The 55,737-nt window shown below is 63.0% G+C and carries 53 protein-coding genes (1 of these 53 only partly in view); 45 read left to right on the top strand and 8 right to left on the bottom strand.

Features of this window, described 5'->3' with window-relative positions; all coding sequences use genetic code 11:
• From urtD to ACTHJ1_RS03700, 7 genes are all read left to right on the top strand, one after another.
• A protein-coding gene (gene urtD, locus ACTHJ1_RS03670) for an urea ABC transporter ATP-binding protein UrtD (protein WP_440187831.1) crosses the window boundary here: on the top strand, positions 1-381 show its 3' portion. Its footprint begins 369 nt before the window's first position; 381 of the gene's 750 nt are visible here — the last part of the coding sequence; the start codon falls outside the window, past its left edge; it ends in the stop codon at positions 379-381.
• Positions 382-404: 23 nt separating this feature from the next.
• Positions 405-1,094, top strand: coding sequence for an urea ABC transporter ATP-binding subunit UrtE (urtE, locus tag ACTHJ1_RS03675; RefSeq protein ID WP_440187983.1), 690 nt, complete (start codon positions 405-407; stop codon positions 1,092-1,094).
• A 51-nt stretch (positions 1,095-1,145) separates the two neighbouring features.
• Complete coding sequence (gene fmdA / locus ACTHJ1_RS03680; RefSeq protein WP_440187986.1) at positions 1,146-2,372, top strand: formamidase; 1,227 nt, start codon at positions 1,146-1,148, stop codon at positions 2,370-2,372.
• Positions 2,373-2,433: 61 nt separating this feature from the next.
• The gene (locus ACTHJ1_RS03685) at positions 2,434-2,772 is read left to right on the top strand and encodes an FmdB family zinc ribbon protein (protein ID WP_440187834.1); all 339 of its coding nucleotides are present in this window, start codon (positions 2,434-2,436) and stop codon (positions 2,770-2,772) included.
• A 29-nt stretch (positions 2,773-2,801) separates the two neighbouring features.
• The gene (locus tag ACTHJ1_RS03690) at positions 2,802-3,842 is read left to right on the top strand and encodes an aliphatic amidase (protein ID WP_440187837.1); all 1,041 of its coding nucleotides are present in this window, start codon (positions 2,802-2,804) and stop codon (positions 3,840-3,842) included.
• 182 nt (positions 3,843-4,024) lie between these two features.
• Positions 4,025-7,447 (top strand): hybrid sensor histidine kinase/response regulator, encoded by a 3,423-nt coding sequence (locus ACTHJ1_RS03695; protein ID WP_440187840.1) that lies wholly within the window; start codon positions 4,025-4,027, stop codon positions 7,445-7,447.
• The gene (locus ACTHJ1_RS03700) at positions 7,440-8,357 is read left to right on the top strand and encodes a response regulator (RefSeq protein WP_440187843.1); all 918 of its coding nucleotides are present in this window, start codon (positions 7,440-7,442) and stop codon (positions 8,355-8,357) included. The genes ACTHJ1_RS03695 and ACTHJ1_RS03700 overlap by 8 nt, the downstream gene beginning before the upstream one ends.
• Before the next feature lie 27 nt (positions 8,358-8,384).
• Here ACTHJ1_RS03700 and ACTHJ1_RS03705 read toward each other — a convergent pair whose 3' ends face one another.
• The 3 genes from ACTHJ1_RS03705 to ACTHJ1_RS03715 all read right to left on the bottom strand — a co-directional run bounded on the left by ACTHJ1_RS03705 (position 8,385) and on the right by ACTHJ1_RS03715 (position 10,537).
• Positions 8,385-9,023, bottom strand: a complete 639-nt coding sequence (locus ACTHJ1_RS03705; RefSeq protein ID WP_440187846.1) for a 3-oxoacid CoA-transferase subunit B — start codon at positions 9,021-9,023, stop codon at positions 8,385-8,387.
• The gene (locus tag ACTHJ1_RS03710; RefSeq protein ID WP_440187849.1) at positions 9,020-9,712 is read right to left on the bottom strand and encodes a 3-oxoacid CoA-transferase subunit A; all 693 of its coding nucleotides are present in this window, start codon (positions 9,710-9,712) and stop codon (positions 9,020-9,022) included. Before ACTHJ1_RS03710 ends, ACTHJ1_RS03705 begins: the two co-directional genes overlap by 4 nt.
• Positions 9,713-9,811: 99 nt before the next feature.
• Positions 9,812-10,537: an SDR family oxidoreductase gene (locus ACTHJ1_RS03715; RefSeq protein ID WP_440187852.1), complete on the bottom strand. Its 726-nt coding sequence runs from the start codon at positions 10,535-10,537 to the stop codon at positions 9,812-9,814.
• A gap of 132 nt (positions 10,538-10,669) precedes the next feature.
• Between ACTHJ1_RS03715 and ACTHJ1_RS03720 the strand changes: the two genes are divergently transcribed.
• Together ACTHJ1_RS03720 and ACTHJ1_RS03725 are read left to right on the top strand one after the other, a co-directional pair.
• A complete protein-coding gene (locus tag ACTHJ1_RS03720; RefSeq protein ID WP_440187855.1) occupies positions 10,670-11,761 on the top strand; it encodes a maleylacetate reductase in 1,092 nt (363 codons plus the stop codon).
• A 23-nt stretch (positions 11,762-11,784) separates the two neighbouring features.
• The gene (locus tag ACTHJ1_RS03725; protein ID WP_440187858.1) at positions 11,785-12,672 is read left to right on the top strand and encodes an intradiol ring-cleavage dioxygenase; all 888 of its coding nucleotides are present in this window, start codon (positions 11,785-11,787) and stop codon (positions 12,670-12,672) included.
• 223 nt (positions 12,673-12,895) lie between these two features.
• Here ACTHJ1_RS03725 and ACTHJ1_RS03730 read toward each other — a convergent pair whose 3' ends face one another.
• Positions 12,896-13,921: an AraC family transcriptional regulator gene (locus ACTHJ1_RS03730; RefSeq protein WP_440187861.1), complete on the bottom strand. Its 1,026-nt coding sequence runs from the start codon at positions 13,919-13,921 to the stop codon at positions 12,896-12,898.
• A gap of 141 nt (positions 13,922-14,062) precedes the next feature.
• On the opposite strand from ACTHJ1_RS03730, the gene ACTHJ1_RS03735 reads away from it, so the two are divergent.
• From ACTHJ1_RS03735 to ACTHJ1_RS03770, 8 genes are all read left to right on the top strand, one after another.
• The gene (locus ACTHJ1_RS03735) at positions 14,063-15,001 is read left to right on the top strand and encodes a 3-keto-5-aminohexanoate cleavage protein (protein ID WP_440187864.1); all 939 of its coding nucleotides are present in this window, start codon (positions 14,063-14,065) and stop codon (positions 14,999-15,001) included.
• A gap of 104 nt (positions 15,002-15,105) precedes the next feature.
• Positions 15,106-15,846: a 3-oxoacyl-ACP reductase FabG gene (gene fabG / locus ACTHJ1_RS03740; protein WP_440187867.1), complete on the top strand. Its 741-nt coding sequence runs from the start codon at positions 15,106-15,108 to the stop codon at positions 15,844-15,846.
• Positions 15,847-16,045: 199 nt separating this feature from the next.
• Positions 16,046-17,296: a branched-chain amino acid ABC transporter substrate-binding protein gene (locus tag ACTHJ1_RS03745; RefSeq protein WP_440187870.1), complete on the top strand. Its 1,251-nt coding sequence runs from the start codon at positions 16,046-16,048 to the stop codon at positions 17,294-17,296.
• Between the two features lie 67 nt (positions 17,297-17,363).
• Positions 17,364-18,311 (top strand): branched-chain amino acid ABC transporter permease, encoded by a 948-nt coding sequence (locus ACTHJ1_RS03750; protein ID WP_440187873.1) that lies wholly within the window; start codon positions 17,364-17,366, stop codon positions 18,309-18,311.
• Positions 18,312-18,335: 24 nt separating this feature from the next.
• Complete coding sequence (locus tag ACTHJ1_RS03755) at positions 18,336-19,637, top strand: branched-chain amino acid ABC transporter permease (protein ID WP_440187876.1); 1,302 nt, start codon at positions 18,336-18,338, stop codon at positions 19,635-19,637.
• Positions 19,634-20,407, top strand: coding sequence for an ABC transporter ATP-binding protein (locus tag ACTHJ1_RS03760; RefSeq protein WP_440187879.1), 774 nt, complete (start codon positions 19,634-19,636; stop codon positions 20,405-20,407). Before ACTHJ1_RS03755 ends, ACTHJ1_RS03760 begins: the two co-directional genes overlap by 4 nt.
• Entirely contained in the window at positions 20,407-21,120 is a 714-nt protein-coding gene (locus tag ACTHJ1_RS03765; protein WP_440187882.1) for an ABC transporter ATP-binding protein, read from the top strand. Before ACTHJ1_RS03760 ends, ACTHJ1_RS03765 begins: the two co-directional genes overlap by 1 nt.
• A 74-nt stretch (positions 21,121-21,194) precedes the next feature.
• Positions 21,195-22,253, top strand: coding sequence for a ketopantoate reductase family protein (locus ACTHJ1_RS03770; protein WP_440187885.1), 1,059 nt, complete (start codon positions 21,195-21,197; stop codon positions 22,251-22,253).
• Positions 22,254-22,301: 48 nt separating this feature from the next.
• On the opposite strand, the gene ACTHJ1_RS03775 is transcribed toward ACTHJ1_RS03770, so the two are convergent.
• Together ACTHJ1_RS03775 and ACTHJ1_RS03780 are read right to left on the bottom strand one after the other, a co-directional pair.
• Positions 22,302-22,655 (bottom strand): hypothetical protein, encoded by a 354-nt coding sequence (locus ACTHJ1_RS03775; protein ID WP_440187989.1) that lies wholly within the window; start codon positions 22,653-22,655, stop codon positions 22,302-22,304.
• 120 nt (positions 22,656-22,775) lie between these two features.
• Positions 22,776-23,720, bottom strand: coding sequence for a GlxA family transcriptional regulator (locus tag ACTHJ1_RS03780; protein WP_440187888.1), 945 nt, complete (start codon positions 23,718-23,720; stop codon positions 22,776-22,778).
• Positions 23,721-23,839: 119 nt separating this feature from the next.
• On the opposite strand from ACTHJ1_RS03780, the gene ACTHJ1_RS03785 reads away from it, so the two are divergent.
• The 15 genes from ACTHJ1_RS03785 (at position 23,840) to ACTHJ1_RS03855 (ending at position 39,126) form a co-directional block, all read left to right on the top strand.
• Complete coding sequence (locus ACTHJ1_RS03785) at positions 23,840-24,643, top strand: SDR family NAD(P)-dependent oxidoreductase (protein WP_440187891.1); 804 nt, start codon at positions 23,840-23,842, stop codon at positions 24,641-24,643.
• A 14-nt stretch (positions 24,644-24,657) separates the two neighbouring features.
• Positions 24,658-25,068, top strand: coding sequence for a PaaI family thioesterase (locus tag ACTHJ1_RS03790; RefSeq protein WP_440187894.1), 411 nt, complete (start codon positions 24,658-24,660; stop codon positions 25,066-25,068).
• A 151-nt stretch (positions 25,069-25,219) separates the two neighbouring features.
• Positions 25,220-26,056 carry a universal stress protein gene (locus ACTHJ1_RS03795; protein ID WP_440187897.1) on the top strand — a complete coding sequence of 279 codons (837 nt, stop codon included), beginning with the start codon at positions 25,220-25,222 and terminating at the stop codon, positions 26,054-26,056.
• A gap of 102 nt (positions 26,057-26,158) precedes the next feature.
• A complete protein-coding gene (locus tag ACTHJ1_RS03800) occupies positions 26,159-26,665 on the top strand; it encodes a hypothetical protein (RefSeq protein ID WP_440187900.1) in 507 nt (168 codons plus the stop codon).
• Positions 26,666-26,869: 204 nt separating this feature from the next.
• Positions 26,870-27,883, top strand: a complete 1,014-nt coding sequence (locus tag ACTHJ1_RS03805) for a TQO small subunit DoxD (RefSeq protein WP_440187903.1) — start codon at positions 26,870-26,872, stop codon at positions 27,881-27,883.
• 269 nt (positions 27,884-28,152) lie between these two features.
• Entirely contained in the window at positions 28,153-28,908 is a 756-nt protein-coding gene (locus ACTHJ1_RS03810; RefSeq protein WP_440187906.1) for a helix-turn-helix domain-containing protein, read from the top strand.
• A 214-nt stretch (positions 28,909-29,122) separates the two neighbouring features.
• The gene (locus ACTHJ1_RS03815; protein ID WP_440187909.1) at positions 29,123-30,592 is read left to right on the top strand and encodes an aldehyde dehydrogenase family protein; all 1,470 of its coding nucleotides are present in this window, start codon (positions 29,123-29,125) and stop codon (positions 30,590-30,592) included.
• Positions 30,593-30,637: 45 nt separating this feature from the next.
• The gene (locus ACTHJ1_RS03820; protein ID WP_440187912.1) at positions 30,638-31,309 is read left to right on the top strand and encodes a haloacid dehalogenase type II; all 672 of its coding nucleotides are present in this window, start codon (positions 30,638-30,640) and stop codon (positions 31,307-31,309) included.
• Between the two features lie 85 nt (positions 31,310-31,394).
• Positions 31,395-32,960 (top strand): ABC transporter substrate-binding protein, encoded by a 1,566-nt coding sequence (locus ACTHJ1_RS03825; protein ID WP_440187915.1) that lies wholly within the window; start codon positions 31,395-31,397, stop codon positions 32,958-32,960.
• 14 nt (positions 32,961-32,974) lie between these two features.
• On the top strand, positions 32,975-33,931 hold the full coding sequence (locus ACTHJ1_RS03830; protein ID WP_440187918.1) for an ABC transporter permease: 957 nt from the start codon (positions 32,975-32,977) through the stop codon (positions 33,929-33,931).
• Entirely contained in the window at positions 33,931-34,791 is an 861-nt protein-coding gene (locus ACTHJ1_RS03835; RefSeq protein WP_440187991.1) for an ABC transporter permease, read from the top strand. Before ACTHJ1_RS03830 ends, ACTHJ1_RS03835 begins: the two co-directional genes overlap by 1 nt.
• Positions 34,788-36,440: an ABC transporter ATP-binding protein gene (locus ACTHJ1_RS03840; RefSeq protein WP_440187921.1), complete on the top strand. Its 1,653-nt coding sequence runs from the start codon at positions 34,788-34,790 to the stop codon at positions 36,438-36,440. Before ACTHJ1_RS03835 ends, ACTHJ1_RS03840 begins: the two co-directional genes overlap by 4 nt.
• 11 nt (positions 36,441-36,451) lie before the next feature.
• Positions 36,452-37,330: a GNAT family N-acetyltransferase gene (locus tag ACTHJ1_RS03845; protein ID WP_440187924.1), complete on the top strand. Its 879-nt coding sequence runs from the start codon at positions 36,452-36,454 to the stop codon at positions 37,328-37,330.
• Positions 37,331-37,383: 53 nt separating this feature from the next.
• Positions 37,384-38,712 carry an NAD(P)/FAD-dependent oxidoreductase gene (locus tag ACTHJ1_RS03850; protein WP_440187927.1) on the top strand — a complete coding sequence of 443 codons (1,329 nt, stop codon included), beginning with the start codon at positions 37,384-37,386 and terminating at the stop codon, positions 38,710-38,712.
• Positions 38,713-38,775: 63 nt separating this feature from the next.
• Positions 38,776-39,126 (top strand): cupin domain-containing protein, encoded by a 351-nt coding sequence (locus ACTHJ1_RS03855; protein WP_440187930.1) that lies wholly within the window; start codon positions 38,776-38,778, stop codon positions 39,124-39,126.
• A gap of 30 nt (positions 39,127-39,156) precedes the next feature.
• On the opposite strand, the gene ACTHJ1_RS03860 is transcribed toward ACTHJ1_RS03855, so the two are convergent.
• Positions 39,157-39,654 carry an Lrp/AsnC family transcriptional regulator gene (locus ACTHJ1_RS03860; RefSeq protein ID WP_440187933.1) on the bottom strand — a complete coding sequence of 166 codons (498 nt, stop codon included), beginning with the start codon at positions 39,652-39,654 and terminating at the stop codon, positions 39,157-39,159.
• Between the two features lie 227 nt (positions 39,655-39,881).
• Here ACTHJ1_RS03860 and ACTHJ1_RS03865 point away from each other — a divergent pair, with 227 nt between their 5' ends.
• From ACTHJ1_RS03865 to ACTHJ1_RS03920, 12 genes are all read left to right on the top strand, one after another.
• On the top strand, positions 39,882-41,174 hold the full coding sequence (locus ACTHJ1_RS03865) for an NAD(P)/FAD-dependent oxidoreductase (RefSeq protein ID WP_440187936.1): 1,293 nt from the start codon (positions 39,882-39,884) through the stop codon (positions 41,172-41,174).
• Positions 41,175-41,248: 74 nt separating this feature from the next.
• On the top strand, positions 41,249-42,730 hold the full coding sequence (locus tag ACTHJ1_RS03870) for an NAD-dependent succinate-semialdehyde dehydrogenase (RefSeq protein WP_440187939.1): 1,482 nt from the start codon (positions 41,249-41,251) through the stop codon (positions 42,728-42,730).
• Between the two features lie 7 nt (positions 42,731-42,737).
• On the top strand, positions 42,738-42,983 hold the full coding sequence (locus ACTHJ1_RS03875; protein WP_440187942.1) for an FAD-binding protein: 246 nt from the start codon (positions 42,738-42,740) through the stop codon (positions 42,981-42,983).
• Entirely contained in the window at positions 42,980-43,975 is a 996-nt protein-coding gene (locus ACTHJ1_RS03880; RefSeq protein WP_440187945.1) for an ornithine cyclodeaminase family protein, read from the top strand. Before ACTHJ1_RS03875 ends, ACTHJ1_RS03880 begins: the two co-directional genes overlap by 4 nt.
• Positions 43,972-44,940 (top strand): threonine/serine dehydratase, encoded by a 969-nt coding sequence (locus tag ACTHJ1_RS03885; RefSeq protein WP_440187948.1) that lies wholly within the window; start codon positions 43,972-43,974, stop codon positions 44,938-44,940. Before ACTHJ1_RS03880 ends, ACTHJ1_RS03885 begins: the two co-directional genes overlap by 4 nt.
• 309 nt (positions 44,941-45,249) lie before the next feature.
• A complete protein-coding gene (locus tag ACTHJ1_RS03890; RefSeq protein ID WP_440187951.1) occupies positions 45,250-45,987 on the top strand; it encodes a cupin domain-containing protein in 738 nt (245 codons plus the stop codon).
• Positions 45,988-45,989: 2 nt separating this feature from the next.
• Entirely contained in the window at positions 45,990-47,315 is a 1,326-nt protein-coding gene (locus ACTHJ1_RS03895) for an NAD(P)/FAD-dependent oxidoreductase (RefSeq protein WP_440187954.1), read from the top strand.
• Between the two features lie 294 nt (positions 47,316-47,609).
• Positions 47,610-47,975: an FAD-dependent oxidoreductase gene (locus ACTHJ1_RS03900; protein ID WP_440187957.1), complete on the top strand. Its 366-nt coding sequence runs from the start codon at positions 47,610-47,612 to the stop codon at positions 47,973-47,975.
• A gap of 7 nt (positions 47,976-47,982) precedes the next feature.
• Positions 47,983-50,973 carry an FAD-binding and (Fe-S)-binding domain-containing protein gene (locus ACTHJ1_RS03905; protein WP_440187994.1) on the top strand — a complete coding sequence of 997 codons (2,991 nt, stop codon included), beginning with the start codon at positions 47,983-47,985 and terminating at the stop codon, positions 50,971-50,973.
• Positions 50,970-52,259, top strand: a complete 1,290-nt coding sequence (locus ACTHJ1_RS03910; protein ID WP_440187960.1) for an aspartate aminotransferase family protein — start codon at positions 50,970-50,972, stop codon at positions 52,257-52,259. The genes ACTHJ1_RS03905 and ACTHJ1_RS03910 overlap by 4 nt, the downstream gene beginning before the upstream one ends.
• A 207-nt stretch (positions 52,260-52,466) precedes the next feature.
• Complete coding sequence (phbB, locus tag ACTHJ1_RS03915) at positions 52,467-53,192, top strand: acetoacetyl-CoA reductase (protein ID WP_440187963.1); 726 nt, start codon at positions 52,467-52,469, stop codon at positions 53,190-53,192.
• Positions 53,193-53,277: 85 nt separating this feature from the next.
• Positions 53,278-54,114 (top strand): universal stress protein, encoded by an 837-nt coding sequence (locus ACTHJ1_RS03920; RefSeq protein ID WP_440187965.1) that lies wholly within the window; start codon positions 53,278-53,280, stop codon positions 54,112-54,114.
• A 58-nt stretch (positions 54,115-54,172) separates the two neighbouring features.
• Here ACTHJ1_RS03920 and ACTHJ1_RS03925 read toward each other — a convergent pair whose 3' ends face one another.
• Entirely contained in the window at positions 54,173-54,865 is a 693-nt protein-coding gene (locus tag ACTHJ1_RS03925) for a GntR family transcriptional regulator (RefSeq protein WP_440187968.1), read from the bottom strand.
• 152 nt (positions 54,866-55,017) lie between these two features.
• On the opposite strand from ACTHJ1_RS03925, the gene ACTHJ1_RS03930 reads away from it, so the two are divergent.
• A partial coding sequence (locus ACTHJ1_RS03930; RefSeq protein WP_440187971.1) for an HpcH/HpaI aldolase family protein occupies positions 55,018-55,737 on the top strand: 720 nt, incomplete at its 3' end.

Genomic DNA, 55,737 nt, shown 5'->3' on the forward strand with positions numbered 1-55,737 from the left:
ACCGCAGACGTCGTCGATCGCATCCATGAAGTGCTGGACACCATCTTCCTGTCAGACCATCTGCATACGCAGGCGGGGCTGCTCAGCCATGGGCAGAAGCAGTGGCTGGAGATCGGGATGCTGATGATCCAGGATCCGGAACTGCTGATGCTCGACGAGCCCGTGGCAGGCATGAGCGTATCCGAGCGCGAGAAGACCGCCGACCTGCTCAAGCGCATATCGAAGGGGCGTTCGGTGATCGTGATCGAGCACGACATGGAGTTCGTCAAGCGCATAGCGCACAAGGTCACGGTACTGCACCAGGGAAAGATGCTGGCCGAAGGAGATATGGACTCCGTGCAGAGCAACCCGAAAGTGATCGAAGTCTACCTGGGCCATTGAGGGAGCCGGTGATGTCAGCAGCCATGTTCAGCGTCAAGGGTCTCTCGTCCGGCTACGGACAAAGCAAGGTCATACACGACCTGAGCTTCGACATCGACGAGCAGGAGATCGTCGCCATCATGGGGCGCAACGGCATGGGAAAGTCCACGCTGTTTCGCACCTTGATGGGCATCCTGCCCGCTTTCGGGGGCGAGGTCTCGGTGGATGGGTCCGCGCTCGGCCGAATGGAACCCTATCAGCGCGTCGCGCAGGGCATCGCCTACGTACCTCAGGGGCGCATGATCTTTTCGCACATGACGGTGCTGGAGAACATTCAGACCGGTCTCGCGCCCAGCGCCAGGGGCGTGGTGCCCGATGAACTCTATGCCCTGTTTCCGGTGCTATTCGATATGCGCGGGCGCAAGGGCGGAAATCTGTCGGGCGGGCAGCAGCAGCAGTTGGCCATCGCCCGTGCGCTGGCGACGAATCCCAAGGTGCTTCTGCTTGACGAGCCAACCGAAGGAATTCAGCCGTCCATCATCAAGGACATCGCCAAAAGCCTGAGAGAGATCCGCGATATGCGCAAGCTCACCATCGTGGTCTCGGAACAGGTGCTCAGTTTCACGCTCGACATTGCCGACCGCTTCTTCGTGATCGACAAAGGCCGCTTCGCCTATGAGGACATACGGGCCAACGTGGACGAAGCGACCATCAGCCGATATCTGTCGATTTAACTGCGCCGCCTGCGGACGACGCGCTTCCAACGATTCAACAAGGAGTTCATGATGACCGATACCCTCATCAAAGTCGATCTGGCCCAATCGCCCTATGAGAATGAACTGGTCCACAACCGCTGGCATCCGGACATTCCCATGGCCACTTGGGTCAAGCCTGGAGACGACTTCATCCTGGAGACCTACGATTGGACCGGCGGCTACATCAAGAACGACGACAGCGCCGACGACGTGCGCGACATCGATCTGAGCACGGTGCATTTTCTGTCGGGGCCTGTCGGCGTGGAAGGCGCGCAGCCCGGCGATCTGCTGGTGGTGGATCTGCTCGACATCGGCGCCAAGCCCGACAGCCTGTGGGGTTTCAACGGCTTTTTCAGCAAGAAGAACGGCGGCGGCTTTCTCACCGATCACTTTCCCAAGGCGCAGAAATCCATCTGGGACTTTCACGGCATGTTCACCAGTTCCCGCCATGTGCCGGGCGTCAACTTCGCCGGTCTGATTCACCCAGGTCTGATCGGTTGCCTGCCGGACCAGGCCATGCTGGATACGTGGAACAAGCGCGAGGTGGACTTCATTGCCACGCAACCCGAGCGGGTGCCGCCCCTGGCCAATCCTCCGTTTGCCAGGACGGCGCACATGGGCAAGCTCACGGGCGAGGCGCGTGACAGGGCCGCAGCCGAAGGCGCGCGCACCGTGCCGCCGCGCGAGCACGGCGGCAACTGCGACATCAAGGACCTGTCGCGCGGCTCGAAAGTCTTCTTTCCGGTCTATGTGGACGGCGCCGGGCTGTCGGTGGGCGACCTGCACTTCAGCCAAGGTGACGGCGAGATCACTTTCTGCGGTGCCATCGAAATGGCGGGCTGGGTGCACATGCGCGTCAGCCTCATCAAGGGAGGCATGGCCAAGTACGGCATCAAGAACCCGATCTTCAAGCCCAGCCCCATTATCCCGAACTACAAGGATTTCCTGATTTTCGAAGGCATCTCGGTGGACGAGCAAGGGCAGCAGCACTATCTGGACGTGCACGTGGCCTATCGCCAGGCCTGTCTGAACGCCATCGAATATCTCAAGACATTCGGCTATTCCGGCGCCCAGGCCTATTCCATTCTCGGCACCGCGCCGGTGCAGGGGCACATCAGCGGCGTGGTGGACATTCCGAACGCGTGCGCCACGCTGTGGCTGCCCACCGAGATTTTCGAGTTCGACATCAATCCGACCGCGGCCGGACCCGTCAAGCGCGTCGCCGGCGGAATTGATCTGCCGCTGTCCGAAGACTGAAACGCCATGACGCGCGGGCCTTGCTCGGCATGGCACGCGCCCATCCCCACCGGAGACCGTCATGCCAACCTATGAATACCTGTGCGACACCTGCGGCATTTTCGACGTGCAGCGCCCGTCGGGTCAGCGCGATGCGGGCTGCAGCTGTCCGATGTGCAGTCGGCAGGCGCGCCGCGTCATTGCGTCGGCGCCGGCGCTGGCCACGATGTCCGGCAATTCGCGCACGGCGCATGCGACCAACGAGCGCGCGGCGCACTCGCCGATGAGCAGCGGCGAGTACCGGGCCTACAGGCATCCGCCCGGTTGCGGATGTTGCGGCAGCGGCAGCAAAGCCACGGTGCGCGCCGCTGACGGCTCCAAGGGTTTTCCCACCAAACGGCCTTGGATGATCAGCCATTGAGCGGCGCCATGCCATAACGAGGACACATCATGCTTCACGGAGATATCTCGAGCAGCAAGGACACGGTCGGCGTGGCCGTGGTGAATTACAAAATGCCGCGTCTGCACACCCGGGCCGAGGTGCTGGAGAACGCGCGCAAGATCGCCTCGATGGTCGAAGGCATGAAAATCGGCCTGCCGGGAATGGATCTGGTGATCTTTCCCGAGTACAGCACTCACGGCATCATGTACGACGCGCAGGAAATGTACGACACGGCATCCACCGTTCCCGGCGCGGAAACGGAAATCTTCGCCCAGGCCTGCCGCAAGGCCAAAGTCTGGGGTGTTTTCTCGCTTACCGGCGAGCAGCATGAGGAGCATCCGCACAAGGCGCCCTACAACACGCTGATCCTGATGAACGACCAGGGCGAGATCGTACAGAAGTACCGCAAGATCATGCCTTGGGTGCCTATCGAAGGCTGGTATCCGGGCAACTGCACATACGTTTCCGAAGGCCCCAAGGGCCTGAAGATCAGCCTGATCATCTGCGACGACGGCAACTACCCTGAGATCTGGCGCGATTGCGCCATGAAGGGCGCGGAACTCATCGTGCGCTGCCAGGGTTATATGTATCCGGCCAAGGATCAGCAGGTGCTCATGGCCAAGGCGATGGCATGGGCCAACAATGTGTACGTTGCGGTGGCGAATGCCGCCGGCTTCGATGGGGTGTATTCCTACTTCGGGCATTCGGCCATCGTCGGGTTCGACGGGCGTACGCTGGGCGAGTGCGGCGAAGAAGAATACGGCATCCAGTATGCGGCGCTAAGCACCAGCCTGATCCGCGATGCCCGCAAGAACGGTCAGTCCGAGAACCATCTGTTCAAGCTGCTGCATCGCGGCTACACGGGCAAGATCAATTCCCAGGAGGGCGACAAGGGCGTGGCCGCCTGCCCGTACGACTTCTACGCCAAATGGGTCAATGACCCCGACGGCACGCAGAAGATGGTGGAGCAGTTGACGCGCCCGATGGTCGGCACCGAGGAGTGCCCGGTTCCGGGCATTCCCAATCCGGAATCGGTCGGGCACCGATGATCGGCGCCGTGCGCATTGACCGACAGGCCTTGGCGTTGGCGGACGGCATGATGCTCTCGGGCGGCCATTTCGGAATTTGAAGGCCTCGGTGCTCCGATACGCACGAGTCAAACTGGGGACGAATACGTCAAATGACGGGGGCTGGGATAGCCGTGATGCAATATCATCGGTAACACTGAGTAATGGGCTATATCGGCCCCGGACGGAACCCTGTGGCTGCTGCAACCCAGAAAATATTTCGCATCCGGCGCAGCTACAACGCCTGGGTGGCCGATGAAACTATGGAGGATTATGCGCTGCGCTACACGCCAGGCAAGTTCCGGAAATGGTCGGAACTGCGTGTGGCCAACACGGCGTTCGGCGCGGTCTCCTTCCTGGCCATGGAGGCCATCGGCGGCACCATTGCGCTGAATTACGGATTCACCAATGCAGTGGTGGCCATTCTGGTGGTCGGACTGGTCACGTTCCTGACCGGCCTGCCCATCGGCTATTACGCCGCGCGGTATGGCGTGGATATGGATCTGCTGACCCGGGGGGCGGGCTTCGGCTATCTGGGGTCCACCATTACCTCCCTGATCTATGCCAGCTTCACCTTCATCTTCTTTGCGCTCGAGGCGGCCATCATGGCGCTGGCCCTGCAGATCTCGCTGGGCATTGATCTGATCTGGTGCTATTTGCTGAGCGCGCTGGTCATCATTCCCTTGGCTGTGCGCGGCATTACGCTGATCTCCCGGCTGCAGGCCTGGACGCAGCCATTCTGGCTGCTTCTTCTGTTGGTTCCCTACGCGGTCATTGCCTGGGTGCATCCGCAAGCGTTCTCCGAGTTCGCGCATTTCGCAGGACGCATTTCGGGAGGCAGCGGCTTCGATCTATCTATGTTCGGGGCCTCGGTGGCCGTGGCTTTCTCGTTGATCGTCCAGATCGGCGAACAAGTGGATTTCCTAAGGTTTCTGCCCAAGCGCAACAGCGAGAATCGGGCACGCTGGTGGGCCGTCGTGCTGCTGGCCGGGCCAGGCTGGATCGTGCCGGGCGTGCTCAAGATGCTCGGAGGGGCATTTCTCGCCTACCTGGCGGTCCGCCATGGCGTCGAAGCGGCGCACGCCACGGAGCCGACGCAGATGTACCTGACCGCCTATTCCTATGTTTTCAACTCGCCTGCGCTGATCGTCGGGGTGGCGACGCTGTTCGTCGTCATCTCGCAGGTGAAAATCAATGTGACCAATGCCTATGCGGGTTCGCTGGCCTGGTCCAATTTTTTTGCCCGCTTGACCCGCAGCCACCCGGGGCGTGTGGTGTGGCTGGTTTTCAATGTGATGATCGCCCTGACGCTGATGGTCATGGACGTATTCCATGCCATCGAGCGGGTGCTCGGTCTTTTCAGCAACATCGGTATTGCCTGGGTAGGGGCCCTGGTGGCGGATCTGGTGATCAACAAGCCGCTAGGATTGAGCCCGCCTGGCATCGAATTCAAACGCGGCCATCTCTACGACATCAATCCGGTGGGCATCGGGGCGATGGTGCTGGCGGCCGTGCTCTCTATTGCGGCGCATGTCGGCATACTCGGAACGACTGCGCAGGCGCTGGCGCCGCTGATCGCGTTGGCCGTGTCCATGGCGGTCGCGCCTGCGATCGCGTGGCTGACCAAAGGACGCTATTACATCGCTCGCACCGATACGCCGGCCTTCAAGCCGGGCGAGTCGGTGCGCTGCGGCGTTTGCGAGAACGTATTCGAGTCCGAGGACATGTCGCATTGTCCCGCTTACGACGCGTCCATCTGCTCGTTGTGCTGCTCGCTGGAGTCGCGCTGCCACGACCGCTGCAAAACAGGCTCGCGCGCTGCGGAGCAGGCCAAGGCGGTGCTCGCCGCGGTTCTTCCCAAGGCGTTCGCGCGGCGCGTCAATTTTCGCGTAGCGCATTACCTTTTGGTTTTTCTCTCCCTGTCCTTGCTGCTGTTCGCCGTGATGGGTGTGGTGTATGTCCAGGAATCCGGCGAGCCGGGTGGCGGCATTGCAGGGCACGCCCTGCAGGCGTTGCTCTTCAAGATTTCGGCGATTCTGCTGCTGATCATTGCAGTGTGCAGTTGGTGGGTCGTGTTGGCCAGCGAGAGCCGGCGCATGGCGCAGGACGAGTCCAATCGTCAGAATCATCTGCTGACCCAGGAAATCGAGGCGCACCAGCGCACCGACGCTGCCCTGCAAGCGGTGAAGGAATCTGCCGAGGCCGCCAATCAGGCCAAGACGAGGTATGTCGCGGGCATCACCCATGAACTGCGCACCCCGCTCAACAGCATTCTCGGTTATTCGCAGATTCTGACGAAAAACGAGGCGCTTGCGCCGTCGGCCATGGACGGCGTAAAGACCATTCACCGCAGCGCCGAGCATATGCTGGCTCTGGTCGATGGCCTGCTCGACCTTGCCCGCATCGAGGCGGGCCGACTGCGCCTGGACAATGCGCCGCTGGCGTTGCCGGTATTTCTCGACGAGCTGGTGACGATGGTGCGTCCGCAGATCGAAGGCAAGGGATTGCAGTTCACCTATACCCACAGCGGCCCCATGCCGGAATGGGTGCTGGCCGACGCCAAGTATCTGAGGCAGATCCTGATCAATCTTTTGAGCAATGCGGCGCGCTTTACCGATGTGGGCAGAGTGTCCCTGCACGTGGACTGCCTGCATGAGGTGCTGATCTTCCAGGTCGAGGATACCGGCATCGGCATTGCGCCGCAGGACGAACAGCGCATCTTTTCCCCGTTCGAACGCGGCGCGACGGGACGCCGCCGCGCCGAAGGGGGAACGGGCCTGGGCTTGACCATCACGGCATTGCTGGCTTCGCTGATGGGCGGCGAACTGGCGCTGGTTCGTACGTCCAAGGCCGGCAGCCTGTTCCAGGTCAGGCTGTACCTGCGCAAAGTGAGCGCCCCGGGTGTGCTGACCGATATGCCTTTGCGTGCGGCAGGCTATCTGGGGGAACGCAAATGCCTGCTGGTGGTTGACGACCAGCCCGTGCAGCGCCAGATGCTGGCCGGCATGCTGGTGCCGGTCGGCTTCGACTTTCTCGAGGCAGCCAGCGGCACGGAATGTCTGGAGTTTCTGGCGACCTCGCCGCGCACGCCGGACGCCATTCTGCTCGACATCACGATGGACGATATGGACGGGTGGGAGACGGCGCGGCATATACGTACGGCGGGCTATGAAATGCCTATCATCCTGGTGTCGGCGACCGTGTTCGAAAACCGGCAGCCGCTGTTGCAGGCGGCCGGCTGCCAGGCATTCGTCGGCAAACCTGTGATCGAGTCGGAGCTGATGCAGACGCTGCAGCGCCATCTTGGGCTGGAATGGCTGGCGGCCGAACCGCCGCGCATTACCGACGACGACGTTGCCGATTCGGCGATATATCGACCGGTCCGGTTGCCTGGGGATTTTCATGCTCGCGCGTTGCGCGAGCTGCGCATCGGGCACGTCAACGGACTGGCATCGATACTGGAGGACGTGCGCGACGCGCATCCGGAGCTGGCCGCCGATTGCGAACGTCTGGGCCGTCTTTTGGGGCGATTCGATCTGGATGGCCTGAAACAGGCGCTAGTCGAGGTGCAGCATGATCATGAATGAGCCAGCCGTCTCGCTGGAATCGGCCGAGCGGCCGGTCGTTCTTGTGGTGGACGATGCGCCGAGCAGTCTATCGGTGCTGTGCCGGATGCTCGAGGATGCCGGCTATACCGTTCTGGTAGCCGGGGACGGTGAAGTCGCAATGGACCGGATGCGCATCGTGGTGCCGGATGCGATTTTGCTCGACGCGATGATGCCGATCATGTCGGGCTTCGACACGTGCCGACGCATCAAGCGCGATCCGGCGCTGGCGCACATTCCCGTCATTTTCATGACCGGTCTGTCCGACACCGAGTCGGTTCTGCAGGGCTTCGACAGCGGCGGGGTCGATTACGTGGTCAAACCCGTTCGAGCGCCAGAAGTTCTGGCGCGCCTGCATACCCACACCCGGAATGCGCGCATCGCGCGTCTGGCGCAGCAGGCAGTGGATGTCGCCTCGCTGGGCGTGGTGCTGGTGGACGGGCAGGGGAGAATAGCCTGGCGCTCGCCGAAAGCCACGGATTGGCTGGAGGCGGTGTCGCCCAAGTCCGGCGCCGATCGGCTGCCGATGTTCGTCGAGCCCGCTCTGGCCGAACCTGGCAGCAGCGTCGTGCGCGGCGAAGCGGGGCAGACCTATATCGTCAAAAACCTAGGACGAACCGGTGTGGGCGAGACCATGCTGCTGGTCGAGCGCCAGAGCGAAAACGTCAGCGCGTCGTCCCGGCTGGCGAGCGCGGCGCTGACGCCGCGGGAAACCGAAGTCCTGTCATGGATATCCAAGGGAAAGACCAATCGGGACATTGGGGACATCCTGGGCTTGAGTCCCAGAACTGTGAACAAGCACCTCGAGCATATTTTCAGGAAGCTCGGTGTCGAGACCCGAGCGGCGGCGGCAGCGCTGGCGAGCGTTGGCCTGGATTCTCTACCGGGCTGAAGTCAATTTGCCGGGCGAGTCGGCGCGCTATTCGAACTTGAGCGGCAAGCCGACCAGATTCCGAAGCGCATCGGGCGTGATGTCGCCGAACAGGTCGATGACGGCGACTTCGCCGTTCTTCAGGTCGAACACCGCCATGTCGGTGTACACGCGCGAGACGCAGCGCATGCCGGTGAGCGGATAGGTGCAGGCCTGCACCAGTTTGCTCTGTCCGTCTTTGGTGAGCAGGTCCATCATGATGTAGACGTCTTTGGCGCCGATGGCCAGGTCCATGGCGCCGCCCACGGCTGGGATGGCATCGGGGCCGCCGGTGTGCCAGTTGGCCAGATCGCCGTGGCGCGACACCTGGAAGGCGCCCAGCACGCAGACATCCAGATGGCCGCCGCGCATCATCGCGAAGGAATCGGCGTGGTGAAAGTAGGCGCAGCCCGGCAGTTCGGTCACGGGCTGCTTGCCGGCATTGATGAGATCGAAATCTTCGTCGCCCTTGGCCGGAGCCGGACCGAAACCCAGCATGCCGTTCTCGGTGTGCAGGATGACCTCGCGGCTGGCGGGGATGTGGTTGGCCACCAGCGTGGGCAGGCCGATGCCCAGGTTCACATAGGCGCCTGCGGGAATGTCGCGGGCGACGCGGGCGGCGATCTGGTCGCGGGAAAGTCTGCTCATTTCTGCTCCTGCTGATAGGCGCGCGGGTCGGGTATCTCCACGACGTGCTGGACGAAGATGCCGGGGGTGACCACGTTTTCGGGGTCGAGCTGGCCCAGTTCGACGATCTCGCGCACCTGGGCGACGGTGTTTTTTGCGGCGCTGGCCATGATGGGGCCGAAGTTGCGCGCGGTCTTGCGGTAGGTGAGATTGCCCCAGCGGTCGCCGCGGTCGGCCTTGATGAGGGCATAGTCGGCGTGCAGGGGATATTCGAGCACGTAGTGGCGGCCTTCGATTTCGCGCGTTTCCTTGCCTTCGGCCAAGGGGGTGCCGTAGGCCGTGGGCGTGAAGAAGGCGCCGATGCCGGCGCCCGCCGCGCGGATGCGCTCGGCCAGGTTGCCCTGGGGCACGAGTTCCAGTTCGATCTTGCCGGCCAGGTACAGCGCGTCGAAGATCTGCGAATCGGCCTGGCGCGGGAACGAGCAGACGACTTTGCGCACCCGGCCGGCGGCCAGCAGTGCAGCCAGGCCGAAGGTGCCGTTGCCGGCGTTGTTGTTGATGACGACCAGATCCTTGGCGCCTTGCTCGATCAGGGCGTCGATCAGCTCCATGGGTTGGCCGGCCGGCCCGAAGCCGCCGATCATGACGGTCGCGCCGTCGGGCACGCCGGCAAGCGCTTCGGCGGCATCGGATACGATTTTGTTGATCATGCGTTACGCCTGTAGAGGATGTCTTGGGTCATGGCTTTCATCTGGCCCAAACAGATGGCGGTCTGCGGGTTCCGGATATTTCCGCCGTTGGCACGGGCATTACACAGGCGCCACGCCCAGCGTGGTGCCGCCGCACACGTACAGCACCTGCCCCGTGACGAACCCATTGTCGGGCGACAGGAAGAACATGGCGGCGCGCGCCACGTCCTCGGGGGTGCCCATGCGCTTGACGACGATGCTGTCGAGAATGCGCTGCGTCTGCGGCGCGCCGGCCGGGTTGCTCTTCATGAACAGCTCGGTGGCGATCGGGCCGGGCGCGATGGCGTTGACGGTGATGCCGTCGCCGCCCAGTTCCATGGCCAGCGTGCGTGTCATGCCGATCAGGCCCGCCTTGGTGGCCGAATAGACGACGCGCTCGGGCTTGCCCAGCGCGGCGCGCGAGGCCATGTTGACGATGCGGCCGGAGCCGGCCGCGCGCATGGCGGGCAGGGCCGCCTGCACCATGATCATCGCGGTGCGCAGGTGCAGGCCGACCACATCGTCCCGGTCGGCCAGCGTCGCGGTCTCGTTGGTGCCGGGCCGGGTCGCGCCGGCGTTGTTGACCACGCCGACGATGGCGTGGTCTTCGGCGGCCTGGCGGGCAGCGGCCCGAGCCTGGGCGGAGTCGGTCAGATCGGCCTGGATGCAAACCATGCCCGCGGGCGATGCATCGGGCAGGCGGTAGTCGATGTTGACGACGCGCTGGCCGGCGTCGAGCAGCGAGCGGGCGATGGCGGCGCCGATGCCGGATGTGGCGCCGGTAACGAGATATGCAGTAGGTTTCATGGGTAGGCGCCGAGCGCGTCTGAAGGCGGATTACATTGTAGTCTCGGCGCACCAGTTTCCGTTCCGCATCGCGATCGGGGCTTCGTCCGGCGACGCTGGCCGGATCGCCGTTTTTCACGGATCATCGCCATCATGTACGAAACGAGTTTTTCCCAGGCGCCGTTTGTTTACGAAGCGCTGCCGACGCGGGTGGTCTTCGGATCGGGCATGCGCTCGGCGGTGCCGGAAGAAGTCTCACGGCTGGGCATTTCGCGTGCGCTGATTCTGCACGGCAGGTCGCACGATGCCGTGCATCAAGAACTGCAGCGTGCGCTGGGAGAACGTTATGCCGGTGCCTTCGACGGCGCGCGCATGCACACGCCGGTCGATGTGACCGAGGCGGCGATGAAGCAGGTCGCCGAACTGAGCATCGACGGCATCGTCGCCATAGGCGGGGGCTCCACGACGGGGCTGGCCAAGGCAATCGCTTTGCGCACCGACCTGCCTCAGATCGTCTTGCCCTCGACCTATGCAGGTTCCGAGATGACGCCGATTCTGGGGGAGACGCGCGGCGGTCTGAAGACCACGCAGCGATCGCTCAAGGTGCTGCCCGAAGTCGTGATCTACGATGTGGACCTGACCCTGGACCTGCCGGCCGACCTTTCGGGCACGAGCGGCATGAACGCGATCGCGCACGCGGTCGAGGCGCTCTATGCGCGCGAGGCGAATCCGGTGATCTCGGCGCTGGCGCTGCAAAGCGTCCGTGCCTTGGCGCGCGCCTTGCCGGCCATCAGCGCCGATCCGGGCAATCGCCCGGCGCGTACCGATGCGCTGTACGGTGCCTGGCTGGCCGGCATCTGCCTCGGGTCGGTCGGCATGGCCTTGCACCACAAGCTGTGCCATACGCTGGGCGGCAGTTTCGATCTGCCTCATGCTTCGACGCACGCGCTGGTGCTGCCGCATGCGCTGGCCTATAACGCGCCGGCCGTGCCGCAGGTCATGGCGCAGCTTTGCGACGCCCTCGGGGTGGAGCGCGACGCGCCCGCGGCGCTGCAGGCCATCAACCGCGCCATCGGCGCACCGGCCGGACTGGCAGCGCTGGGCATGCCACAGGACGGCATTGCGCGCGCAGTGGAACTTGCGCTGGCGAACCCGTATTGGAATCCGCGCGCCCTGACGAGCGACGGACTGACACAGTTGATCTGCGATGCATTTCACGGGAACGAGCCCCGCGCATACGGCTGACATTGATCGAGGATGCCCTGGTAATGAACAACGACGAATCGTCTTTTCCGCTATTTACCGAGGCGGGCTCCGCCCGGACGGTCAATGCCCGCATCGGGCCGGACGTGGACTCGCGCACGCGCCAGATCGCCGAAGCCGTGGTGCGGCATCTACATGCCGCGGTCAAGGAGATCGAGCCCACGCACGAAGAATGGCTGGCTGCCATTAAATTCCTGACCGACACGGGCCATATGTGCACCGATTGGCGCCAGGAGTTCATCCTGCTCTCGGACGTTCTCGGCGTATCGATGCTCGTGGACGCGATCAATCATCGCCGTCCGGGACAGGCCACCGAGAACACGATACTCGGGCCCTTCTTCGTCGAGGGCGTGCAGCCCTTGCCCAGCGGCGCCGACATCTGCCTGGATCACAAGGGCGAGCCGCTGGTGGTGCGCGCGCGCGTGACGGACATCGACGGGCAGCCTGTGGCAGGCGCGACGATCGATGTATGGCAGACCAACGACGATGGGTTCTACGACGTTCAGCAAAAAGGCACGCAGCCCGAGGGCAATCTGCGCGGCAAGTTCACGAGCGACGCCGAAGGGCGGTTCTGGTTCCGCACCGTCAAGCCGCGCTTTTATCCGATTCCGGACGACGGTCCTGTCGGAAAGCTGCTGGCCAGGCTCGGCCGCCATCCGAACCGCGCTGCGCATATTCACTTCATCGTCCAGGCGCCGGGTTTCGAGACCGTCATCACGCATATCTTCTCGCCGGACTGCCAGTACCTGGACGAGGACACCGTGTTCGGCGTCAAGGCGAGCCTGATCGGAAAATTCGATCATGTCGATGACGCCGAACAGGCCCGCGCGCAACAGAGCGCCAACCCGTTCTGGCGGGTGGATCAGACTTTCGTGCTGTCGAAAGCGCGTTGAGTCTTCAGGGGCGGGGGGCATGCGCAGCCGTGTCCATCCGGCTTTCGTGGGCCAGTATTTCGGCCAGATGCCGGGCGCGGCGGTCAGTCAAGGCGAGGAAAGTGCGACGTCTATCGCGTCTGCCAGGCCAGGGCGATGTCCGAAAATGTCGGGCCATGCCTGCGCCTGTATCGGGATCGATGTTGCCCTGCGCCTGTGGTGCCGTCTGCATCGGCAGCAAAGACTAATGCCGAAGGTCTCCCAGGCCCTTGCCCGTCCATCGCTTCAAGGCCCTGCGGAAGTTGGCGGCATCGCTGAAGCCCAAAAGCATGGCGATGTCTTCCGTGCTCATCTTCGTCGTCTTTAAGTATTCCGTTGCCAGAGAGCAGCGTACGTCGTCGACGATGGCGACGAATGACGTTCCTTCCGCTTCCAGGCGCCGCCGCAGAGTGCGGCTAGTCATCTGCATGGCGTTCGCCACATCGTCCATGTTCGGAAACTCCCCGGGCTTGCGCATCAGGATCTGATAGACCTCTCCGGACGCGCCTGTGGATGTCTTCGCTTGCCCGATGAGCCGGTCGCATATTTCCTGGATCAGCGCCGCCGAGTGCCTGTTCGCAAGCTGCGGCTTTTGCTCGAGGATTGCGCTGTCGTAGACGAGTTCGCATTGTTCCTGTCCGAAATAGCAGGGGCAGCCCAGATATTTCGGATAGATATCCGCATAGGCGGGCGCCGGATACGAAAAGCAGGCCTTGATCGGGGGGCAGCTGTGGCCTGCTACGTCTTGCAGATGGGTGACGTGCTGAGTGAATTGCTGCTCGATCAGAAATTCACCCAATTCGCGGGTCGGACTGGAAATGAAAGCATCCGGGAATGTCCAGACCACCCTGTCGGGGTATTCGGTCCACACGATGGTGAGCGTGGGCGTCGCCAGCCTATGGTATTTCACGCCGAGCCGGAAGTAGTCGCGCAGCGAAAGGCACGACATGAGCGCATAGCCATACATGCCGTAGGCGGCCAGGTGCAGGCGCGAACCCACCTTGAACGGCGTGGCAGGGTCATGGGATAGCGCCATGGCGTTCTTGCATACGGCGGCATACTGGCGCACCGAAGTCAGCGTGGCGGCGTCGTAGATCTGATCGGCGGCGACGCCGCTGCCCTTAAGGCTGTCGTCCGGCGCGATGCCTTGCTCGGCAAGGACCTCGACCAGCGCCGCGATTTTGTACGGCGCGTAGATGCGTTCGTTGAGCAGCGGAAATCTCGGCAACATGGTGCTTTCTCAAATTGTCCTGTAATGACTTTGATCTGTCCGGATATGACCTTATCTAAACGATGCTAGCTGACTATCATCGACGGCACAAGAAACGATTCGAAAAGCGGCAGCCCCGCTGAAGATGCCGGAGACAATCCAATGAACAATGCCAGCCGAAAGGTCATTATCACGTGCGCCGTGACGGGCGCCGCGCATGTTCCGTCGATGTCGGAATATTTGCCGCTCACTCCGGCGGACATTGAGGTGCAGGCCGTCGAGGCCGCGCAGGCGGGCGCCGCGGTTCTCCACCTGCATGCGCGGGACCCGCGGGATGGCCGGCCGACGCCGAGCCCGGAGGTCTTCAGGGAGTTCGTCCCTGCCATTGCCGCGATGACCGACGCGGTCATCAATATCACCACCGGCGGCAGCACCCGCATGACGCTCGACGAACGGCTGGCCTATCCGCGCCTGGCCAAGCCTGAAATGTGCTCGCTGAACATGGGTTCGATGAATTTCTCCCTGCACCCTGTCGCAACAAAAATTCCGTCTTGGCGGTACGCCTGGGAAAAAGACTACGTCGAAGGCATGGAAGACATGATCTTTCGCAATACCTTCAAGGACATCAAGAACATCCTCGCGGAGTTCCGGGACTGTGGCACCCGGTTCGAGTTCGAGTGCTACGACGTCGGGCATCTTTACAACCTTGCGTACTTCATCGATCAGGGGCTGGTCGAGCCGCCGCTTTTTATCCAGTCCGCGCTCGGGATACTCGGCGGAATTGGGCCGGATCCGGAAAGCCTCTTCGCCATGCGGTCCACTGCAGATCGGCTGTTCGGACGGGAAAACTATCAATTTTCCGTCCTCGGCGCAGGCCGTCACCAGATGTCCCTGGTGACTATGGCCGCGATCATGGGCGGCAATGTCCGCGTCGGATTGGAGGACAGTATCTACGTCTCCAGGGGCGTGAAAGCACACACCAACGCCGAGCAGGTCCGCAAGATCCGGCGGATTCTGGAGGAGCTTTCCTTCGAGATCGCAACGCCGGACGACGTCCGGAAAATGCTTGGATTGAAAGGGGCGGATAAGACCAGCCTGTGAAGGCTGTCGTCTTATTCTCCGGCCCGTAGCGCGTCCAAGGCATGCCCGCTCGCGGCGTGTACCGCGAGCAGCCGGATTCATCGTTCATTATCGGAGCATCGTCAATGAGACTGAAGAGCAAGGTGGCAATCGTGACCGGAGCCGGCCAGGGCATCGGTGCGGCAACGGCGCGCAAGTTCGTCCGTGACGGAGCTGTCGTCGTGGTTTGCGACATGAACCGCGACGCGGTGTCGGAAACGGTCCAGGCGTGCCGCGAGGCAGGCGGCACCGCGCAAGGGTTCAACATCGACGTATCGGACCGCGGCGCGGTCGACGGCATGGTCGCCGAGGTGCTCGGCCAATACCGGAGAATCGATGTCCTGGTGAACAACGCGGGCATCACGAGAGACGCTCGTCTGCAGAAGATGACGCTGCAGCAGTTCGACGACGTGATCGACGTCAATCTTCGCGGGGTCTTCCATGCCACGCAGGCCGTCGTCGGCGCGATGGCGGAACAGGGCTCGGGCGTCATCCTGAACGCCAGTTCGGTCGTCGGCATATACGGAAATTATGGCCAGACCAACTATGCCGCGGCGAAGTTTGGCGTCATCGGATTCACCAAGACATGGAGCCGCGAACTGGGGCCCAAAGGCATCAGGGTGAATGCGGTCGCGCCCGGCTTCATCGACACCCCCATCCTGTCGACCGTGCCGGACGAGGTCATGGCCAGGATGCGCGAGCAGGTCCCGCTGCGTCGCCTGGGAAAGCCCGAGGAAATCGCCAGCATCTACGCCTTCCTGGCAAGCGACGAGGCCAGCTACATCAACGGCGCGGTCATCGAGGCGTCGGGAGGGATGACGCTTTGACCGGGCTGGCCGGCAAGGATTTTTCGTGTCCGCAGTGCACATTTTCGCGTCCGAAAATGACCTCGATTTCGCGGTACCCGTTCCTTACTATCGAGTTGCCTTTCCGGAACGAAGGCGACAACGCGGCGATTCCCTGAAGGATCGCCGCGAAATCAAATAAAGAATCGATAGATTCGAAAAAATCACTGGAGACAATTCAATGAAGAAAACGCATTTCCTTCTGACCAGCGCCGCCGTTGCCATGGCGCTGGCTTCCGGCGCCGCGCCCGCATCCGCGGAGACAGTGAAGATCGCGTTCATCGATCCGCTGTCGGGCATGATGGGTTCGCTGGGGACCAACGAATTGAGGAGCTGGCAATATGCCGCCGATATCGCCAACCAGCAGAACTGGACCGGCGGCCCCAAGCTCGAGGTGGTCGGCTTCGACAACAACCTTTCTCCCCAGCAGAGCCTTACCCTGCTGCGCGAGGCCGCCGACCAGGGCATCCGCTATATCGTCCAGGGCAACGGTTCCTCGGTGGGCCTGGCGCTCGAAGACGCCGTGACCAAATACAACGAGCGCAATCCCGGCAAGGAGCTCGTCTATCTGAATTACGGCGCGATAGACCCGGCCATGACCAATGGCAAATGCAGTTTCTGGCAGTTCAGCCTCGACGCCAATTCCGACATGAAGATGGAGGCGTTGACCAGCTATCTTGCGAAGAATCCGGGCGTCAAGAAGGTCTATCTGATCGATCAGGATTATTCCTTCGGCCACGACGTGGCGCGTGCCGCGCAAGAAGACCTCAAGCGCAAGCGTCCGGACATCCAGATCGTGGGCGATGAATTCCATCCGCTGGCCAAGGTGAAGGACTTCTCGCCTTACGCGAGCAAGATCAAGGCGTCGGGTGCCGACACCGTCATCACCGGCAACTGGGGCAGCGATCTGGCGCTGTTGATCAAGGCAGGCAAGGACGCGGGGGTGACCGCCAATTACTACACGTACTATGCCACCACGACCGGCGTGCCGACGGCGATGGGCGCGGCGGGCGCCGAGCGCGTCAAGTATATCGGCTATTTCGGCCCGAACACCTTGGGCAATCCTCCGCAAGCCGATCAGGTGTTCGACGGCTTCAAGAAGAAATACAACGACGACCTTTCCATGATCGCGACCTATACAGGCATCGCGCTGCTGAGCAAGGCGTTCAAGGAGACGCACTCGACCGATCCGGTCAAGGTGGCCAAGGCGCTCGAGGGCATGAAGGTACAGAGCCTGAACGGCGTGGTGCAGATGCGCGCCGCCGACCACCAGCTGCAGCAGCCCCTGGTGATCACCACCTGGGTCAAGGCCGACGGCAAGGTCGTCAAGCATGACCAGGAGAACACGGGCTATGGTTGGCGAACCGATGCCGTGCTCGACGCCGCTTCCGCGACCTTGCCGACCACCTGCCAGATGAAGCGCCCGGACTAGGCCGGACTCTTTCCTTCGGGGGGCACGGGCCTCCCGACACGGTTCTCGCAAGCAAGGAACATTACCGGTGGAATTCTTCGTCATCTCTTTGTTGAATGGCATCAGCTACGGACTGCTGCTGTTCTTGCTGTCCTCGGGACTCACGCTGATCTTCAGCATGATGGGTGTGCTCAATTTCGCGCATGCCAGTTTTTATATGCTGGGCGCCTATTTCGCGTATGCGATCGCCGGCAGGATCGGCTTCTGGCCGGCGCTCGTTCTGGCCCCGCTGCTGCTCGTGGCCGTAGGGGCGCTGGTCGAGCGCTTCGGGCTGCGTACCGTGCACAAGTACGGTCATGTGGCAGAACTGCTGTTCACCTTCGGCCTGGCCTATCTTATCGAAGAGGCCGTCAAGCTGGTCTGGGGGTTGTCCACGGTGCCCTACCATATTCCGCCGGAGCTGGACGGCCCGCTGTTCCATGTCTTCGCCTCGCCGTTTCCCAAGTACCGCGCCTTCATGATGCTGGTGTCGGTGTCGATGCTGGCGGCGATCTATCTCGTGCTCACCCGCACCCGCATCGGACTGGTCATACAGGCGGCGCTGACTCACCCGCAAATGGTCGAGGCGCTCGGCCACAACGTGCAGCGCGTGTTCATGCTGGTGTTCGCCGGCGGCGCCGCGCTCGCGGGGCTGGCAGGCGTGATCGGCGGCAACGCCTTCGTCACCGCTCCGTCGATGGCCGCCTCGGTGGGCACGATCGTGTTCGTCGTGGTGGTGCTGGGCGGCATGGGTTCGCTCGGTGGCGCTTTCATCGCCTCGCTGCTGATCGGCTTGCTGCAAACTTTCGCCGTCGCTATCGATGCCTCGCCCGCAGATCTGTTCAGGGAATTCGGCCTTCATGTGACGAGCGCCACGCCGCTGTATTCAGTGTGGAATCTAACCTTTTCGCAGATGGCACCGGTGCTGCCCTATCTGCTGATGGTGGCGATGCTGATCGTGCGGCCTCGCGGCCTGATGGGAACCCGGGAAGGCTAGGTCATGAAGGTCATGAAAAGGGCAATGCATCAAAACTACGAATCCGCGGCGGCCCCGGGCCGGCCGCATTCCCCGAGCCGCCGGCTTGCGCACTGCGCCGTCTGGGGGTTGGCCGCGCTCGCGATGCTGTTGCTGCCATTGTGTTTTTCGGGCGGCTTTGCCATCGCGCTGCTATCGCAGATGGGCATCATGATCGTCTTCGCCCTGTCGTACAACATGCTGCTCGGCCAGTGCGGCATGCTGTCTTTCGGTCATGCGGTCTTTTCGGGCCTGGGCGCGTTCGTCGCCGCGCACGCACTCAACCGCATCGGCGCGGGCGAGCTCTGGCTGCCCGTCTCGCTGCTGCCGCTGGTGGGCGGGCTCGGCGGCGCGTTCTTCGGCGTGTTGTTCGGCTATGTGATCACGAGAAAATCGGGCACCACATTCGCCATGATCACGCTGGGCATCGGCGAGATGGTGTATTCCAGCTCGCTGATGTTTCCCGGCTTCTTCGGCGGCGAAGGCGGCATCTCGACCGACCGTGTGGTCGGTCATGCGGTGCTCGGCATCACGTACGGACCCGGACGCCAGGTGTACTACCTGATTGCGGCGTGGTGCCTGCTGTCGATGATCGCGATGTACGCCTGGACGCAGACACCCCTGGGCCGCATCGCCAACGCCGTGCGCGACAATCCCGAGCGCGCCGAGTTCGTCGGCTACGACACCCAGCGCGTGCGCTACCTGGTGATGATTCTGTCGGCCTTTTTCGCCGGAATCTCTGGCGGCCTGTCGGCCATCAACTTCGAGATCGTGACGGCCGAGAACGTCGGCGCCGTGCTCTCCGGTGGCGTTCTGCTGGCCACCTTCATCGGCGGCAGCGGCTTTTTCTTCGGACCCGTCATCGGCGCCGTGTTGTACGTGCTGTTCGCGGTCGCGCTGTCCAGCCTGACCCATGCGTGGCTGCTCTACCTGGGGTTGTTCTTCGTGCTGATCGTGATGTTCGTGCCGGGCGGCGTCGCCAGCCTGGTGATGAAGCAGGCGCCGCTGGCGGCCGAGCGCAAGCTCGGGCGCATGCTGCCTTCCTATTCGGCCGCGCTGGGCGCGGGCCTGATCCTCCTGGCCGCGTTGATCCTGACCGTAGAGCTGACCTACAAGCTGCAGATCGACAACGACAGCGGCACCCTCGTCACGCTGGCGGGCCTGGGCTTCGACGCGGCCTCGCTCAAATCCTGGGCGCTTGCCGCGGCGCTATGGCTGGCAGGGGCTTTGAGCTGGCGCGCGGCGCTGGCGCGCGTGCGTCGGGCCTGGGACGAAGTCCAGGCGGAAATGGCGGGAGACCGGGCATGACGGCAGCGCTGGAATTGAGCGAAGTGCGCAAGCGGTTCGGTCAGACGGAGATCATCCGAGGGGTTAACCTGAGCATCCCGAAAGGCGAGCGCCATGCGCTGATCGGCCCCAACGGGGCGGGAAAATCGACGACCTTCAACTTGATCTCGGGGCGCAGTGCGCCGAGCTCTGGCTCGGTGAAACTCAACGGTGTGGAGATAGCCGGCCTCAAGCCTTTCGCGATCAATCGCATGGGGCTGTCGCGCAGCTTCCAGATCACCAATATCTTCCACCGGCTTTCTGTGTTCGAGAACCTGCACTGCGCGGTGCTGTGGTCGCTCGGCTACAAATACTCTTTCTGGCATCGGCTGACCCGGTTGCATGATGCGCGCGAGCGCGCCGAGCAGGTGCTGGAGCTGATCGGACTGCAGCGTCTGCGCGGCACACAGGCAGGCCTGCTGACCTACGCCGAGCAGCGCGCGCTGGAGATCGGCATCACGATCGCAGGCGGCGCGGAAGTGATCCTGCTGGACGAGCCTACGGCCGGCATGAGCCGCTCGGAAACGGATCATGCGATGGAGCTGATCCGCAAAGTCACCGTCGGCAAGACGCTGGTGATGGTCGAGCACGACATGGGCGTGGTGTTCGGCCTTGCCGACCGCATCTCGGTGCTGGTCTACGGCGAGGTCATCGCAACCGATACGCCCGAGGCGATCCGCAACAACGGCAAGGTCAAGGAAGCCTACCTCGGCACGACCCTCGAGAAAGACGCAGGCGAGGGAGAACACTGATGACCCAAGGAATATTGAACGTGCAAGGCTTGCACGCCTATTACGGCAAGAGCCATATTCTGCAAGGCGTCGACATGCGTGTCGGCGAAGGCGAGATCGTCACGCTGCTCGGACGCAACGGGGTGGGGCGCTCCACCATGGCAAAAACCATACTCGGCATGGTCAAGGCCTCGGGCTCCGTACGCTTTCACGGCCAAGAGATACTGGGGCGCCGCACTTTCGAGATCGCACGACTGGGTATCGGCTATGTGCCCGAGAATCGTGACATCTTTCCCGCGCTGACTGTGCGCCAGAACCTGTTGCTGGGCGAGAAGCGGAACCGGCGCCAAGGCAAGCCGCGCTGGACGCTGGCGCAGATGTACGGCATGTTTCCGCGTCTGCAAGAGCGCGAGCACACCGCGGCTGGCGTGCTTTCGGGCGGCGAGCAGCAGATGTTGACGCTGTGCCGCACGCTGATGGGCGATCCGGATCTGATTCTTATCGACGAGCCTACCGAAGGGCTGGCGCCCAAGGCGGTGGTGCAGGTGGGCGAGTATCTTCTGGCGCTGAAGGAATGCGGCATATCAGTTCTGCTGGTCGAGCAGAAGCTGGCGATTGCGCTGGATATCTCACAGCGGGTCTACGTCATGGGCCACGGAAGCATCGTGTTCGAAGGAACGCCTGCCCAACTCAAAGACAATGCGCAGGTGCGCAAAGAATGGCTCGAAGTGTAGGGATCGCCGGCGCGGCCGTGCGTTCTGGCGCTGGGAGCCGGCGTACTCTAAAAGGACAATGAAAGGAGCAGCATATGCGAGTAGCTATCGTGGGAGCCGGTTCTCTTGGAACCATCATCGGCGCGTTAATGAATCAGGCGGGGAAACAGGTCGATCTGGTGGATGCCTATAAGGACCATGTCGACGCGCTGAACAGGTTCGGCGCGACAGTGACGGGGGCGGTCGAACTGAACGCGCCGGTAACGGCCTATACCCCGGATCAGCTGACGGGCACATACGATCTCGTCTTTCTGTTGACCAAGCAGACCCGCAACCAGGAAACGCTCTTGCAGCTTCTGCCGCATCTACATCCCGACAGCTCGATATGCACACTGCAGAACGGTATTCCCGAGCACTCGGTCGCGGCGATCGTGGGCCGTGAGCGTACTCTGGGCGGCGCGGTCGGCTTTGGCGCGACCTGGCTCAGGCCCGGCGTTTCCTGCCTGACTTCGGACTACGAAACGATGAAGAATTTCGCGTTCGAAATCGGCGAGGTCGACGGCGTCGACCGTCCGCGGTTGAGCGTGGCCCAGCAGTATCTGGAATGTGTCGGAAGAACCGAGATACTTGCCGACCTGATGGGCATCCGGTTCTCCAAGGTGCTCATGAACGCCACGTTCAGTGGCATGTCCGCGGCGCTGGGCTGCACGTTCGGAGACGTGTTGACCGATCCGAAAGCCATGGCGTGCCTGGCGTTCGTGGCGGACGAATGCATCAAGGTGGCTCGCGCCGACGGCGTTCGGCTCGCGCCGATGCAGGGTGAGGATTTCGAATTCTTCGAATTGCGCAGCGCAGCCGATATTCCGTCCAAAATGACGCTTTACCGGAAGATATGGGGTGCGCACGCGGGATTGCGGGCAAGCATGCTTCAGGATCTGGAGAAAGGCCGCGATACAGAGATTGACTACATCAACGGCCTCATTTGCCGGAAAGGCAGCGAGCACGGCGTAGCGACGCCGTTCAACGACAAGATCGTCGAACTGGTGACCGAGGCGCAAAAAAGACGCGGCGTGAACGACTTCGTCTACCTGGACCGGTTCGGCGAGCTGCTGAAGGCTCACGCGCACGATCTTCCCGGGCAGGCCGCATGGTGAGCGGCAAATTTTCCCCCTCGATGCTCTCCTGGAGAAAGCGTGAGGCTGTCATGCCTCGGGCCGTTTGACCTTGCGGCGCGGCCTGTGCTTGGGTCCGACGCCTATGCGCGGGTCCCGCGCCAAGGTAAGTTCTCCCACCCGCCGCGCGATTGGCTCGAATGTCTCGTCGTCCTGCGGAACATAAAGCCATTTTCCCAGGACGGGATGCGGCCGCAAGCCTGGCTGTTCATCCATCAGCGCCGCGTGGTGCTCCTTCGAGGTGCCGACCAGCAGGACGTTCCATGGCTCGTCGCGGTCGACGGCGACCAGGTACAGCAAACCTTCGAGATAGGCTGCATCGCTGCCGAACATCTTGCGGCCCGTGTAACCGGCATCCTTCTCCAGAGGTTCGAGGATCCACAGGAGCGAGTTCGGGCGGGGCGCAGCCTACTTCTTTCTGGGCGGAGCGAAAGGGTCGATTCGGCTAGACATGGGGAAAAGATCCGGGAGGGTTGCACGCTCATGTTTCGACGAGACGCCTGGTCACGACGCGACGCGGGCATCGCGCCGCACGGCCTGCGGCGGTATGCCGAAGCCGCGCATGAAGGCCTCACGCATGTGGCGCCGGTCGCGAAAGCCCGTTTCCCGGGCCACTACCTCCAGCGGATGCCGGCTGCTTTCGATCATCAGCCGCGCGGCTTCGAGCCGCAGGCCCTCGACGGCCTTGGCGGGCGACTGGCCCGTTTCGGCTGTGAAGACCCGGCTGAATTGGCGCGGACTCAGGCTGGCGGCCTCGGCCAGTTCTTCTACGCTCAGGGCCTGCGAGAGATTGCGCCGCGCATGCTCAAGCGCCTGCTGAATGCGGTCCGACTTGGGCGCGAGCTTGAGCATCTCGGAGTGCTGCGACTGCCCGCCCGAGCGGCGCTGATGCATGACCAGCCGATGCGCGACCGAGCGGGCCGCTTCGGCGCCCAGGTCTTTTTCGACGAGCGCCAGCGCCAGGTCCAGCTCCGCCGTCATGCCCGCAGAGGTCCAGACCGGCCCGTCGGCGATGTAGATGCGGTCGGCTTCGACCTGCACGAGAGGGTGGCGCTGCTGCATGACGTCGGCCCAATACCAGTGCGTCGTTGCGCGCCGTCCGTCGAGCAGGCCCGCCTCGGCCAACACGAAGGCGCCGGTGCACAGGCCTGCGACGCGCCGCGCACGCGCAGCGGTCTTGCCCAGCAATCGGGACAGTTCGGGCGCCACGGGCGTTGACAGCGGAGACAGGACGCCCACCGCCAGCCACGTGTCGGCCTGACTGCGCGCGGTGAACGGGCGCGCGTGAACCGTCAGGCCCGTCGATGCGCGCGCCGCGCCACCCAGGGCGTAGTTCTCCACGACGTAGAAGGGTTCTTCCACGACCAGGTTGGCGAGTTCGAAAACGGCCTGGGTGCCCAGGCCCATGACCTGGAAGCTTTCGGGGAGCAGGTAGGCGATGCGGTGCATGGCGTCATCTTTGCAAGCGATGTCTTAATTAATGACTATATACGTCATTTACGACATTTTCGGCAAATCGCATCATGCTGCAAATGGACGATTTCCATTACCTATACAAGGAGCTCATCATGACGCAGCAAACCCATCTCGGCACCGCCCTCATCACCGGCGCCTCCAGCGGCATCGGCGCGCTCTATGCCGATCGGCTCGCGCGGCGCGGCTACGACCTGATCCTGGTCGCCCGCAACCGCGAACGGCTGAACGCGCTGGCCAACGACATCAGCACTCGCACCGGCCGCGCGGTGCAAGTGCTGGCCGCAGATCTGAACGACCGCGCCGCGCTGGCGCATATCGAAGATCAATTGCGTCGGGACGCCAGCATCACTTTGCTCGTGAACAACGCGGGCATCGGCACGCATACGCCATTGCTGCAAAGCGATGTGGAGCAGATGACCCGCATCATCGATCTGAACGTCACCGCGCCGATGCGGCTGGCTTATGCGGCCGTGCCGGGATTCGTGGCGCGGGGCCGCGGCGCGATCATCAACATCGCGTCCGTCGTCGCTATCGCCCCGGAGCTTCTGAACGGCGTTTATGGCGGCAGCAAAGCCTTTGTGCTGGCCTTCAGCCAGTCGCTGCAGCACGAGTTGGCCGATACGGGCGTGCAAGTGCAGGCGGTCCTGCCCGGCGCCACCGCCACCGATTTCTGGGCTATCGGGGGGTTGCCGGTCGAGAATCTCGATTCGGGCATCGTCATGCGCGCGCAAGATCTGGTCGACGCCGCGCTGCTGGGCTTCGAGCGCGGCGAAAAAGTTACTATCCCGTCGCTCCATGCCGGCCGGGAGTGGGATGCCTACGACGCCGCACGCAAGGCCATGGCAAATCATCTGTCCAGCAACACCGTCGCGCCGCGCTATGCGGCCGCGCTCTGACCAGGGAAATCACGATGCTCCGCAATACCGATCTCAGCAACTTTCTCGAACGCCAGCGCGGCATGTTGCCCGACAAGTTCGGTGTGCGGCCGCTTGCCATCGGCGAAGGGCGCATGACCATGGAGATGACGGTCGAGCCGTGGATGATGGCGCCCAACGGCTACCTGCACGCCGCCTCGCAGATATTGCTGGCCGATACCTGCGCTGGCTATGCGACCATGGCGCATCTGCCCGAAGGCGCAAAGGGTTTCACCACGCTGGAGCTGAAGTCGAACTTCCTCGGCACGGCGAAGGAGGGCGTCCTGAGCGTGGAGGCGGTGGCCGAGCACATGGGCCGCACGACGCAGATATGGTCGGCGACGGTGACCGACGGCAAGGGACGCAAGCTCTCGCTGTTCCGCTGCTCGCAGATCATTCTTTGGTGACGTCGGCGTGGCCGCGCGCGGCTCGCGCCGATGTCGGTTAGCAGGTATCCAGACAAGTCTTGATCTGGCTCAATTGAAAAGGCGGGCGCGCTTCTATCCTTGATTCAAAGTCGGCAAAAAGCCGTCATTCAATTTCACAGGAGCCGCCAACATGGACTACCGGGACATTCTTGTTCATATCGATGCCAGCAAGGCCATGCCGCAGCGCATCGAAGCCGCACTCCATGTCGCCAAGCGCTTCAATGCACGTTTGACTGGCCTGTTCAGCGTATTTCAGCCGGCCCTCGCTCCGATCAGCATGATCGCCCAACCGCCCGGATATGGGTTTGCCGACGATGCATTGCGCAGCGAATACCAGGATGCGGAAGAATCCATGTTTCGCAAGGCGCTTGCGCGCGTCGGCATCGACGGCGATTGGGACTTCTCCACGCTCGCTCCCAACTTGGCGATGCCCAGGGCCGCCCGGCTTGCGGATCTGGTCATCGCAGGCCAGCGCGATCCGCAAGATCCCGAGTCGTTCATTGCCGAACAATTCATCGAAAACCTGGTTCTTTCCGGCGGGCGCCCCGTCTTGCTGTTGCCCTATGCGGGCCGATTCACGGAGATCGGCAACACGATTTGCGTCGCCTGGGACGGCAGTCGCGAGGCGAGCAGGGCTCTGCACGATGCCTTGCCCTTTATTGTCCGGGCCAGAAAGACCATCATTTTCAGCATCAATGCGTCCGGGGAGACCGATGCCCCTCGCTTCGGTACGGATCGGATCGCGGCGGCCGTCGCGCGGCGCGGCGCAAATGTCGCAATCGAAGAAGTCGACGGCGTGCACGATATTTCCACCGGCGATCTGCTTTTGTCGCGCGCGGCGGATTTCGGCGCGGATCTGATCGTGATGGGCTGTTACGGCCATGCCCGCCTGCGCGAGCTATTCCTGGGCGGCGTCACTCGCACTTTGCTGAAGTCGATGACCGTCCCCGTGCTGATGTCGCATTGATCCTCAGGCCGTCCTGTCCGCCCGATCGCGGCCCGACTACTTTATTTTGATCTTGCGTCGCGCGGCCTCGTCGCGAACGACGCTTCCCCGGCAATCATGAACATGAAACGCATCTCTCAAGATTTATTTTCTGCCTGTCTTGGCGCGTTGCTCTTGTGCTGTTGTCTGCCCGCCGTGGTTTTGGCCGCACCCGCGGCGCAGGAAGTGGTTCCGCCCGATGCGGTTCAATGGCAACCGCAAAGCGACGCTGCCGTGAATATCACCGGTTCTCTGGCGTTCGAGATGGCCCATGGCACGGGTGAGGGCGGTGCGGCGAAAATGCCGGTCGCAATGCGCTTCGATCGGCTGGGCCGTGTTCCCGTGAGGTATATCGGCGCGTTCGATGCCGCAACCGTGGCGCCCGCGACCGTCTGGGTGGTCAGCGTGAATAAGCCCGACGTCGCGCTTTCATGCGGCGCAAACCCCGTCAAGGCGTTCGTCATAGAGACCGAACCTTCGGCCGAGGGAGGGCGCCTGAACCTCTACGGACTGGACCAGGACATGACATCGGTGCCGAATATCAAAAATTTACCCGCTGCCTGTTTTCTGGCGGTGTATTTGCGCCGATAGCCGGATCGGCGGCTTATGTATCCACGCTTGCCCCATGGTTTTGTTTGAAATACCATTTGGAAATATTTTTATTACTAAAAGAAATTTAAAGCGATACCGCTCCGGAGGCATGTCTTGACGTCCAACAGAACACTTCCCTCCGAGAGCTCGTCCTTGGGCTCGGCAGCCGGTCGGGGTCTTGCAGCCCCAGGCGCATGGCAGCTCATGGCATACGCCATGCTGGCTGTCCGATTCGTTCAAGGTTTCATTTATTGGGGCGGCGGTTCGCGGCGCTTCATCTACGCCCCGCAAAAGCTCGACCCGCATGCCGCCAGCTGGATGGCCAACAAATTCCAGAGCGCCATGCCTGGCGCCCTGCTGGGCACCGGCCACATCGTCGATTTCCTGCTGCGGCACTTTGCGCTGCTGTACACCAGCATCATCGTCTTCAGCGCCATCGAGTTGTTCTTCGGTCTGTTCCTGATGGTCGGTTTTCTGACGCGTCTTTCGGCGTTGGCGACCATCGGCTTGAGCTTCGTGCTGATGCTGCTCTATGGCTGGCAGGGGGCCACCTGCATCGACGAGTGGACCATGGCTGCGTGCAATTTCGGCATGGGCGTGGCGCTGTTCCTGGCCGGCAGCTCGGCCTGGTCCATCGATGCGGCGATCGCGCGGCGCAAGCCCGAGCTGGCGGACAAGACCTGGTTCACCTGGTTGGCGAGCGGTCCGCTCGCGGCCCATGTGCTGCGTCCGCTCGCCCTGACGCTGACGGTCGTCACCATGGCTTTTGTGATGCTGACCTACAACTACTATCGCGGCTCGATCCTCACGCCGTTCCATTCCGGCCCGACCAGTCCCACCGTGCATCACCTGAGCATCACGCACGCCACGTCCTCCGCCGACGGCAGCGTCACGTTCACGGTGTATCTGGATGGCGGTACATCGGAAGCCCCGGCGCATATTGTCGATGCCACGCTGCTCGACGCCTCGGGCAAAATCCTGCGGGAATGGGGCCCGGATGCCCTGGCCCGTCTGTCGCAATCGGCCATCGTGAACGACTACGCCTACAACAAGTTCAAGCCTGCCCTGATGGGCCTGGCGGCGAACATGGGTGCGCGTGCCACCATCACATTGCCTGGCGCTCCGGGAGAGACAATAGCGCCGGACTCCATCCTGGCTTTGCAGACTATCGACGACCGGGTGTTCAAGGCAACGGTGCTGCCGCGGGCCGCGAACTGAGGCTCGCTTCGCGCGGGCCTCTCTCGGTTCATCGCCGCAGGGCGCGCTGTGTCCGTCCTGCGCTTCGCGCCTGTCTCCTGCGCGCAGGCATCGGCAGCTGGCCGACCCCATAGCGCGAAAACGACCCTATGCACGACCGGTGGACCTGGCCAGCCAGTCCGGCTGCGTGCTTCATGCGTACGGCGCGCGGAATATGGCTGCGCCTTATCAGGTGCTCTTGGCGCCGTATTCGCCGGGAGTCGGGTTGGCATCGGGGAGTAGAAAATTCCGTGCATGCCTGGGACCGACATAAAAACAGGCAGTTGAGGGGTGCTTTTTCAGCAGAATATGTCAGAATATTGAAAACCGTCACGGATCGGATCGATAAAATGCAAGAAAAAACGAAAAGCGCTTCCTCTGACCGCAAATCGGCTGCGCTGCGCCGGCGTCAATCCCCTTCAGCCCGAAAAGCGCCGCTGCTCGGGGCCAGGCTGCGCGATTTGCGCCGTGCGGCGGACCTGTCGCTGGTGCAGCTGGCCGACAAGTCGGGCGTGTCGGTCGGCATGATCAGCCAGATCGAGCGCAGTCTTTCCAATCCGTCCGTGCGTACTCTGGAACGTCTGCGAGAGGCATTGGGCATACCGCTGACGTCGCTGCTCGAAGGGGATGAGGGATATCCGGCCCAGAACGAGGCGCCTCCCGAGTTCGTGCGTCGAGCCAAGGACAGGCCGCATTTCTCGGTCGGCAAGGGCGGGCTGCAAAAAGAGCTGCTGTCGCCGCATGGCGATTACGACATCAAGTTCATGCTCATTTCCTTCCCGCCGCACACCAAATCCGTCGACATCCTGGTTGGTCCGGGAGAGAAGGCGGGTGTGGTGCTCGACGGCGAGATCGATCTGACCGTCTCGGGGGCCACCGAACGGCTGAAGGCGGGAGACAGTTTTCAATTCAGCAGCGAGCTGTCGCATCGGGTCGAAAATACCTGCGACGAGCCGGCGCAGCTGCTCTGGATCATGAACACAAAGCCGTCCGTCATCCATCTTTGAAGACGTGATTCTGCCCGCGATTTCAAGCGATTGAATCTTGCGCGGGGAGCGGCATGATTCGATTCCCATGGGAAAAACCCCACGGGAGGACTTACCCGAATACGTATTGACAGCCTTCGGACGCATCCGCAAAATTGAAAATAATTTCAATATTTTGTTGTTTGTGTGAATCGACCCGGTTCGGAGCCGGGTGACGAACCGAAGGATGGCAGGCATGTTGGACTTTGAGCCGCGGGACGTATCTCTTCCTCAAGGGCATTTCATCGGGGGCAAGCTTGCGCAAGGCGGGCCGGCGCTCGATGTGTCGCGCCCGTCCGACGGCAAGCTGCTGGGCGCCATTCCAGACGCCACCGCCGACCTCGTCGACGAGGCGGTGTCCGGCGCGCAGCAGGCCTGGGAGAGCAGCGGCTGGGGCTATCGCCCGCCGCGCGAGCGCGGACGCATCCTGCGCCGTTGGGCCGATCTGCTCGACACCAACGCGGGCGAGCTTGCGCGGCTCGAGGCCGTCGGCTCCACCCGGCCCATCCGGGATGCGCTGGCACATGAAATTCCGTTCACTGCCGAGTGCATCCGCTTCTTTGCCGAGTGCGCCGACAAGTTCGGCGGCGATGCCTTGCCCACCCGGCGCGACAGCCTGGGCCTGATACTGGCCGAGCCCTACGGCGTCGTGGGCGCCATCACACCCTGGAACTTTCCGCTGTCGATGGCTTCATGGAAGTGCGGCCCTGCGCTGGCAGCCGGCAACGCCATCGTGCTCAAGCCGTCCGAGCTGACGCCCTTTTCGACGGTGCGCTTTGCCGAGCTGGCCGTCGAGGCCGGCGTTCCGGCCGGCATCTTCAACGTGATCCAAGGACGCGGCGCCGTGGCGGGAGCAGCATTGGTAAGGCATCCGCTGGTGAGGAAAGTTTCGTTCACCGGCTCGACGCTGACCGGCGCGAGCATTATGACCGACGCCGCACATCACGGCATGAAGCCGGTAACGCTGGAGCTGGGCGGCAAGAGCCCGCAGCTGGTCTACGACGACGCCGGCGATCTGGACGCGCTGGCCGACCGGATCGTGCGCGGCTTTACCTCCAACGCCGGGCAGGCTTGCGTGTCCGGCTCGCGCCTGATCGTCCAACGAGGCATTGCCGGCGCCCTGATCGAAAAGGTCGCTGCCGCCGTGGCGGCATTGCGTCCCGGGCTGACCTGGCGCGAAGCGACGCGCTACGCACCGCTCATCAGCGAACGCCAGGCCTTGAAAGTGGATGGCGCGGTGCGCGATAGCCTGGCCGGCGGCGCCCAGGCCTATTGCGGCGGCGGATTCTTCGAGCATGACCTGGGTGGCTACTTCTATCGCCCGACCATACTTACCGGCGTGAACAGCGACATGCTGGCGCTGCGCGAGGAAATCTTCGGCCCTGTTCTGACGGTGCAGGAATTCGACGACGAAGAGCAAGGACTGGCGCTGGCCGATCATCCGACCTACGGGCTGGCCGCCAGCGTCCATACCCAGGATCTGGGCCGCGCAATGCGCGCCACCCGCCGCCTGGCGGCCGGCACAGTGTGGGTCAACCGCTTCGGGCGCACGGGCGATTTCATCATTCCTACCGGCGGTTTCAAGGGATCAGGCATCGGCAAGGATCTGGGCCGTCAGGCCTTCGAAGCCAACCTTCGCTACAAGAGCGTGCTCATCGATTTCTAACTCCCCACGGGCTGGCAAGGCTCCCATTCTTTCCAAGGCATAGACATGGCAATTTTCAAACCTAAATACATCACTTTCGATGTCCAGGGCACGCTGATCTACTTCGAAATGGCCAATGCGGCCAGAAAGCTGTACGCGGATCGCGTTGCAGCCGGCGAGATGGATGCGTTCATCAGCGTGTTCTCGGCCTACCGCCTGGATGAAGTGCTGGGTGCCTGGAAACCCTATTTCAACGTGGTCGACAACGCCATCCGCCGCACCTGCAAGCGCTGCGGGGTTGCGTATCGCGAGGGCGACGGCAAGACCATCTACGACCAGGTCCCCACCTGGGGGCCGCACCCCGACACTACGGCCGGCCTGGCCAAGGTGGCCAAGGAGTTTCCTCTGGTGGGCCTGACCAACTCGATGAACGTGCAGATTCCTCACAACATCGCCCGCATCGGCGTTCCGTTTCACGCCGTCTACACGGCCGAGCAAGCGCAGGCCTACAAGCCCCAGATGAAGGCGTTCGAATACATGTTCGATCAGCTCGGCTGCGGGCCGCTGGACATCCTGCATGTGTCGTCCAGCCCGCGCTACGACCTGATGACTGCGCACGACATGGGCATCAAAAACAAGGTTTTCGTGGCGCGCGGCCACGAACCTTCGCCGGCGGCGTATTACGGCTGCACGGAAATTCGCGATATCGGCGGCCTGGCTGCCGTGGTGGGTCTGTGAACGGCGTTTCTTGTTGATTGCGGGCGTTGCGCAGCATGGTGCTCCAGTGTCCCGGGCAGGATCAATTTCTCTGAAGGAGATGAGCATGGCATCGAATTTCACGGTTAAGCGTCGCGATATTCTCAAGATGATGGGCGTAGGGGCCGTCGCCTCGACGGCCTCGGGTCTGCTCGTGCTGGGCGACATGGCCAGCGCCCAGGCTGCTCCCATGCCCAAGCGCGGCGGCAAGCTGCGCGCGGCGTCCTCCAATTCTTCCGTATCCGACACGCTCGATCCGGCCAAGGGCTCCAATTCGGGCGACTATATCCGTCAGTTCATGTTCTATAGCGGCCTGACGGAACTGAACGACAAGATGCGCGCCGAGCCTGCCTTGGCCGAATCCTTTGAAAGCGCGGATGGCATCAACTGGACGTTCCGGCTGCGCAAGGGCGTGACGTTCCACGACGGCAAGGCGCTGACCGCCCAGGATGTGGTGTTTTCGCTGGCGCGCCATAAATTGCCTGAAACCGGATCCCAGGCAAAAGTACTGGCGGACCAGTTCGCCCAGATCAACGCCGTCGATGCGTATACGGTGCAGATCGTGCTAGTGGCCCCAAACGTCGATCTTCCCTCGATCCTGGGCACCTCGCCCTTTCTAATCGTGCAGGACGGAACCAAGGATTTCAGCAAGGGCATCGGCACGGGTCCGTTCAAATGCAAGGAGTTCACGCCGGCGCGCCGCGCGGTGGGTGTGCGCAACCCCAACTTCTGGAAACCCGGCAAGCCCTATCTGGACGAGATCGAGCTGCTCGGGCTGACCGACGCCTCGGCGCGCCTGAACGGGCTGCTCGCCGGCGACCTGCAGGTGATCGCTTCGGTCCTGCCCAGCGATGCCGTCCGGCTGACGCAATCGAAAAAGCATGCCATTCTGGAAACCAAGAGCGGCGAATACAGCGACCTGATTGTGCGCGTGGACCAGTCGCCCGGCAATAATGCCGATTTCGTCGATGCGATGCGCTATCTGCAGCCGCGCGAGCAGATCGTCAAGACTGCACTGCATGGCTACGGCACCATCGCCAACGACCATCCCGTGCCGCCCTGGCATCCCTACTACGCTACCGACCTGCCGCAGCGTCCCTACGATCTGGACCGCGCCAGGTTCCATGTCAAGAAAGGCAAGCTGCAGGGCATGGGGGGCGACCTGGTGTGTTCGGAACCGATCGAGGGGTCGGTGGAAGGAGCACAACTGCTGCAGCAAAGCGGCAATCAGGTCGGCTTGAAGCTCAATGTGCGCCGTGTGCCGTACGACGGCTACTGGTCGCAGCACTGGATGAAGCATCCCATGTCTTACGGCTCGATCAATCCGCGGCCGACGCTGGATATGCTGTTCTCCCAGTTCTACTACTCGTCCGCGCGGTGGAACGAGTCGGGCTGGAAGAATGCGCAGTTCGATCAGCTTCTGGTGAATTCGCGCGGTGAAACCGACGATGCCAAGCGCAAAAAGATGTACGGCGACATGCAGGTCCTGATCGCCGAGCATTGCGGCACGATCGTCCCGGCTTTCATCAGCTTCCTGGACGGCTACGACCGGCGGGTCAAGGGGCTGGAATCCAATCCCATGGGCATGCTCATGGGCTACCGGTTCGCCGAGTTCGTCTGGCTCGAGGCTTGAGGCCGATCGCCGTGATGAATCGCTTTGTTCTGAAAATGATCGGCCGGCGCATCTGCGTCGGCTTATTGACGCTGCTGGCCGTGTCTGCGCTGATCTTTTTCATGACCAACCTGCTTCCCGGCGACGCGGCCCAGGTAGCCCTGGGCCAGTCCGCCACGCCGGAAACGGTGGCCGCGCTGCGCCGGCAGTTCGGACTGGACCAGCCTGTGCTGGTTCGCTTCTTCAGCTGGCTTGCCGGTCTGGCGACAGGAAATTTTGGCATTTCGTATGCCAGCGGCGTTCCGGTGCGGACCATTGTTGGGGATCGCATCGTCAACTCCCTGACGCTGGCCGCCGTGGCGACCGGCGTCTCGGTGCCTATTGCCTTGATCGTCGGCATTGTCTCGGCCATCTATCGCGGTTCCCGCTTGGACCGCGTGTTAGGCATCCTGACCATGTCCGTGGTCGCCGTGCCGGAATTCCTGGTCGCCTCGCTCGCGGTCATGCTGTTCGCGGTGAAGCTGCACTGGGTGTCGGCGCTTTCCTTCAGCGCGGATACCTCCACGCTGATCGGGTTCCTCAAGGCCTACACCCTGCCGGTCATGGTGCTCTGTTTCGTGGTCATGGCGCAGATGATACGCATGACCCGCGCGGCGCTCATCAACCAGCTCGACTCGGCCTATATCGAGATGGCCACGCTCAAGGGCCTGAAACTGCGACGGGTGGTGCTGACCCACGCCATGTCCAACGTGGTCGGCCCTGTCGCCAATGCCATGGCGCTGAGCCTGTCCTATCTGCTGGGCGGGGTGATCATCGTCGAGACGATTTTCTCCTACCCCGGGCTGGCCACCACGTTCGTCTACGCGGTCAGCAACCGCGACCTGCCCGTCGTTCAGTTCTGCGTTCTTTTCTTCAGCGTCTGCTATCTGCTCATGTTGCTGGTCGCCGACATCTTCACGATCGTATTCAATCCGAAGCTGCGCAAATCATGATGCGGTTGCTGCATGTACCCCGCGCATTCTGGCGCTTTTTCCAGTCCTTGCCCATGTCGGGCCGGATCGGCCTGGTCATGTCGGTCTTCTGGCTGTTCATCGCCGTGTTCGGCTCCGCGCTGGCGCCGTACGGCATGGAAGACGTCTCCAGCGCCGCCACCTTCGGACCGTTCAGCAAGGCTTATTGGCTGGGTACCGACTATCTGGGGCGCGACATGCTAACCCGCATTATGGTCGGCGCCCGCTATTCCATAGGCCTGGCCCTGGCCGCGGCGCTGCTGGCCAGCATCTGCGGAACGCTGCTGGCCCTGCTGGCCACAGTCATGGGGCGCTGGTTCGACGAGATCGTGAGCCGCCTGGTCGATGTCCTGCTGATCACGCCCAGCAAGATATTTTCCTTGCTGATGATCGCCATCTACGGTTCGTCGCTGCCGGTGCTGATCCTGACCGCCGCTGTGACCTACATGCCCGGCGCCTACCGCATCGCCCATGCCCAGGCGGTGGGCCTGAACACCATGGAATACGTGACAGTCTCACGCATGCGCGGAGAAAGCAGCTGGTATATCGCCTGCAGTGAAATCCTGCCCAACATGATCCATCCCATGATGGCCGACTTCGGCCTGCGCTTCGTCTACATCATCCTGATGCTGAGCGCCCTGAGCTTTCTCGGACTGGGCGTGCAGCCGCCGTATGCGGACTGGGGCTCGCTGGTCCGGGAAAACATGTCCGGCCTGTTCGACGGTTCCCCCGCCGTGGTGATGCCTGCCCTGGCGATCGCCACCCTGACCATAGGAACCAATCTTCTGATCGATAGCCTGACCTCGCGCAAGCGTGTCAAGACCAAGGAAAAGCAATCATGAGCCGCGTGGTCGATGTCTCCCGCCTGAGCGTCATGGCTCGGACCGACGACGGAGACGAGGTTCTCATCGTCAAGGACGTGAGCTTTTCCGTGCAGGCCGGCGAAGTCGTGGCGCTGATCGGCGAATCGGGGTCGGGAAAGACGACCATCGCCTTGTCCCTGCTGGGCTATGTGCGCCGCGGCTGCCGCATTTCGGGCGGCCAGATACGCATAGGCGAGACGGACCTGGTCGGCGCCGATCCGCGCGAACTGATCGCCCTGCGCGGGCGGCGCGTCGCCTATGTGGCGCAGAGTGCATCGGCATCGTTCAACCCCGCCCGCACCATCATGGACCAGGTAATCGAAGGCGCGTGCGCGCACGGGCTGATGAGCCGCGATGCGGCGCGCAAAAAAGCCGTGGCCCTCTTCCGTTCGCTGGCATTGCCTTCGCCGGAAACCCTGGGCATGCGCTACCCGCACCAAGTATCGGGCGGACAGCTGCAGCGCCTGATGGCCGCCATGGCCTTGATGACCGACCCCGAGGTGGTCGTGTTCGACGAGCCCACCACGGCCCTGGACGTGACCACGCAGATCGAGGTCTTGCGCGCATTCAAACAGGCCATCAAAGCGCGCCAGATCAGCGCGGTCTATGTGTCGCACGATCTTGCCGTGGTGGCGCAAATGGCTGACCGCGTCGTCGTGCTGCGCAACGGCGAGATTCAGGAGCAGGGCGAGATCGGCGGCATGATCGCGAGTCCGCAGAACGCCTATACCCGCAGTCTCATGCAGGCCGCCGAATCTTCGGTGCGCCTGACCGAAAGCGACACACGCCGCGCGATAGACACCGAACCGGTGCTGCGCGTCGAAGGGCTGTCGGCCGGCTACGGCAAGCCGGACGCGTCGGGCATGCCGGCGCTGCGCATCCTCGACGGCGTTGACCTGATCGTGCGCAAAGGTGCCACCGTGGGCGTGATCGGCGAGTCGGGGTCGGGCAAATCCACGCTGGCCTATGTCATCGCGGGCCTGCTGGCGCCGGCCAAGGGAACAATCGCATTCAAGGGCCGGCCGCTGGGAGGCACGCTGCGTCAACGCGACAAGGATTTGTATCGGCGCATACAGCTGGTGTTCCAGAATGCCGATACGGTGCTCAATCCCGCGCAAAGCATCGGCGACATTCTCGCCCGGCCGCTGAGCGTGTTCGAACGTTGCGCGCCCCGGGAAATACCCGCTCGGGTCGCGGCGTTGCTGGACAGGGTGAAGCTGCCTGCCGCCATGGCGCGGCGGCGTCCCGCCGAACTCTCCGGCGGTCAGAAGCAGCGCGTCAATCTCGCCCGCGCGCTGGCGGCCGAGCCCGAGCTCATCATCTGCGACGAAGTGACGTCTGCCCTGGATACTGTGGTGGGGGCGGCGATCCTGGATCTGCTTGTGGAACTGCGACGCGATCTGGACATGTCGTATATCTTCATCAGCCATGATATTTCCACGGTGCGTTCCATCTGCGACGACATCACCGTGCTTCTGCAGGGCCGCAAGGTGGATGCTTGCCGGCCTGGCGAACTGTCCATTCAACCCCGCGCGCCGTATACCAATCTGCTGGTCGACTCCGTTCCGGAGCTCAGATTGGGCTGGCTGGAACAAGCCTGCCGCCGTATCGACGAACGTGCGCGATGAAGGAGCAAGCGATGACCAAGGAATCAACGATCGACGCCATACGCGACGGCGCGTGGGCAGATCTGGCGTTTCGGCCCCTGCGGCGCGACGACCTGGAGGCGGCCTGGGAGCTTTCCCGGGAGGTCAAATGGCCGCATCGCCTGGACGATTGGCGTTTTGCCTTCGATCTCGGGCAGGGCGAAGTGGTGCTCGACGGCGACCGATTGGTCGGCGTCGCCATGAGCTGGGACTTCGAGGCTTGCATCACGATGGGATTGATCATCGTGTCGGCGACGCATCGCGGGCGCCAGATTGCCAGTCGGTTGGTGTCCGGCCTGCTGGCAGCTTCCGTCGCGCCCGCTGCGTTGCTGCATGCCACGCCTGACGGTGCAGGTGTCTATGCCCGTCAGGGCTTCGAGACAGTAGCCGTGATCTGCCAGCATCAAGGCGCTGTCGCTGCCGTGTCAGCCCCGATCGTGCCGGCGTGCGCGCTGCGTGCGGCAACCCTGGCCGACCTGGACACGCTGTATGCGCTCGACACCCGCGCATCGGGCATGTCGCGCCGGGCCATGCTTCAAAAACTGCTGGATGTCGGACACGGCGTGATCGCCGAATGCGGCGGCGTGCCTGTCGGCTATTCGTTCCTGCGCGACTTCGGTCGCGGGGAGCTGATCGGTCCCGTCGTGGCGCCCGACGCCGCTCTGGCCAAGGTTCTCATCGCGCATTGGCTCGCGAGCCGCGCGGGCGCGTTCGTCCGCGTGGATACCCCGCATGAAGAAGAACTGGGCGAGTGGCTCGCTGCGGCGGGCCTGACCAAAGTCGACACCGTAACGCGCATGGTGCGTGGCCCGGTGCCGGTGTCGGATGCGCAGATGCGCGCCTATGGTCTGGTGACGCAAGCCATGGCCTGAGGGTCGCCGGCTTTTGCAAGTTTGTTTGAAATCCAAGAAACGAATCGATCCGAATGTCTCCTCCCGTCAAAGCCGTACCCAACAGTCCCGATTTTCCCGAACGTGTCGATGTCGTCGTCGTCGGCGCGGGCATTGTCGGCGTGTCGGCCGCCTATGAGCTGGCGCGTCGCGGTGTGTCCGTGGCCTTGCTGGAAAAAGGCGCCGTGGGCGCCGAGCAGTCCAGCCGTAACTGGGGTTGGTGCCGGCAGCAGAATCGCGATTTTCGCGAACTGCCGCTGGTGCTGCACAGTCTGCGCCGCCTGGATGTCCTGGCGCAGGAAACCGGGGAGGACCTGGGTTTTCGGCGCGCCGGCCTGATCTATGCGACCAGCAAGCAATCCGAACTCGACACCTGGGACGCGTGGATCGCGAAGGCGCGTGAATACGGCGTGCGCAGCACCATGCTCAGCGGCGCGCAGGTCGGCGAGAAACTGCCGTCCTTGTCCGGCAAATGGCTGGGCGGCTTGCATTCGCCCGACGACGGCCACGCCGAGCCCGCACTGGCTGCGCCAGCCATCGCGGCGGCGGCGGGCCGGCTGGGCGCCTACGTCCACCAGCATTGCGCGGTTCGCGGCCTGGACTTGCAGGCCGGCCGTGTGGCCGGAGTCTGGACCGAGCGCGGCCGCATCGCCTGCGACCGGGTGATCGTTGCCGGCGGCGCCTGGACGTCGCTTTTCTGCCGCCATCACGGCATCGACCTGCCCATGGCCATGGTCGCGGGCACAGCCATGCACACCACGGCCGGACCCAAGGTTTTCGAAGAAGGCATCTATACGCCGTCCCTGTGCGCCCGCCCGCGCCCGGACGGCACCTATACGCTGGCGATTTCCAGCAGGGGACGCCTGGAGATCACGCCGCAGGTGATCCGGTACATCGCCGACTTCTGGAAGCCCTTCAAGAACCGCCTGCCGCTGCTGAAGATACGCATGGGACGCTCGTTCCTGCGAGGACCGCAGGCGCTGCATCGCTGGCACGAAGACGAGACGTCTCCCTTCGAATTGATCCGGGTCATGGATCCGGATCCGGATCCGGGCCTGATGCGCGAGGCCATCGCGGGGCTGCGTGCCGAGTTTCCCATGCTCGCCTCGCTACAGGTGGCGCGGGCCTGGGGCGGCCTGATCGACAGCACTCCCGACACGGTTCCCGTGATCTCACCCATTGATGCGTGTCCCGGACTGGTCGTCGCGGCCGGGTTCAGCGGCCATGGCTTCGGCCTCGGCCCGGGGGCCGGATGGCTGGCCGCAGACCTCGCAACCGAGGCCGAGCCGGTCGTCGATCCCTACCCGTTCCGGTATTCGCGCCTGGTGGACGGCACGCAGCTCGATCGTCCCGGGATGATGTGAACGCTGGACCCTCGGCGCATCCCGCGCCGCCCTTCAATTTTTCGCCACCATTCGAGTCCATCCATGCCCATCACCATTCTTCCCCAGTCTGCCACGATCAGCGGCTTGCAAGACCTTGGGGATCTTGCCACGTCATTGGGCGGCGTGCCCTGCCGCACCCGCGATCTGCCGGTCGAACTGGAGGGTGCCGAAGACAGCGGCATGGGTGTCTGGGAATGCTCGCCCGGTCAGTCCAGGCGCAAGGTGGCCGGCGCCGAGGTCATGCATATCCTGACGGGATCGTGCACCTTCACGCCGGAGGGCGGCGAGTCGCTTGAAATCCGCGCCGGCGATACGCTGTTCTTTCCCGCCAACACGCGCGGCATATGGAACATCCTGGAGACCTTGCGCAAGGTCTACGTCATTTTCCCGTGACGGCCCTGCGGCAGTCTGCGCCGGCCGTGGTCAAGACGGTTCGGCGGGAAACAGCTTTTCGATCGGGTAATGCGTCTTGATGAAAGGCGACTTGATGACGATGAAGCTGAAGTATTTCTCGATGCCGATATCGCGCTCGAGCAGGCTCTCCATCAGCAGCTGGTATTGGTTCACGCCGCGGGTCACGACCTTCAGAAGATAGTCGTAGCCGCCGCTTACCAGATGGCATTCCATGATCTCGTCGATGTCGCGCACGGCTTTTTCGAAGCGCGTGAAATCTTCCCGATGATGATCGGTAAGCGTGACCTGGGTGAAGACTGTGAGTGTGTCTCCCAGCATCTCCATGCGGATCTGCGCGCTGTAGCCGTCGATATAGCCGGCCTGCTCGAGCCGCTTGACCCGGCTCAAGCAGGGGCTGGCGGAAAGACCCACCGCGTCGGCCAGGTCGACGTTGGTCATGCGTCCGTTTTTCTGCAGCTGGGTGAGGATGCGCAGATCGAGCCGATCGAGTTTCAGGGCGGGAAGCATGGTGGCGAAAATCTTGGTGCTCGGACAAAAGCAACGGTTTAACACGGTTTGTTTTTGTCCGGCTATATGCTGGTTGGCGCGCGTCCGGCAGGCCATGCCGAAAACAGGCGGACAAAGAGTATTTCTAGCATGCGGGCAATGCCCAATACGCGACAAAATCTTTGGCCTGGCGTGCTTCAATTTCTTCTCCTGCATCGCTTCATAACTGCCTCGAAAATTTGCGCGCCATGAAACTCGACACCCTTTGGAAGCAAGGCCTTCCCGGTTACCGCGGACATGCGCAGGCGCCGCAGGGCAGGGTGGATGTAGCGGTCGTCGGGGCCGGATTCTGCGGTCTTTCCGCTGCACTGGCATTGGCGCGGCGCGGCGCCAGCGTCGCGGTGCTGGAAGCGCGCGACGACGTTGCGGCGGAAGCCTCGGGACGCAACGGCGGGCATGTCAACAACGGCCTGGCGGTGGATTATGCGTCGCTTGCCGCGCGCGTCGGGACCGAGCAGGCGCGGGCCTGGTACCAGGCCTACGACGCCGCCGTCGATACGGTCGAGTCGGTGATACGACAGGAAGGCATCGAATGCGACTTCACGCGAAACGGGAAGCTCAAACTTGCCGCGCGCCCGGCGCATTACGACGCGCTGTCGCGCAGCTGCGAGCAACTCTTGCGCGATGGCGTCGATCTCGATGTCGAGATGCTCGATGCCGCCCGCGTGCGGGCCGAGGTCGACAGCGATGCCTATCATGGCGGCCTGCTTTATAAAAAAAGCGGCCAAATGCACATGGGTCGGTTCGCCTTGGGCTTGGCGCAGGCCGCCGAGCGTCATGGCGCCCGCATTCACCTCAATACCCCGCTGCGGCGCCTGGAGCGCATCGGGTCGGGGCACGCGCACCGCCTGCATACGCCGCAGGGCGTGCTGCAGGCCGACCAGGTCCTGCTGGCAACCGGCATCAGCCGCCACGGAAGCTACGGGAGCCTGGGCTGGATCCGCAGGCGGATCGTCCCCATAGGCAGCTTCATCGTCGCGACCGAACCCCTGGGCCGCGCTCGCGCGCAGGCGTTGCTGGCAGGGCGGCGCACCTACGTCACGACGGGCAATCTGCATTACTACTTTCGCCTGTCCCCCGACGATCGCCTGGTTTTCGGCGGCCGCGCGCGCTTTGCCGTCTCCAGTCCTCAGTCCGACGCCAAGAGCGGCGCCATCCTGCGCCAGGGCATGACGCAGGCTTTTCCGCAACTGGCCGATGTGGCCATCGACTGCTGCTGGGGCGGCTTGGTGGACATGACGCAGGATCGCCTGCCGCACGCGGGCGAGCGCGACGGCGTCTATTACGCCATGGGTTTCAGCGGGCATGGCACCCAGATGTCGGTTCACATGGGCCAGATCATGTCCCGAGTGATGGCTGGCGAAGCTGGCGCCAATCCATGGCGCGATCGCGACTGGCCGGCCATTCCCGGCCATGTGGGGCCGCCCTGGTTCCTGCCCGCGGTCGGGCTGTATTTCAAACTCAAGGACATGCTGTCCTGATTCGCGGCCCGGGGTTTGCTAGCAGACACGAGAACGCGTCCTTTTCTTTCCGTTTTGTACAGGATTTGCGCATCATGCCTTTTACGTTTCAGAACCTCGACTTGCTGCCCGGCCTCAATTGCATAGCCGGCCGCTGGGTCGCCGCCCAGGACGCACGCTTGCTGGCGGTTTCCGACCCTGCCACCGGCGAGGTCTTCGCCCAGGTGCCCGACAGCGGCGCAGCCGATGCGCGCGCCGCGCTGGAAGCGGCTCACACCGCTTTCAAGACCTGGCGCAAGGTGCCAGCCAAGCAGCGCGCGCAGATCATCAAGCGCTGGAACGACCTGATCGTCGAACAGATCGAGGATCTGGGTCGACTGATTTCCAGCGAGCAGGGCAAGCCCCTGGCCGAGGGCAAGGGCGAGGTGCTCTATGCCGCGAGCTATGTGGAGTGGTTCGCCGAAGAGGCCACGCGCGCCGACGGCGAGATCATCCCCGCGCCGGTGCCGGGCCGGCGCATGTTCGCCCTGCGCGAGCCGGTGGGCGTGATCGCCGCCGTCACGCCCTGGAACTTTCCGGCCGCCATGATCGCGCGCAAGATCGCCCCGGCCCTGGCCGCCGGCTGCACCGTGGTCTGCAAGCCCGCCGAGGACACACCGCTGACCTCGCTGGCCCTGGTCAAGCTGGCCGAGCAGGCCGGCGTGCCGCCCGGCGTGCTCAACATCGTCACGGCCTCGCGCGAGCGGGCCGGCGAAGTCGTGGATGTGTGGCTGGACGATGCGCGCGTGCGCAAGATCACCTTCACCGGCTCGACGCCGGTGGGCAAGCACCTGGCTCGCCGCTCGGCCGACACGCTCAAGAAACTGTCGCTGGAGCTGGGCGGCAACGCGCCCTTCATCGTCTTTGACGACGCCGACCTGGATGCCGCGGTCGACGGACTGATGGCCGCCAAGTTCCGCAACGGCGGGCAGACCTGCGTGAGCCCCAACCGCATCTACGTGCAGGATGCCGTGCACGATGAATTCGTCGCGAAGCTGGCAGCCCGCGTCGGCGCCCTGGTGGTCGGCCCGGCGACCGATCCGGCCTCGCAGATCGGCCCGATGATCAATGCGCGCGCCGTCGACAAGATCGAGCGCCACGTCCAGGACGCGGTCAAGCACGGCGCCAAGATCGTGGTGGGCGGCAAGCGCCTGTCTCCCGAAGGCAAGGCCGGCGCGCATTATTACGCGCCCACGGTGATGACCGATGTGAAGCCGACCATGGAATGCTCGTGCGAGGAAACCTTCGGCCCCATCGCCCCAGTCACGCGCTTTGCCAGCGAAGCCGAGGTGGTCGTCGATGCCAATGCCACGCCGTTCGGCCTGGCCGCGTACTTCTACTCGCGCGACGTGCGCCGCATCTGGCGCCTGGCCGACGAACTGGAGTCGGGCATCGTGGGCATCAACGAAGGGGCGCTGGCGGCCGAGGCGGCGCCCTTCGGCGGCGTCAAGGACTCCGGCTACGGCCGCGAAGGTTCGACGCACGGCCTGGCGGAATACATGCACATCAAATACCTTTGCCAGGGCCAACTGGATTGATGCTTTGATGTCGACGGTTTTGAATCAGCGCGGCGCCAAGGCCGACCTCAATCGGCTGCTGCAACTGCGCAGCCGCCTGCAGGGCCTGGAAGCCGCCGTGCGCGCCTGCGGCGAACTGGGTATTGCCGTGCTGCCGCGCGGCGCGGGCACGTCCATGTGCGGGCAGGCGGTCAACGAGACCGTGTGCATCGATCTATCCAAGTATCTGAACTGTGCAGGACCGCGTTTAGCCACTAACGGACGGCTCCCATGAAAACACTGTTGCTGAACAAGGAAGAAGTCAGCAGATTAATCTGCATGAAAGAAGTCATTAGTGCCGTCGAAGAAGCGTACAAAGCCTTTAGCAGTAATCAGGTGCTGCAGCCGGACTATATAGGCATACATCTGCCGCCACCGCGCGGGGAGATCGACTTCAAGCTGAGTTACTGCGGATCCAATGAACTGATCTCCATGAAGGCTTCTTCCGGAGGCTTCGCCAATAACCTGAAGGATCATGGCGTGCCCAGCGGCATGGGGACCATTCTTCTGTTTGATGCAAGATGTTGCGCCTTGTTGTGCGTCATGGAAGGAAGCTTGATCACGGGCCTAAGAACCGGAGCCGCCGGGGCCGTATCGGTCAAAGCACTGGCCAGGAAAAATTCGGGAAAGATCGCCTCGATCGGCACGGGCAGCCAGGCCAGGATGCAGATTCGCGCCATCAGCGAGGTCATGAAGATCGAAGAGATCCATGCATGGAACAACACGCCGGAGACGCTGTCCCAATACAAAGCGGACATTGAAGGCGAGTTTGGGATCCCCGTGGTTATGGCCAAGTCCAAAAGGGAGGCTGTCGAACAGGCCGACATCCTGATCACTACGACGCGCGGCAAGGGAACGCTGGTGCAAGCCGACTGGATAAAGCCCGGCACCCATATAGTCGCGATCGGCACGGATCAACAAGGCAAGCAGGAGCTGGAGCCGGAGATCTTCAGAAACGCGAAAATCGTTACTGACTCCTTGACGCAGTGCATCGAGAAAGGCGAGACCTGGCACCCGTTGAATAAAAAAATCATCACCAGGGACGAAATCCACGGGGAGCTCGGTGAAGTATTGCTCGGCTGGATACCCGGGAGGGAAAGCGACCAGGAGGTCACCATTTTCGACTCCACAGGTATGGCCATACAGGACAACATCACGTCTGAAAAAATCTACCGGAACGCCATAGCGAGCGAGACCGGGACCTTCTTCGAGTTCTTCAAATCATGACCATGACCAACCACCCGACTATCGAGGACATACGCCAAGCCCAGGAGCGCATCAAGCCCTATATCCGGCATACGCCGCTGCTGCGCGCCGAGAAAATCGAAAAGGCCGTCGGATGTCAGGTTTATCTGAAGCCGGAAACCTTGCAGATTACCGGCGCTTTCAAAATCCGGGGCGCGTTGAACAAATCACTTTCGCTTTCACGGGAAGAGATTGCCAACGGCATGATCGCCACGTCGTCGGGCAATCATGCCCAAGGACTCGCCTACGCTGCCCGCCTGTTGGGCGTCAAGGCGATCTTGGTCGTGCCCGTGACGACGCCGAAGATAAAAATTGAAAATACAGAGGCTCTTGGGGCGGAGGTGATTCTTTTCGACGGCGATACTGCTGCGAGATGGCGAAAAGTGTATGAAATCGCCGAAAAGAACAAATATGCGGTGGTGCATGCATTCGAGGACCCCATGGTGATGGCCGGCCAGGGCACGATCGGCTGTGAAATCCTGGACGATCTCAACGATGTTGATACGGTCATTATTCCCATGGGCGGAGGCGGGCTCATTTCTGGAATCGCCACCGCCATAAAGGAAACGAAGCCGTCAGTGCGTGTCGTTGGCGCAGAGCCTTCCCTGACACCGAAGTATTTCCACAGCAGGATAAACAAAGAGCGCACATCGCTTCCGCTGAAAAACACCATTGCGGATGGATTGAGAATCAGCGTCCCGGGCCAGAATCCGTATCCCATCATTGAAAAATATGTGGACGAGATCATTCTTGTTGATGACGAACACATCATCGCGGGCATGCGCGTGCTTGCGAAGGATGCAAAGTTGATAGCCGAACCCGCTGCTTCCATCGGCATAGGTGCCTTGCTGGCTGGCTCGGTAAAAGTCACTCCCCAGGAAAAAGTCTGCGTAGTATTGAGCGGGGGAAACTGGGACTTGAGCGATCTCGCTGAGATATATAAATAAACCCGTCAAATAAGCGCTCTTCCGGCAAGTACGCCCCGACTTTCGGCAACTGTTGGAACTACCTCTGCATCTGGTGTCTAGCGATAAGCGAGGTTGCTCCTAGTGGTCGAGGAATTCCGTGTTGAGAGCTGCGCTTTGTTCCCGTGACGCTTGAGTAGATTGCGCGGCGCGCCTCAATCGTTGGATCAAGAAATTATGGCCATTAATCTGAGTTTAACGATTGATTTTTAGACCATTAACCATATGAGCAAACTTGCGCCGCATAATTGATTGCATGAACATCAAGCCGCGCAATACACAGGAGTTGAAGTGACCGTACCTTTCGTGCTGCATCGTGCCGATGGCATGCCTGTTTCGACATCCTTTCGAAAGGAGAAATTTGGCGAGAACGATCCCTTTGCGCAATACCGGGAGATCGCTTGGGAAGGTCCCGAGTCGATGGCAGCGGGCCGTGTCAGTTTCGTTGGCGAGCTCGACATTTCAGGTTTTCCCCATATAGAAACCATCGTCGTCGTGGAAGGTGAACTCACCTTGGAAGCCGCTGGAATGGCGCCACTGGTGCTTGGTCCGAATATGGGCGCAGTGATCGACGGCGGTACGGCGCTTCGCGTCAAGGCCGGACCTTCGGTGGTTTTCACATTTTGCGCAGCCGCCTGCAAGATGCCGATGAGGGGAGGGATTTTCCCGTTGCGTGTCGAGGATGCCGACTTCAAGCCCTCTGCCTCGCTACCGGCGGAGGTGCTTCTAGGTCCGGTCCCGCAATGTCGTGGCGATAATGCCTTCACCGACGAGGGCATCGAGTATCAGGCCGGTACCTGGGATTCGACGCCCTATCATCGAATTATTCGCTCGCATCGCCAAAACGAGTTCATGCACATCTTGGCCGGTGGCGTGCGGTTCGCCATACCCGATGGCAATGTGTTGTCGCTAGGCGTCGGTGATGTGATTTTCGTGCCTCGGGGAGCGTCAATTGGATGGGAAAGTAGCGAGCATGTGGCGAAGTTCTACGTCGTTCAAGACGTCCAAGCTATTGCTGAGCGGAATTGACCATGTCCCCGCCGCTGCGTCACATAGAATCTTCGCCCACGATGCCGACTACGGCTGACGTGGTCGTCATTGGGGGAGGCATTATCGGCGTCTTCGCTGCCTATTACTTGGCTCAGCGTGGAATTTCGGTTGTCTTGGTCGAGAAGGGGAGAATCGGAGCCGAGCAATCGAGCCGCAACTGGGGCTGGTGCCGGCAGCAAAACCGAGACGCCCGCGAATTGCCGATGGCAAGCAAGAGTCTTGATCTCTGGGAGCGTTTTTCCGCTGAATCTGGCGAAGACGCAGGTTTTCATCGCTGCGGGCTTTTGTATCTCAGCAATGACGATGCCGAGTTGTCTCGATGGGCCAGTTGGGGCGATTTTGCAAAAACTGCAGGAGTGACGACCTATATGCTGGATAGCCGGCAGGCAACCCAGCGGGGGCAGGCGACCGGCCAGGTCTGGAAAGGCGGCGTCTTCTCGCCCAGCGACGGCACCGCTGATCCCGAAAAGGCCGCGCCTGCGGTGGCTGCGGCATTCATGAAGCTCGGAGGCAGCGTCAACCAATTCTGCGCGGCGCGCGGTATCGAATTGGAAGGCGGGCGGGTCAGCGGCGTCGTCACGGAAGCCGGAGTCATCAAGACCAAGACGGTTGTGCTTTCAGGCGGTGCCTGGGCGTCAGCTTTTTGCCGTCAGCTCGGTATCCGCTTTCCTCAGGCGTCGATCCGGCAATCCATCCTTAGTATGTCTCCTGTAGAACGTGGTTTGCCGGATGCCATGTTCACCTCGGGCGTGTCCGTCACGCGCCGGAGTGACGGACGTTATGCACTGGCAATCAGCGGCCGTGCACGCGTGGACGTGACGCCGCAGTTCCTGCGGTTCGCCCCACAGTTTGTGCCCATGTTTGCCAAGCGCTGGCGCAGTCTTCTGCCCGGCGGTTTGGAGGGCATTCGTGGCGGCCATGAAACGCTGAGTCGTTGGCGGCTCGATGAGCCCACCCCCATGGAACGAGTGCGTATCCTGGATCCCAAACCCGACCCGTACACCATCCGGGAAACGCATCGGCGTGCCGTCAAACTATTACCCGAGCTTCGCGACGCAAAGATCACGCACGCGTGGGCCGGTTTCGTCGACAGCACACCGGATGGCGTTCCGGGCATTGGCGAAGTGCCCAGCGTCCCGGGGTTGATCTTGGCTGCGGGCTTTTCGGGTCATGGCTTTGGGATAGGCCCCGGCGCAGGTCATTTGGTCGCCGACCTTGCCTCCGGTGCGAAGCCGATGGTGGATCCCGCGCCGTATCAACCCGGCCGATTCAGCGGCTCCGCATGGGGCAAGGTTGCCGATTTTTAGCCGGGCGGTCGTAGGCGCCATCGAGCTTATCGGGTCCCGGATCGTTGTTGCCATCCCGGTGTTACGTAGCCCAATTTGCTCTGGAGCTATGACTTCGTGCACGACCAGTTTCTGGTGCGCATGCGCGCCGGCGTACGCGCTGGCACGCGTCCGGCAGGCCATGCCGAAATAGGGGGGACAAAGAGTATTTCTTGTGCGCGTGCAATGCCCAATACGCCACAAAATCTTCGGTCCGCCGTGCTTCAATTTCTTGTCCTGCGTCACGTCAAAACCGCCTGAAAAAATTTGCGCACTATGAAACTCGACATCCTTTGGAAGCAAGGCCTTCCCGGTTACCGCGGGCATGCGCAGGCGCCGCAGGGCAGGGTGGATGTGACGGTCATCGGCGGCGGGTTCTGCGGCCTTTCCGCAGCATTGGCGCTGGCGCGGCGCGGTGCCAATGTTGCCGTGCTGGAAGCTCGCGGCGATGTGGCGGCGGAAGCCTCGGGGCGCAGCAGCGGACACGTCAACAATGGCCTAGCGGTGGATTATGCGGCGCTGGCGGCCGAGGCGGCGCCTTTCGGCGGCGTCAAGGACACCGGCTACGGCCGCGAATGCTCGACGCACGGCCTGGCCCAATACATGCACATCAAATACCTGTGCCAGGGCCAACTGGATTGATGCCTTGATGTCGACGGTTTTGAATCAGGGCGGCGCCAAGGCCGACCTCAATCGGCTGCTGCAGTTGCGCGGCCGCCTGCAGGCCCGGACCACGGCCGAGCTGCGCTTCGACGCCGCCAGCCGGGCGCTCTACGCCTCGGAGGCTTCCAACTATCGGCAGCCGCCCTTGGGCGTGGTGATCCCGCGCAGCATGCAGGACCTTGAGGCGGCCGTGCGCGCCTGCGGCGAGCTGGGCATCGCCGTGCTACCGCGCGGCGCGGGCACGTCCATGTGCGGGCAGGCGGTCAACGAGGCCGTGTGCATCGACCACTCCAAGTATCTGAACGCCATCGAGCACATCGACGCGCAGCGCGGCGTGGCACGCGTGCAGCCCGGCGTGATCTGCGACCAGCTCAAGAAGGCCGCCGCGGCCCACGGCCTGACCTTCGGCCCCGACCCCGCCACGCACAGCCGCTGCACGCTGGGCGGCATGATAGGCAACAACTCCTGCGGCGCGCACTCGGTCATGGCCGGCAAGACGGTCGAGAACATCGAGCGCCTGGAGGTGCTGACCATCACAGGCGAGCGCTTCTGGGTCGGCCCGACCGACGAGGCCGGGTATGCCGAGCACCTGGCCGCGGGCGGCGAGCGGGCGCGCATCGTGCGCGGTCTGAAGGAACTGGCCACGCGCTACGCCGACGACATCCAGCAGGGCTTTCCCAAGCTCAAGCGCCGCGTGTCGGGCTATAACCTGGACCAGCTGCTGCCCGAGAACGGCTTCAACATTGCCCGCGCGCTGGTCGGTTCCGAAGGCACTTGCGCCACCGTGCTGCGCGCCGAGACCACGCTGGTCGAGGGTCGGGCGCAGCGGGTGCTGGTGGTGTTGGGCTTCGACTCCATCTTCGATGCCGCCGACAGTGTGCCCGACCTGCTGCCCCTGGGCGCCATCGCCATGGAGGGCCTGGACCACGGCATCGTCGGCGGTCTGAAGGAGCTGGGCCTCAAGCTGGACGACATTGCCGAGCTGCCCGACGGAAATGCCTGGCTGCTGGTCGAGTTCGGCGCGGACAGCCGCGCCGACGCCTTGACGCAGGCGCAGGCCGCCATGACCGTGGCGCAAGGTCTTGCGAGCCGGCCGCGCGCGCGACTGGTGAGCGACGCATCGCTGATGAACCGCCTGTGGACCATCCGCGAGACCGGCGCCTCGGCCACCTCGCTCTCGCGCGTCAATGGTCAGCCCGATCCCACCGTCGGTTGGGAAGACGCCGCCGTGGAGCCCGCGCTGCTGGGCAAGTACCTGCGCGAATTCTCGGTACTGGTCGAGCGCTACGGCTACAAGACCAATCTCTACGGCCACTTCGGCGACGGCTGCATCCATTCGCGCATCACCTTCGACCTGCGCTCCCGGCGCGGCGTGCAGGACTGGCGCGCCTTTCTCGGCGAAGCGGCGGCCCTGGTCGTCAAGTACCAGGGCTCGCTCTCGGGCGAGCACGGCGACGGCCAGGCCAAGGGCGAGTTCCTGCATCTCATGTTCTCGCCGCGGTTGATGCAGGCCTTTCGCGAGTTCAAATCGTTGTGGGACCCCGCCGGCTTGATGAACCCCGGCAAGCTCATCGACGCCATGCCGGTGGAGGACAATCTGCGCATGGGGCCGGACTATGAACGATCGCCGGTGCGCGGCCTGTTCACTTACCCCATGGGCGTGGAGCCCGGTTCCGGCTACGGCCGCGAGACCGAACGCTGCATCGGCATGGGCAAGTGCCGCTCGCTCGAGGGCGGCACCATGTGCCCGAGCTTCAAGGCCACACGCGAGGAAAGCTATTCCACGCGCGGCCGGGCGCGACTGTTCTTCGAACTGCTCAAGGGCGACGTGATCAGCGAGGAGCAGGACGCCAAGGCTGTCAAGGACTCGATGGACCTGTGCCTGTCGTGCAAGGGATGCAAGAACGACTGCCCCACGCATGTGGACATTCCCAAATACCGCAGCGAGTTCCTCTATCGCTATTACCAGAATCGTCTTCGCGCACCCATGGATGCGATGGTGGGCAGGCTGGGGCAGTGGCTGCCTGCCGCCTCTCGCGTGAGCGGCCTGGTCAATGGCGTACTGAGCAATGCCGTTCTGCGGCGTGTGGGCAGGGTGTTCGGCCTGGCCGGCGGCGTGGCCTTTCCCAGGATCGCAGGCAAGGTTTTTCGTCGCACGTCGACGGCGCGGGCGTTGAAGGCCAGCGGCGGCGAAGCCTACGACTCCAAAGATGTCATCGTCTGGACCGACACCTTCAATAATGGCTTTACGCCAGAGGTGCTGCAGGCTGCCGTGTCCGTCGTGCAGGCCGCCGGCTACCGGTCGCGGCTGACTCAGCGGCACGTCTGCTGCGGTCGTCCCTTCTACGACTCGGGCCTGCTGGACCAGGCGCGCGGCAATCTGCTGGAGATCCTGGACCTGCTGGCCGAACCAATGGCCGCCGGCGTGTCCGTGCTGGTGCTCGAACCCAGCTGCCTGTCGGTCTTTCGCGACGAGATGCCCGCGCTGCTGGCGCATGATCCTCGAGCGAAGCGGCTCGCCGCGCTGACCCGCACCATGGCCGAGTTCGCGCGAGAAGCGGGTTTGACTTTGCCGCAGGCGTCGCAGGCCCATGTGCATGCGCATTGCCATCATCGCGCCTGCGGCGGCGCAGCCGCGGAAAAAGCGCTGGGCGCCACGGTGCTCGACACCGGCTGCTGCGGCATGGCGGGCGCCTTCGGCTATCACGCCAAGACCGCCGACCTGGCGCGCCGCGTCGGCGAGCTCGAGTTGCTGCCCAAGCTGGCGCAGGTGCCCGAGCAGGCCGAGCTGGTGGCCGACGGCTTCAGCTGCCGCACCCAGATCGGCAAGTTGAGCGGCCGCCGCGCCCGGCACCTTGCTCAAGTCCTGGCCGCACACGCCGCCCGCCTGCCGCAATCCAGGCTGCCCTTGCCTACAGACCACCATGCCGCGGCCGATGCGCCGCGCATCACTACCGAAGAGGTAACACCGCAATGACCCGCACCAACCAAGCCTATCTCGCCTCCCGCGTCCAGAATGTGCCGCAAGGCGTCGTCACCGCGCATCCCGTCTTTGCCGACAAGGCGCAAGGCTCGCTGCTCTGGGACGTCGAGGGCCGCCGCTACATCGACTTCGTGGGCGGCATCGGCGTGCAGAATATCGGCCATAACCACCCCAAGGTCGTTGCGGCCGTGCACAAGCAGCTCGAGCGCGTCTCGCACGCGGCCTTCCAGGTTGCGGGCTATGACGTCTATGTCGACCTGGCCGCCAGGCTCAACAAGCTGATCGGTGGCAGCGAGCCCTACAAGACCCTGCTCGTCACTACCGGCGCGGAAGCGGTCGAAAACGCCATCAAGATCGCGCGGGCCTATCGCAACGTGCCCGGCATCATCTCCTTTCGAGGCGGCTTCCACGGCCGCACGCTGCTGGGGGCGACGCTGACCGGGTTCAGCGCCCCTTATCGCCAGAACTTCGGGCCCTTTGCCGGCGAGGTCTATCACACCCCCTATCCCGATCCGTACCACGGCATTTCCAGCGAGGACGCGATCCGCGAACTGAACAACCTGTTCTCCACGCAGATCCTGCCCGATCGCGTGGCCGCAGTCATTCTCGAACCGGTGCAGGGTGACGGCGGCTTCCTGCCGGCCGGCAAGGAATTTTTGCAAGCCCTGCGCGCGCTGACCGAGAAGCACGGCATTTTGCTCATTCTCGACGAAATCCAGGCCGGCTTCGGGCGTACCGGCGAGATGTTCGGCTTTCAGCATGCCGGCATCCAACCCGACCTGGTGACCGTGGCCAAGAGTCTGGCCGGCGGCCTGCCGCTGTCGGGCGTGGTCGGCCGCGCCGAGGTCATGGACGCGCCGGCGCCCGGCGGCCTGGGCGGCACTTATGCAGGCAATCCGCTGGCCTGCGCCGCCGCGCTGGCCGTGCTCGATGTCTTCGAAGAAGAGCGGTTGCTGGAGAAAAGCCGCGCTCTGGGCGAGACCCTGCGCGCGGGCCTGGACAAACTGGCGGCCGAGTTCAAGGAGATCGGCACGGTTCGCGGCATGGGACCGATGCTGGGCCTGGAGTTCGTGCGCGGCGGCGATCCTTTCCAGCCGGATGCCGATTTCACTCAGGCAGTGATCGACCAGTGCCGCGAAGGCGGGTTGCTGGTAATCAAGTGCGGGGTGCATCGCAATACCCTGCGCCTGCTGGCGCCGCTCACCACGCCGCTGGACCTGGCCCACGAAGCGTTGGCCATTCTGCGCGGCGCGATCGAACGCGCGCGCGGCAAGCGCTGAGCGTGCGCGCTGCCGCCGGCAGTGCGGCACTCGTTACAGCGCACCCAAGGAAGGGGCGCGGCTTCGGTTCCTCGGCGTACCCTCTGCCGCCCAAACCGTCGTCTCGGGCTTGATCTGCGTCAATGCGATACGGTCATCTGTCGTTCATGATCGTGTCGTAGCGTGATCTCGTTCGCTCCCCTGACATGGCGAACTCCAGGAGTTCTCATGAACAAGCACATAGCCTTGGTTACCGGCGGCACGCGCGGCCTCGGGCGCGCAACCTCGATCGCGCTGCAGCAGGCCGGCCACCGTGTCGTTGCCGTCTATCACAGCAACGACACCGAAGCCGAACGCTTTCATGCGGAAACCGGCATTCCCGTCTACCGTTGGGACATTTCCGATTTCGAGGCCTGCGGTTCGGGCGTCGAGCAAGTCGAGCATGATCTGGGCCCGATCGGCGTCCTGGTCAACAACGGCGGCATCACACGAGACACTGCGCTGCACAAGATGAGCCTGAAGCAGTGGCAGGAGGTGCTGCGCACCAACCTGGACTCGCATTTCAATATGTGCCGCCATGTCATCGAAGGCATGCGCGAGCGCCGGTACGGGCGCATCGTCAACATCAGCTCGATCAACGGCCAGAAGGGGCAGTTCGGCCAGACCAATTACTCGGCTTCCAAAGCCGGCATACTCGGTTTCACCCGCGCCCTGGCGCTTGAAAGCGCCGCTCGCGGCATCACGGTCAACGCCATTGCACCCGGATACTGCGATACCGATATGGTCGCGGCGGTTCAGCCTGAGGTAATGAAGGCCATCGTCGCCGCGATTCCGGTCGGGCGGCTGGGCCGCGCCGAGGACATCGCCCGGCTGGTCGTCTTTCTGGCGCGCGAAGACAACGACTACATCACCGGGGCGACCTTCTCGGCCAACGGTGGACAGTATCTGTCATAGAAGGTAGGCGGGTTCCCGCGCTCCTATCCTTGTCTTCAACGCCTGCAGGACAAGCATGCCGTTCAATTCCACCGGAGCCGCCAACATGGACTATCGAAACATTCTTGTGCATCTCGATGCAAGCAAGGCCATGCCGCAGCGCATCGAAGCCGCCCTTCAGATCGCCAAGCGATTCGACGCGCATCTGACCGGGCTATTCAACGTATATCAGCCGGCGCTCGAACCGTTGAGCATGGTCACGAATCCGCCCGAGTACCGTTATGCCAGCGAGAAACTGCGGGCCGAATACCAGGAAGCGGAAGCGTCGATGTTCCGCAAGGCGCTTGCGCGCGAGGGCATCGAGGGCGACTGGCGGTTTTCCAAACTGCCTCCCAACCTGGCCATGCCCAGGGCAGCCCGGGCTGCAGACCTGGTCATCGCAGGCCAATACGATCAGGACGATCCCGAGTCGTTCATCGCCGATCAGTTCGTCGAAAACCTGATCCTGTCCTGCGGGCGTCCCGTGTTGCTGGTGCCATACGCAGGCAGTTTCCCGGAAATCGGCGGCACCGTCTGCGTTGCCTGGGACGGCAGCCGCGAAGCGAGCCGCGCCGTGCACGATGCGCTGCCTTTTCTTGTCCGGGCCAGGAAGACGATCATCTTCAGCATCAACGCGTCTGGCGACATCGATGGTCCGCGCATCGACGGGGGCCAGATCGCGGCCGCCCTCGCGCGGCACGGCGTGAAGGTCGTGATCGAGGAAATCGACGGCGTTCGCGACATCCCCAATGGCAGCATGCTGCTGTCGCGTACCGCCGATTTCGGCGCCGACCTGATCGTGATGGGTTGCTACGGGCACTCCCGCTGGCGCGAGCTGTTCCTGGGCGGCGTCACCCGCGCCATACTGAATTCCATGATCGTTCCGGTTCTGATGTCGCATTGACAGCCGCGGCGGGCGGTCCTGGCCGGTCTGTGCGCAAGCCGGACCGTTGCGGCGAGAATCAATCCGGTCCGCCGATCAATGCGAAATACCATTGCTCGGCTGCGATGGTGAACGCCATCATGGCGGTCTTGATCCGCTTGGGATCGCGCTCCACGAAGCCCTCGAGCAAGACGCGCATGCCCTCGACGACGACCTTCTGCGTAGGGCGGTTGTCCAGCGTCGCAAGACGTACCTGCTGCACGTGGTCGGCGAAGCGCCGGATGGTGCTTTGCAGGCGGGCGTTCGGTACGGCGTCGAGCCATACGTCGCGAAACTCGATATTGGCGCGGATCATCGCTGCCGTATCGCGTTTTTCGTAGGCCTTGCGCGCTTTTTGATAGGCTTGCCGCAGCGCGGCGTCTTCCTTGTCGCCGAGCATGGGTACCGTGGCTGCTGCCGCACTGGGCTCGAGCAGCCGGCGCAATTCGAACAGCTCGCGGATGTCGTTGGCCGTCAGGGTCGGCACCACGAATCCCCGCGTCGTACCGACCAGATAACCGTCGTTGACCAGGCGCAGCAATGCCTGCCGCACGGGCATGCGCGTGCAGCCGAACTCGTCGGCGACTTCGTGGTCCAGGATGCGGTCGCGAATGCCGACCTGGCCCCGTTGCAGCCTGGTCCGGATTTCCTGATAGACCGACTCGCTCAGCGTGTTCTGTTTCAGTGCGGTGCGGCGGGGCAGCGTTGGGGTTTGTGCTTGATTTTCTGCCATGGCGGCAATTCCCGGCGGATAGGCATGCTGGTTCCGGCTCGACGCAGGGCAGCCAACATAGTGAGGATGACTGGTGCTTTGTTCTTCAATACAGTAATCTGAATTCTGAATTCAGAAATCATATCAGCCTGCAGCCGACCGGGAGTCCGGACATGATGTTTTCTCCGCTCAAGCCTGCGTTGCACGATGGCGAACCTATCGCCCTGTTCTGGCTCGCGATGGGCAGCGTGCCCATGGCCGAATTCGCGGCCCATGCGGCGCCGGGCGCGATCGTGCTCGATCTGCAGCATGGTCTGTGGGAGCGCGGCACGCTCGAGGCGGCCATCGCGGCTGTCGGCGCCCGCGTGCCCGTGATCGCGCGCTGCGCCGACAACTCGCCGGCAGTCATCTCGCAGGCGCTCGACGCGGGCGCTTCGGCGGTGCTGCTGCCGCTGGTCGAAACGGCCGACGACGCGCGCCGCGCCGTCTCGGCCGGCCGCTATCCGCCTTTCGGCACACGCTCGGCCGGCGGCGTGCGGCCCCTGTTGGGCGGCATCGATGCCATGCTGGAGGCTGACGGCCACGTGGCCATCGGTCTGCTGATCGAGACCGTGAAGGGCGTGGAAAATGCCGAGGAGATCGCCGCCGTGCCGGGTGTGGATTTTCTGTTCATCGGCACGGGCGATCTATCATTTTCGCGCGGCACCGCGGACGCGGATGTGCTGGGCCGGGATTGCGCCCGCATCCAGGCGGCGGCCAGGAATCACGACTTGCCGTGCGGCATTTTCACGAACGATGCGGCTGCGGCCCGCGCGGCTTTCGGCAGCGGTTATCGCATGGCGGTCGCGGCCAGCGACATCGGCCTGATCAAGCAAGGTTTTGCAGCGGCGCGC

This window comes from Bordetella sp. (assembly GCF_051960075.1).
In the GTDB taxonomy this organism is placed as follows: Bacteria; Pseudomonadota; Gammaproteobacteria; order Burkholderiales; family Burkholderiaceae_B; genus Bordetella.

Bases quoted from the DNA above. Each gene is read 5' to 3' on its own strand.
- ACTHJ1_RS03885 (WP_440187948.1), top strand. From the start codon at position 43,972: ATGACCATGACCAACCACCCGACTATCGAGGACATACGCCAAGCCCAG.
- ACTHJ1_RS03795 (WP_440187897.1), top strand. From the start codon at position 25,220: ATGGACTACCGGGACATTCTTGTTCATATCGATGCCAGCAAGGCCATG.
- ACTHJ1_RS03870 (WP_440187939.1), top strand. From the start codon at position 41,249: ATGCCTTTTACGTTTCAGAACCTCGACTTGCTGCCCGGCCTCAATTGC.
- ACTHJ1_RS03850 (WP_440187927.1), top strand. From the start codon at position 37,384: ATGTCTCCTCCCGTCAAAGCCGTACCCAACAGTCCCGATTTTCCCGAA.
- ACTHJ1_RS03855 (WP_440187930.1), top strand. From the start codon at position 38,776: ATGCCCATCACCATTCTTCCCCAGTCTGCCACGATCAGCGGCTTGCAA.
- ACTHJ1_RS03895 (WP_440187954.1), top strand. From the start codon at position 45,990: ATGTCCCCGCCGCTGCGTCACATAGAATCTTCGCCCACGATGCCGACT.
- ACTHJ1_RS03805 (WP_440187903.1), top strand. From the start codon at position 26,870: ATGGCATACGCCATGCTGGCTGTCCGATTCGTTCAAGGTTTCATTTAT.
- urtE (WP_440187983.1), top strand. From the start codon at position 405: ATGTTCAGCGTCAAGGGTCTCTCGTCCGGCTACGGACAAAGCAAGGTC.
- ACTHJ1_RS03735 (WP_440187864.1), top strand. From the start codon at position 14,063: ATGAACAATGCCAGCCGAAAGGTCATTATCACGTGCGCCGTGACGGGC.
- ACTHJ1_RS03785 (WP_440187891.1), top strand. From the start codon at position 23,840: ATGACGCAGCAAACCCATCTCGGCACCGCCCTCATCACCGGCGCCTCC.
- ACTHJ1_RS03925 (WP_440187968.1), bottom strand. From the start codon at position 54,865: ATGGCAGAAAATCAAGCACAAACCCCAACGCTGCCCCGCCGCACCGCA.
- ACTHJ1_RS03845 (WP_440187924.1), top strand. From the start codon at position 36,452: ATGACCAAGGAATCAACGATCGACGCCATACGCGACGGCGCGTGGGCA.
- ACTHJ1_RS03920 (WP_440187965.1), top strand. From the start codon at position 53,278: ATGGACTATCGAAACATTCTTGTGCATCTCGATGCAAGCAAGGCCATG.
- ACTHJ1_RS03690 (WP_440187837.1), top strand. From the start codon at position 2,802: ATGCTTCACGGAGATATCTCGAGCAGCAAGGACACGGTCGGCGTGGCC.
- ACTHJ1_RS03815 (WP_440187909.1), top strand. From the start codon at position 29,123: ATGTTGGACTTTGAGCCGCGGGACGTATCTCTTCCTCAAGGGCATTTC.
- ACTHJ1_RS03700 (WP_440187843.1), top strand. From the start codon at position 7,440: ATGAATGAGCCAGCCGTCTCGCTGGAATCGGCCGAGCGGCCGGTCGTT.
- ACTHJ1_RS03755 (WP_440187876.1), top strand. From the start codon at position 18,336: ATGCATCAAAACTACGAATCCGCGGCGGCCCCGGGCCGGCCGCATTCC.
- ACTHJ1_RS03835 (WP_440187991.1), top strand. From the start codon at position 33,931: ATGCGGTTGCTGCATGTACCCCGCGCATTCTGGCGCTTTTTCCAGTCC.
- ACTHJ1_RS03705 (WP_440187846.1), bottom strand. From the start codon at position 9,023: ATGAGCAGACTTTCCCGCGACCAGATCGCCGCCCGCGTCGCCCGCGAC.
- ACTHJ1_RS03910 (WP_440187960.1), top strand. From the start codon at position 50,970: ATGACCCGCACCAACCAAGCCTATCTCGCCTCCCGCGTCCAGAATGTG.
- ACTHJ1_RS03800 (WP_440187900.1), top strand. From the start codon at position 26,159: ATGAAACGCATCTCTCAAGATTTATTTTCTGCCTGTCTTGGCGCGTTG.
- ACTHJ1_RS03745 (WP_440187870.1), top strand. From the start codon at position 16,046: ATGAAGAAAACGCATTTCCTTCTGACCAGCGCCGCCGTTGCCATGGCG.
- ACTHJ1_RS03760 (WP_440187879.1), top strand. From the start codon at position 19,634: ATGACGGCAGCGCTGGAATTGAGCGAAGTGCGCAAGCGGTTCGGTCAG.
- ACTHJ1_RS03780 (WP_440187888.1), bottom strand. From the start codon at position 23,720: ATGCACCGCATCGCCTACCTGCTCCCCGAAAGCTTCCAGGTCATGGGC.
- phbB (WP_440187963.1), top strand. From the start codon at position 52,467: ATGAACAAGCACATAGCCTTGGTTACCGGCGGCACGCGCGGCCTCGGG.
- ACTHJ1_RS03765 (WP_440187882.1), top strand. From the start codon at position 20,407: ATGACCCAAGGAATATTGAACGTGCAAGGCTTGCACGCCTATTACGGC.
- ACTHJ1_RS03720 (WP_440187855.1), top strand. From the start codon at position 10,670: ATGTACGAAACGAGTTTTTCCCAGGCGCCGTTTGTTTACGAAGCGCTG.
- ACTHJ1_RS03820 (WP_440187912.1), top strand. From the start codon at position 30,638: ATGGCAATTTTCAAACCTAAATACATCACTTTCGATGTCCAGGGCACG.
- ACTHJ1_RS03860 (WP_440187933.1), bottom strand. From the start codon at position 39,654: ATGCTTCCCGCCCTGAAACTCGATCGGCTCGATCTGCGCATCCTCACC.
- ACTHJ1_RS03730 (WP_440187861.1), bottom strand. From the start codon at position 13,921: ATGTTGCCGAGATTTCCGCTGCTCAACGAACGCATCTACGCGCCGTAC.
- ACTHJ1_RS03710 (WP_440187849.1), bottom strand. From the start codon at position 9,712: ATGATCAACAAAATCGTATCCGATGCCGCCGAAGCGCTTGCCGGCGTG.
- ACTHJ1_RS03725 (WP_440187858.1), top strand. From the start codon at position 11,785: ATGAACAACGACGAATCGTCTTTTCCGCTATTTACCGAGGCGGGCTCC.
- ACTHJ1_RS03770 (WP_440187885.1), top strand. From the start codon at position 21,195: ATGCGAGTAGCTATCGTGGGAGCCGGTTCTCTTGGAACCATCATCGGC.
- fmdA (WP_440187986.1), top strand. From the start codon at position 1,146: ATGACCGATACCCTCATCAAAGTCGATCTGGCCCAATCGCCCTATGAG.
- ACTHJ1_RS03685 (WP_440187834.1), top strand. From the start codon at position 2,434: ATGCCAACCTATGAATACCTGTGCGACACCTGCGGCATTTTCGACGTG.
- fabG (WP_440187867.1), top strand. From the start codon at position 15,106: ATGAGACTGAAGAGCAAGGTGGCAATCGTGACCGGAGCCGGCCAGGGC.
- ACTHJ1_RS03880 (WP_440187945.1), top strand. From the start codon at position 42,980: ATGAAAACACTGTTGCTGAACAAGGAAGAAGTCAGCAGATTAATCTGC.
- ACTHJ1_RS03900 (WP_440187957.1), top strand. From the start codon at position 47,610: ATGAAACTCGACATCCTTTGGAAGCAAGGCCTTCCCGGTTACCGCGGG.
- ACTHJ1_RS03905 (WP_440187994.1), top strand. From the start codon at position 47,983: ATGTCGACGGTTTTGAATCAGGGCGGCGCCAAGGCCGACCTCAATCGG.
- ACTHJ1_RS03840 (WP_440187921.1), top strand. From the start codon at position 34,788: ATGAGCCGCGTGGTCGATGTCTCCCGCCTGAGCGTCATGGCTCGGACC.
- ACTHJ1_RS03865 (WP_440187936.1), top strand. From the start codon at position 39,882: ATGAAACTCGACACCCTTTGGAAGCAAGGCCTTCCCGGTTACCGCGGA.
- ACTHJ1_RS03790 (WP_440187894.1), top strand. From the start codon at position 24,658: ATGCTCCGCAATACCGATCTCAGCAACTTTCTCGAACGCCAGCGCGGC.
- ACTHJ1_RS03715 (WP_440187852.1), bottom strand. From the start codon at position 10,537: ATGAAACCTACTGCATATCTCGTTACCGGCGCCACATCCGGCATCGGC.
- ACTHJ1_RS03875 (WP_440187942.1), top strand. From the start codon at position 42,738: ATGTCGACGGTTTTGAATCAGCGCGGCGCCAAGGCCGACCTCAATCGG.
- ACTHJ1_RS03830 (WP_440187918.1), top strand. From the start codon at position 32,975: ATGAATCGCTTTGTTCTGAAAATGATCGGCCGGCGCATCTGCGTCGGC.
- ACTHJ1_RS03825 (WP_440187915.1), top strand. From the start codon at position 31,395: ATGGCATCGAATTTCACGGTTAAGCGTCGCGATATTCTCAAGATGATG.
- ACTHJ1_RS03695 (WP_440187840.1), top strand. From the start codon at position 4,025: ATGGGCTATATCGGCCCCGGACGGAACCCTGTGGCTGCTGCAACCCAG.